This is a genomic window from Streptomyces sp. NBC_00096, from assembly GCF_045041305.1.
GTDB lineage: Bacteria > Actinomycetota > Actinomycetes > Streptomycetales > Streptomycetaceae > Streptomyces.
In genome coordinates this window covers 5088693-5145336 of the sequence record NZ_CP108221.1, presented here as the reverse complement: position 1 = coordinate 5145336, position 56644 = coordinate 5088693, and the positions used below count along the sequence as shown (strand labels likewise).

At 71.3% G+C, this 56644-nt stretch carries 50 protein-coding genes and 1 riboswitch (2 of these 51 only partly in view); of the genes, 13 read left to right on the top strand and 37 right to left on the bottom strand.

What is annotated here, in order from left to right; translation table 11 throughout:
* Positions 1–8 carry the 5' portion of an SRPBCC family protein gene (locus tag OG904_RS22680; protein WP_405493757.1) on the bottom strand. The gene continues 439 nt to the left of window position 1, outside the view, so only the first 8 of its 447 coding nucleotides appear in the window; its start codon is at positions 6–8; its stop codon lies beyond the left edge, outside the window.
* Positions 9–91: 83 nt separating this feature from the next.
* Positions 92–874 carry a metallophosphoesterase gene (locus OG904_RS22675; RefSeq protein WP_405493755.1) on the bottom strand — a complete coding sequence of 261 codons (783 nt, stop codon included), beginning with the start codon at positions 872–874 and terminating at the stop codon, positions 92–94.
* A 228-nt stretch (positions 875–1102) separates the two neighbouring features.
* Between OG904_RS22675 and OG904_RS22670 the strand changes: the two genes are divergently transcribed.
* Entirely contained in the window at positions 1103–2899 is a 1797-nt protein-coding gene (locus tag OG904_RS22670; RefSeq protein ID WP_405493753.1) for an AMP-dependent synthetase/ligase, read from the top strand.
* A gap of 4 nt (positions 2900–2903) precedes the next feature.
* Here the strand turns inward: OG904_RS22670 and OG904_RS22665 are convergent, their stop codons facing one another.
* The 7 genes from OG904_RS22665 to OG904_RS22635 form a co-directional block, all read right to left on the bottom strand.
* Positions 2904–4520, bottom strand: a complete 1617-nt coding sequence (locus tag OG904_RS22665; protein ID WP_405493751.1) for a GMC oxidoreductase — start codon at positions 4518–4520, stop codon at positions 2904–2906.
* A gap of 121 nt (positions 4521–4641) precedes the next feature.
* On the bottom strand, positions 4642–5784 hold the full coding sequence (locus OG904_RS22660) for a glycosyltransferase family 4 protein (RefSeq protein WP_405493749.1): 1143 nt from the start codon (positions 5782–5784) through the stop codon (positions 4642–4644).
* Positions 5785–6097: 313 nt separating this feature from the next.
* Positions 6098–7327, bottom strand: a complete 1230-nt coding sequence (locus OG904_RS22655; RefSeq protein ID WP_405493747.1) for a hypothetical protein — start codon at positions 7325–7327, stop codon at positions 6098–6100.
* Positions 7328–7352: 25 nt separating this feature from the next.
* Positions 7353–8408 carry an NlpC/P60 family protein gene (locus tag OG904_RS22650; RefSeq protein ID WP_405493745.1) on the bottom strand — a complete coding sequence of 352 codons (1056 nt, stop codon included), beginning with the start codon at positions 8406–8408 and terminating at the stop codon, positions 7353–7355.
* Positions 8409–8642: 234 nt separating this feature from the next.
* Positions 8643–9671, bottom strand: coding sequence for an NlpC/P60 family protein (locus OG904_RS22645; protein ID WP_405498199.1), 1029 nt, complete (start codon positions 9669–9671; stop codon positions 8643–8645).
* 254 nt (positions 9672–9925) lie between these two features.
* Positions 9926–11290, bottom strand: a complete 1365-nt coding sequence (locus OG904_RS22640) for an NYN domain-containing protein (RefSeq protein ID WP_405498197.1) — start codon at positions 11288–11290, stop codon at positions 9926–9928.
* A 40-nt stretch (positions 11291–11330) separates the two neighbouring features.
* Positions 11331–11570, bottom strand: coding sequence for a hypothetical protein (locus OG904_RS22635; protein ID WP_008738811.1), 240 nt, complete (start codon positions 11568–11570; stop codon positions 11331–11333).
* Positions 11571–11706: 136 nt separating this feature from the next.
* Between OG904_RS22635 and OG904_RS22630 the strand changes: the two genes are divergently transcribed.
* Entirely contained in the window at positions 11707–12429 is a 723-nt protein-coding gene (locus OG904_RS22630) for a rhomboid family intramembrane serine protease (protein ID WP_405493743.1), read from the top strand.
* Positions 12426–12707 carry an Lrp/AsnC family transcriptional regulator gene (locus tag OG904_RS22625; protein WP_267760277.1) on the top strand — a complete coding sequence of 94 codons (282 nt, stop codon included), beginning with the start codon at positions 12426–12428 and terminating at the stop codon, positions 12705–12707. Before OG904_RS22630 ends, OG904_RS22625 begins: the two co-directional genes overlap by 4 nt.
* Before the next feature lie 357 nt (positions 12708–13064).
* Here the strand turns inward: OG904_RS22625 and OG904_RS22620 are convergent, their stop codons facing one another.
* The 6 genes from OG904_RS22620 to OG904_RS22595 form a co-directional block, all read right to left on the bottom strand.
* Positions 13065–14456, bottom strand: a complete 1392-nt coding sequence (locus OG904_RS22620; protein WP_405493741.1) for an aminotransferase class V-fold PLP-dependent enzyme — start codon at positions 14454–14456, stop codon at positions 13065–13067.
* Between the two features lie 233 nt (positions 14457–14689).
* A riboswitch (SAM riboswitch) is annotated at positions 14690–14806 on the bottom strand.
* Between the two features lie 82 nt (positions 14807–14888).
* Positions 14889–15953 carry an anthranilate phosphoribosyltransferase gene (gene trpD, locus OG904_RS22615; protein ID WP_405493739.1) on the bottom strand — a complete coding sequence of 355 codons (1065 nt, stop codon included), beginning with the start codon at positions 15951–15953 and terminating at the stop codon, positions 14889–14891.
* Positions 15954–16148: 195 nt separating this feature from the next.
* The gene (locus tag OG904_RS22610; RefSeq protein WP_405493737.1) at positions 16149–17777 is read right to left on the bottom strand and encodes a cytochrome bc complex cytochrome b subunit; all 1629 of its coding nucleotides are present in this window, start codon (positions 17775–17777) and stop codon (positions 16149–16151) included.
* On the bottom strand, positions 17774–18832 hold the full coding sequence (locus OG904_RS22605; RefSeq protein WP_405493735.1) for a Rieske 2Fe-2S domain-containing protein: 1059 nt from the start codon (positions 18830–18832) through the stop codon (positions 17774–17776). The genes OG904_RS22610 and OG904_RS22605 overlap by 4 nt, the downstream gene beginning before the upstream one ends.
* Complete coding sequence (locus OG904_RS22600) at positions 18829–19638, bottom strand: c-type cytochrome (RefSeq protein WP_405493733.1); 810 nt, start codon at positions 19636–19638, stop codon at positions 18829–18831. The genes OG904_RS22605 and OG904_RS22600 overlap by 4 nt, the downstream gene beginning before the upstream one ends.
* A gap of 76 nt (positions 19639–19714) precedes the next feature.
* Positions 19715–20335, bottom strand: coding sequence for a heme-copper oxidase subunit III (locus OG904_RS22595; RefSeq protein WP_405493731.1), 621 nt, complete (start codon positions 20333–20335; stop codon positions 19715–19717).
* Between the two features lie 212 nt (positions 20336–20547).
* Here OG904_RS22595 and OG904_RS22590 point away from each other — a divergent pair, with 212 nt between their 5' ends.
* Positions 20548–20949, top strand: coding sequence for a hypothetical protein (locus OG904_RS22590; protein ID WP_405493729.1), 402 nt, complete (start codon positions 20548–20550; stop codon positions 20947–20949).
* Positions 20950–21066: 117 nt separating this feature from the next.
* Here OG904_RS22590 and OG904_RS22585 read toward each other — a convergent pair whose 3' ends face one another.
* The 4 genes from OG904_RS22585 to coxB form a co-directional block, all read right to left on the bottom strand.
* Complete coding sequence (locus OG904_RS22585; RefSeq protein WP_405493727.1) at positions 21067–22314, bottom strand: Ig-like domain-containing protein; 1248 nt, start codon at positions 22312–22314, stop codon at positions 21067–21069.
* A gap of 138 nt (positions 22315–22452) precedes the next feature.
* On the bottom strand, positions 22453–22851 hold the full coding sequence (locus tag OG904_RS22580) for a cytochrome c oxidase subunit 4 (RefSeq protein ID WP_405493725.1): 399 nt from the start codon (positions 22849–22851) through the stop codon (positions 22453–22455).
* Positions 22848–24578 carry a cytochrome c oxidase subunit I gene (gene ctaD, locus OG904_RS22575; RefSeq protein ID WP_405493723.1) on the bottom strand — a complete coding sequence of 577 codons (1731 nt, stop codon included), beginning with the start codon at positions 24576–24578 and terminating at the stop codon, positions 22848–22850. The genes OG904_RS22580 and ctaD overlap by 4 nt, the downstream gene beginning before the upstream one ends.
* A complete protein-coding gene (gene coxB, locus OG904_RS22570) occupies positions 24575–25549 on the bottom strand; it encodes a cytochrome c oxidase subunit II (RefSeq protein WP_405493721.1) in 975 nt (324 codons plus the stop codon). Before coxB ends, ctaD begins: the two co-directional genes overlap by 4 nt.
* Before the next feature lie 294 nt (positions 25550–25843).
* On the opposite strand from coxB, the gene OG904_RS22565 reads away from it, so the two are divergent.
* A complete protein-coding gene (locus tag OG904_RS22565) occupies positions 25844–27226 on the top strand; it encodes a cysteine desulfurase/sulfurtransferase TusA family protein (RefSeq protein WP_405493719.1) in 1383 nt (460 codons plus the stop codon).
* A gap of 315 nt (positions 27227–27541) precedes the next feature.
* Here the strand turns inward: OG904_RS22565 and OG904_RS22560 are convergent, their stop codons facing one another.
* Positions 27542–28519: a carbohydrate kinase family protein gene (locus OG904_RS22560; RefSeq protein ID WP_405493717.1), complete on the bottom strand. Its 978-nt coding sequence runs from the start codon at positions 28517–28519 to the stop codon at positions 27542–27544.
* A gap of 132 nt (positions 28520–28651) precedes the next feature.
* Between OG904_RS22560 and OG904_RS22555 the strand changes: the two genes are divergently transcribed.
* Both OG904_RS22555 and OG904_RS22550 read left to right on the top strand, forming a co-directional pair.
* Complete coding sequence (locus OG904_RS22555; RefSeq protein WP_405493715.1) at positions 28652–28897, top strand: hypothetical protein; 246 nt, start codon at positions 28652–28654, stop codon at positions 28895–28897.
* Positions 28898–28974: 77 nt separating this feature from the next.
* On the top strand, positions 28975–30441 hold the full coding sequence (locus tag OG904_RS22550; protein WP_405493713.1) for a hypothetical protein: 1467 nt from the start codon (positions 28975–28977) through the stop codon (positions 30439–30441).
* Between the two features lie 103 nt (positions 30442–30544).
* Here the strand turns inward: OG904_RS22550 and erpA are convergent, their stop codons facing one another.
* Positions 30545–30901, bottom strand: coding sequence for an iron-sulfur cluster insertion protein ErpA (erpA, locus tag OG904_RS22545; protein ID WP_214949940.1), 357 nt, complete (start codon positions 30899–30901; stop codon positions 30545–30547).
* A 296-nt stretch (positions 30902–31197) separates the two neighbouring features.
* Between erpA and nadA the strand changes: the two genes are divergently transcribed.
* Positions 31198–32400 carry a quinolinate synthase NadA gene (gene nadA, locus OG904_RS22540; protein WP_405493710.1) on the top strand — a complete coding sequence of 401 codons (1203 nt, stop codon included), beginning with the start codon at positions 31198–31200 and terminating at the stop codon, positions 32398–32400.
* 93 nt (positions 32401–32493) lie between these two features.
* Here nadA and OG904_RS22535 read toward each other — a convergent pair whose 3' ends face one another.
* The 8 genes from OG904_RS22535 to OG904_RS22500 form a co-directional block, all read right to left on the bottom strand.
* Entirely contained in the window at positions 32494–33654 is a 1161-nt protein-coding gene (locus OG904_RS22535; RefSeq protein WP_405493708.1) for a hypothetical protein, read from the bottom strand.
* A 310-nt stretch (positions 33655–33964) separates the two neighbouring features.
* Entirely contained in the window at positions 33965–37096 is a 3132-nt protein-coding gene (locus OG904_RS22530) for an efflux RND transporter permease subunit (protein ID WP_405493706.1), read from the bottom strand.
* Between the two features lie 159 nt (positions 37097–37255).
* Positions 37256–37975: a response regulator gene (locus tag OG904_RS22525; protein ID WP_405493704.1), complete on the bottom strand. Its 720-nt coding sequence runs from the start codon at positions 37973–37975 to the stop codon at positions 37256–37258.
* A 118-nt stretch (positions 37976–38093) separates the two neighbouring features.
* Entirely contained in the window at positions 38094–39272 is a 1179-nt protein-coding gene (locus OG904_RS22520) for a sensor histidine kinase (RefSeq protein WP_405498195.1), read from the bottom strand.
* Positions 39273–39343: 71 nt separating this feature from the next.
* Positions 39344–40135, bottom strand: a complete 792-nt coding sequence (locus OG904_RS22515; RefSeq protein ID WP_405493702.1) for a hypothetical protein — start codon at positions 40133–40135, stop codon at positions 39344–39346.
* Positions 40132–41868, bottom strand: coding sequence for a phosphatidylglycerol lysyltransferase domain-containing protein (locus tag OG904_RS22510; RefSeq protein ID WP_405498193.1), 1737 nt, complete (start codon positions 41866–41868; stop codon positions 40132–40134). The genes OG904_RS22515 and OG904_RS22510 overlap by 4 nt, the downstream gene beginning before the upstream one ends.
* 291 nt (positions 41869–42159) lie before the next feature.
* On the bottom strand, positions 42160–43221 hold the full coding sequence (gene cobT, locus OG904_RS22505; RefSeq protein WP_405493700.1) for a nicotinate-nucleotide--dimethylbenzimidazole phosphoribosyltransferase: 1062 nt from the start codon (positions 43219–43221) through the stop codon (positions 42160–42162).
* 75 nt (positions 43222–43296) lie between these two features.
* Positions 43297–44502 (bottom strand): bifunctional adenosylcobinamide kinase/adenosylcobinamide-phosphate guanylyltransferase, encoded by a 1206-nt coding sequence (locus tag OG904_RS22500; protein WP_405493698.1) that lies wholly within the window; start codon positions 44500–44502, stop codon positions 43297–43299.
* A 104-nt stretch (positions 44503–44606) separates the two neighbouring features.
* On the opposite strand from OG904_RS22500, the gene OG904_RS22495 reads away from it, so the two are divergent.
* Positions 44607–44819: a hypothetical protein gene (locus OG904_RS22495; RefSeq protein ID WP_405493696.1), complete on the top strand. Its 213-nt coding sequence runs from the start codon at positions 44607–44609 to the stop codon at positions 44817–44819.
* Positions 44820–44968: 149 nt separating this feature from the next.
* Here the strand turns inward: OG904_RS22495 and OG904_RS22490 are convergent, their stop codons facing one another.
* Positions 44969–45691, bottom strand: a complete 723-nt coding sequence (locus tag OG904_RS22490; RefSeq protein ID WP_405493694.1) for a class I SAM-dependent methyltransferase — start codon at positions 45689–45691, stop codon at positions 44969–44971.
* Between the two features lie 89 nt (positions 45692–45780).
* Entirely contained in the window at positions 45781–46389 is a 609-nt protein-coding gene (locus tag OG904_RS22485; RefSeq protein WP_405493692.1) for a DUF3043 domain-containing protein, read from the bottom strand.
* A 268-nt stretch (positions 46390–46657) separates the two neighbouring features.
* Here OG904_RS22485 and OG904_RS22480 point away from each other — a divergent pair, with 268 nt between their 5' ends.
* Both OG904_RS22480 and OG904_RS22475 read left to right on the top strand, forming a co-directional pair.
* Complete coding sequence (locus OG904_RS22480; RefSeq protein ID WP_405493690.1) at positions 46658–47449, top strand: PspA/IM30 family protein; 792 nt, start codon at positions 46658–46660, stop codon at positions 47447–47449.
* Positions 47450–47462: 13 nt separating this feature from the next.
* The gene (locus OG904_RS22475; RefSeq protein ID WP_405493688.1) at positions 47463–47741 is read left to right on the top strand and encodes a hypothetical protein; all 279 of its coding nucleotides are present in this window, start codon (positions 47463–47465) and stop codon (positions 47739–47741) included.
* 103 nt (positions 47742–47844) lie between these two features.
* Here OG904_RS22475 and OG904_RS22470 read toward each other — a convergent pair whose 3' ends face one another.
* Positions 47845–48609 carry a hypothetical protein gene (locus OG904_RS22470; protein WP_405493686.1) on the bottom strand — a complete coding sequence of 255 codons (765 nt, stop codon included), beginning with the start codon at positions 48607–48609 and terminating at the stop codon, positions 47845–47847.
* 70 nt (positions 48610–48679) lie between these two features.
* Here OG904_RS22470 and OG904_RS22465 point away from each other — a divergent pair, with 70 nt between their 5' ends.
* On the top strand, positions 48680–49501 hold the full coding sequence (locus tag OG904_RS22465) for an adenosylcobinamide-GDP ribazoletransferase (RefSeq protein ID WP_405493684.1): 822 nt from the start codon (positions 48680–48682) through the stop codon (positions 49499–49501).
* Here the strand turns inward: OG904_RS22465 and OG904_RS22460 are convergent.
* From OG904_RS22460 to OG904_RS22440, 5 genes are all read right to left on the bottom strand, one after another.
* Positions 49498–50334 carry an endo alpha-1,4 polygalactosaminidase gene (locus tag OG904_RS22460; RefSeq protein WP_405493682.1) on the bottom strand — a complete coding sequence of 279 codons (837 nt, stop codon included), beginning with the start codon at positions 50332–50334 and terminating at the stop codon, positions 49498–49500. The two genes, OG904_RS22465 and OG904_RS22460, sit on opposite strands and share 4 nt — an antisense overlap.
* The gene (locus OG904_RS22455) at positions 50331–51008 is read right to left on the bottom strand and encodes a spherulation-specific family 4 protein (RefSeq protein ID WP_405493680.1); all 678 of its coding nucleotides are present in this window, start codon (positions 51006–51008) and stop codon (positions 50331–50333) included. Before OG904_RS22455 ends, OG904_RS22460 begins: the two co-directional genes overlap by 4 nt.
* Before the next feature lie 10 nt (positions 51009–51018).
* Positions 51019–52548 carry a hypothetical protein gene (locus OG904_RS22450; protein ID WP_405493678.1) on the bottom strand — a complete coding sequence of 510 codons (1530 nt, stop codon included), beginning with the start codon at positions 52546–52548 and terminating at the stop codon, positions 51019–51021.
* The gene (gene pelF, locus OG904_RS22445; RefSeq protein WP_405493676.1) at positions 52545–54059 is read right to left on the bottom strand and encodes a GT4 family glycosyltransferase PelF; all 1515 of its coding nucleotides are present in this window, start codon (positions 54057–54059) and stop codon (positions 52545–52547) included. The genes OG904_RS22450 and pelF overlap by 4 nt, the downstream gene beginning before the upstream one ends.
* 102 nt (positions 54060–54161) lie before the next feature.
* Positions 54162–56186, bottom strand: a complete 2025-nt coding sequence (locus OG904_RS22440) for a hypothetical protein (protein ID WP_405493674.1) — start codon at positions 56184–56186, stop codon at positions 54162–54164.
* A 346-nt stretch (positions 56187–56532) separates the two neighbouring features.
* Here OG904_RS22440 and OG904_RS22435 point away from each other — a divergent pair, with 346 nt between their 5' ends.
* Positions 56533–56644: the 5' end (the start) of a leucyl aminopeptidase gene (locus OG904_RS22435; protein ID WP_405493672.1), read on the top strand. Its footprint extends 1418 nt past the window's final position; 112 of the gene's 1530 nt are visible here — the first part of the coding sequence; it begins with the start codon at positions 56533–56535; its stop codon lies off the right edge, out of view.

Sequence of the window (56644 nt, the reverse complement as noted above, 5' to 3'; positions counted from 1 at the left end):
TCCGCCATCGCGGTCGCTCCTCCGGGGGGAGTTCGAGGAAGTGTGCGGACGGCCGTGGGCCGCCGTGTGAAGGCTATCGCGCGCCCGGGCCTCACCACTCCAGGGCCCATGGCCTTCCGGTCGCCGCGAAGTGCCCGACGTTCACGCATTCCGTGGCGCCGATCCGCATCCGCCGGGCGAGCGGCTGGTGGACGTGGCCGAAGAGCGCGTACCGGGGCCGCACCCGGCGGATCGCGGCGAGCAGGGCCCCGCTCCCCCGCTCGAAGCGCCGCGCCACCGTGTCGTAGCAGAGCTCGGGCACCTCCGGAGGGATGTGCGAGCACAGCACGTCGACCTCGCCCAGCGCCTCCACCTTGGCGGCGTACTCCTCTTCGGGGACCTCGTAGGGCGTGCGCATCGGGGAGGGCAGCCCGCCGCCGACGAAGCCGAAGACCCGGCCGCCGATCTCGGCCCGCTGACCGTCGAGCACGGTCAGGCCGGGGCCGGCGTACTCGGGCCAGAGCCCGGGGATGTCGACGTTCCCGTACGTGGCGTACGTGGGCCGGGGGAAGGCGGCGAACATCTCCGCGTACTGCCGCCGGACCGCGCCCTCGACCAGCCGTTCCCGGTCCAGCCCCTCCCACAGCCCGCGGGCGAAGTCCCTGGCCTCCTCGAACCGGCGGGCGGTGCGCAGTTCGACGATGTGGTCGGCGTTCTCGACGCCGAAGAGGTCGGGGAAGATGCCGCGCGAATGGTCGGCGTAGTCGAGGAAGAGGACCAGGTCACCGAGGCAGATCAGCGCGTCGGCGCCCTCCCCGGCCCGGGCGAGGGCCTCGGTGTTGCCGTGGACGTCGCTGACGACATGGACCCGTGTCCGACTCTTCTTGCCACCCATGCCGCCACCCTAGGGGCGCTTGGCCACCGCGACCAGGGAATCGGGCCGGGCGGCCGGACCTGCGGTTAGTACGGAGTCTCAAACGGGGTCGACTACTGTCGACAGGACACGGTCGCCGCGTGTGACCCAGGGAACATCTGGCCGGTTCCCTCTATCCGGAACCCACTACCGGTGGGTAACGTCCGGTCGGTCCACATGGTGGCGATGGCGCCCAGAGGAGCAGCAGTCTTGCGCGAGTTCAGCCTTCCGGCCCTGTACGAGGTCCCGTCGGACGGGAACCTGACGGATCTCATCCGCCGCAACGCCGCTCAGCATCCCGACACCGCCGTCATGGCGCGCAAGGTCGACGGCCAGTGGCAGGACGTCAACGCGACCCAGTTCCTCGCCGAGGTCCGGGCCGCCGCGAAGGGCCTGATCGCCTCCGGCATCAAGCCCGGCGACCGGGTCGCCCTGATCTCCCGCACCCGCTACGAGTGGGTGCTGATCGACTTCGCGATCTGGAGCGCGGGCGCCGTCACGGTCCCCGTGTACGAGACCAGCTCCCCCGAGCAGATCCAGTGGATCCTCGGCGACTCCGGCGCCGTGGCCGTCGTCGTGGAGTCCCCCGGCCACAGCGCGGCCGTGGCCGCCCTGCGCGACCGGCTGCCCGAGCTCCGCGAGGTCTGGGAGATCGAGCAGGGCGCGCTGGAGACGCTGAAGGCGGCCGGCGCGGAAATCACCGAGGCGGAGGTGGACGCGCGCAGCTCGCTGGCGAACGCAGACGACCCGGCCACCATCGTCTACACCTCCGGCACCACCGGCCGCCCCAAGGGCTGCGTGCTGACCCACCGCAGCTTCTTCGCCGAGTGCGGCAACATCGTGGCCCGGCTGCGTCCGCTCTTCCGGACCGGCGAGTGCTCCGTCCTGCTCTTCCTCCCGGCCGCGCACGTCTTCGGGCGCCTGGTGGAGGTGGCGGCCGTGCTGGCGCCGATCCGGCTGGGCTGCGTACCGGACATCAAGAACCTCACCGACGAGCTGCAGTCCTTCCGGCCCACGCTGATCCTGGGCGTGCCGCGCGTCTTCGAGAAGGTCTACAACTCGGCACGGGCCAAGGCCCAGGCCGACGGCAAGGGCAGGATCTTCGACGCGGCGGCCGAGACGGCGATCGGGTACAGCCGCGCGCTGGACCTCCCGGGCGGCCCGTCCCTCGGCCTGAAGCTCAAGCACAAGGTCTTCACGAAGCTGGTCTACAGCAAGCTGCACACGGTCCTCGGCGGGCGCGGTGAGTACGCGATCTCCGGTGGGGCGCCGCTGGGCGAGCGGCTCGGCCACTTCTTCCGCGGCATCGGCTTCACGGTGCTGGAGGGCTACGGGCTGACCGAGTCCTGTGCGGCCACGGCCTTCAACCCGTGGGACAAGACCAAGATCGGTACGGTCGGCCAGCCGCTCCCGGGCTCCGTGGTGCGCATCGCCGACGACGGCGAGGTGCTGCTGCACGGCGAGCACATCTTCAAGGAGTACTGGAACAACCCGACGGCCACCGCCGACGCGCTGACCGACGGCTGGTTCCACACCGGCGACGTCGGCACGCTCGACGAGGACGGCTACCTCGCGATCACCGGGCGCAAGAAGGAGCTCATCGTCACGGCCGGCGGCAAGAACGTGGCGCCCGCGGTGATCGAGGACCGGATCCGGGCGCACGCACTGGTCGCGGAGTGCATGGTGGTCGGCGACGCCAGGCCGTTCGTGGCCGCCCTGGTCACCATCGACGAGGAGTTCCTGGGCCGGTGGGCCGCCGAGCACGGCAAGCCGGCCGGTGTGACGGCCGCGGAGCTGCGCGAGGACGTGGACCTCATCGCCGCCGTCCAGAAGGCCGTGGACGACGGCAACGCGGCGGTTTCCAAGGCGGAATCGGTGCGGAAATTCCGCATTCTGCCCTCCCAGTTCACGGAGGAGTCGGGTCACATCACGCCTTCGCTGAAGCTGAAGCGGAATGTGGTGGCGAAGGACTTCGCGGACGAGATCGAAGCCCTCTACCGGGGCTAGGGCGCTAGCGCGGGTCTTCTGCGAGGACCCGCGCCAGGTTCCGCTCCGCGAGGGCGGTGATGGTCACGAAGGGGTTCACCCCGAGCGATCCGGGGATCAGCGAGCTGTCGGTGACGTAGAGGCCCTGGTAGCCCTTGACGCGGCCGTAGTCGTCGGTCGCGTCCCCGAGGACGCAGCCGCCCAGCGGGTGGTAGGTGAAGTTGTCGGCGAAGTTCTTGTTGTCGCCGAACAGGTCGTAACGGTAGATGGTGAAGTTGGCCCGGTTGACCCGGTCGAACAGCTTCTTGGCGGCCTGCACCGACGGGGTGTTCTGGTCCCGGGTCCACTGGAGCTTCGCCGAGTCGCTCGCCGCGTCGTAGGTGAAGCGCCCGCGCTCCGGGTTCCTGGTGATGGCCAGGTACATCGAGATCCAGTGCTCGAACCCCATCGGGAGCGGGGCGATCTCGGCGAAGACCGGGTTCGATGCGTTGTCCCAGTCGTCGATGCCCAGGGCGGGCATGGTGGCCTGGTTGGCGCCGACGGTGTCCCACAGGTGGTTGGCACGGGCGGTCATGACGTTGCCGTTGTGGCCCCAGCCGAGGCCGACCTTGTCGTTGAGGGCGGGCAGGGTGCCGGTCTCGCGGGCGCGCAGCAGGATCTCGGTGGTGCCGAGGCTGCCGGCGCCGAGGAAGAGCTGCTTGCAGCCCAGTTCGCGGACCTGGGTGACCTGGCCGGTGAGGTCGCTGGTGCGGACGGTCAGGATGTACCCGCCCGCCGGGTCCGGCCGTACGCCGACCACGCGCTGCATGGTCTCGATGGTGACGTTGCCGGTGCCGAGGGCGGCGGCGAGGTAGGTCTTGTCGACGCTCTTCTTGCCGTGGTTGTTGCCGTAGATGACCTCGCCGGCCAGCGCGGACTTGGTGGCGGTGCCCGCGGCCTCGCGCTTCATGTACTCGAAGTCGTAGACGTTGGGGACGAAGGTGGTCTTCAGACCGGCGTTCTGGGCGTGCTTGCGGGAGATCCGGGCGAAGCGGTACCACTCGGTGGACTCGAACCAGGACGGGTCGATGTCGTTGACGCCGAGCATGGCGCGGGCGCGCGGGTAGTAGGTCCCGTACATCTCGTCGGCGTCCACCCGCGGCAGGACCTCGGTGAAGTACGAGCGCTTCGGCGTGGGCGCCATGCCGCCGTTGACGAGGGAACCGCCGCCGACGCCCCGGCCCACGTACACGGACATGTCGCCGTAGTTCACCCGGTCCAGGACGCCCGGGTAGGGGCTGATGTCGCGGTTGACCACGTCCAGCCAGAGGAACTGCGCGAGCGGGGCCTCGGTGCGGTTGCGGAACCACATGGAGCGCTGGTCGGGCGCGGAGGTGGACGGGAAGACCTTCCCGTCGGACCCGGGGGTGTCCCAGAGGCGTCCCATCTCCAGGACGACGGTCCGCACTCCGGCCTGGCCGAGGCGGAGCGCGGCGACGGCGGACCCGTATCCGGAGCCGACGACGATGGCGGGGGCGTACGTGGCGGCCGCGGGCTCGGTGGCGGCCGCGGACTGCAGGCCGATGCGGGTGAAGCCGAGGGCCGCCGCGGTCGAGAGGGCGCCGAGTCCGAGCACGTGACGACGCGTCAGGTTTGGTGTCATGGCGGCATGATGGGGTGGATCCGCACATACCCCCAGAGTCGGTGCTCACACACATCTGAGTGACAGTCAGCCATGGCCGGTCCGGCCCCCTTGTGGTACCGGACGGCCCGCGCCCGGCCTCTCAGAGGAGCTCGCGCAGGCGCTCCGCGAGGAGGTCCCAGCGCCACTTCTCCTCCACCCACGCGCGGCCGCGCTCCCCCATGCGCGCGCGCAGCTCCGGGTCCTGGAGCAGGGCGAGGATCCGGTCCGCGGCCTGCGCCGGGTCGCCGCCGGGGACCACCCAGCCCGTCTCCCCGTCCAGTACCGCGTCCGGTGCTCCGCCGGAGTCGCCCGCGACCACCGGCAGCCCGGTGGCGGAGGCTTCCAGGTAGACGATGCCCAGGCCCTCCACGTCCAGCCCGCCGCGCCGGGTCCGGCAGGGCATCGCGAAGACGTCCCCGGCCCCGTAGTGGGCGGGCAGTTCGGACCACGGGACCGCGCCCGTGAAGACCACGGAGTCCGCGACCCCGGTCGAGGCGGCCAGCGCCCGCAGGTCCGCCTCGTACGGTCCGCCGCCCACGACGAGCAGCGCCGCGTCCGGCAGCGCCGCCAGGATCCGGGGCATCGCCTCGATCAGCGTGTCCTGGCCCTTGCGGGGGACCAGGCGCGATACGCACACCACCACCGGGCGGTCCGAGAGGCCCAGCCGGGCACGGACCTCGGCGCCCCCCGATCCGGGGTGGAAGGTCTTCTCGTCGACCCCGGGCGGGAGCTGCGCCATCCGCGCAGCGGCCCCGTCCGTGAGGGCCGAGGCGATCCGCGAACGCGTGTACTCCCCCAGGTAGGTCAGGGTGTCGGTGCCCTCGCCGATGCGCCGCAGCAGCTGCCGCGCGCCCGGCAGCTGCGCCCAGCCCGCCTCGTGCCCGTGCGTGGTCGCCACGATCCGCCGGGCACCGGCCCGGCGCAGCGCCGGGCCCATCAGGCCGAGCGGGGCCGCCGCCCCGAACCACACCGACTCGCAGCCGTGTTCGCGCAGCAGGCCCACCGCCCGCCGGGTCACCCGCGGGGTCGGCAGCAGCATCGTCGTCCGGTCGCGGACCACCTGGAAGGGCTGCTCCGCGTCGAAGGCGGCGGTGGCCGCGCGGGCCTCTGCCGAGTGCTTCCAGGTGGAGGCGTAGACGACGACCCGGTCGGGGTCCAGGCGCAGCGCCATGTTGTGCAGGAAGGCCTGGATGCCTCCCGGTCGCGGCGGGAAGTCATTGGTCACGATCAGCGTCTTGTGCATCGCTTCGCGACCCTACCGGAGCGGCACCCTGCGGACCCTTGGCAGGGCCCGGGCCCTGCGGGGCGGGGACGGCGGGAGCCGGGCCCTGCACGGCGGGAACGGCCAGAGCCGGGGGCTGCACCCGAGGCCCCTGGGGCTCCGCCCCGGACCCCGCTCCTCAAACGCCGGAGGGGCTGGAATTGCCCGCCGCGGCGACCGCGTCCGGGCTGGGAGAATCCAGCCGCTCCGGCGTTTGAGGAGCGGGGGTCCGGGGGCTGGCCCCGGCAGCGGCGCCGCGCCGATAGGGGGCGTCGCGCCGCGAACCGGCTCCGGGTCAGCGGAAGTCCCGGCTGAGTTCCTGCTGCCAGGCCCTCGTCAGGCCGGCCGGGTCCGTGTTCAGGGTCGCCGCGACCGCCGCCGGCAGGGACTCCCGGCCGGCCCGCTCGTAGAGGGAGACCAGCGCCGCCTCGCCCCAGCGGCTCGCGATGAGCCTGCAGGCCAGCCAGGAGCCTTCGTAGGCCCGCGTCAGCGCCTCCGCGTCCCCGCCGAAGGCGAAGGCCCCGTCGGCGGGGAGCGCGCCCGGCAGGTCGCCCCCGCGCACCGCCCGCGCGAGCGCCGGCGCGGCCTCGGCCGGGGTGCGGCCGCTGCCGCGGTACGCCGCCCAGTCCGCGAAGCCCTCGGAGAGCCACAGGGGGGTCTTGGCGGTGGTCGCCGCCCGGGTGGCGACGTGGGTGGTCTCGTGGGTCAGGATCACCTGGCGGCCCTCCGCGGAGAGCTGCCCGTACCCCTCCGGGTTGACGACGACCCGGTCCGCGGGGGCGGGGCCCCCGCCGGTCCGCCCGGTGGTGACGGCGCCCAGGCCGCGGTACTCGCCGGCGGGCCGCCCCAGCAGCGCCGCCATCGCGTCCAGCGAGCCGGGGACCAGCACCACGACCTTGCCCGCCCACGGGCCCGGCCAGGCGGCGCTCGCGGCGGGTACCGCCCGGTCGGCCTCGGCGGCGATGGCGGACAGCGCCCCGGTGCTCTGGCCCTCGCCCCCGAGCACCAGGCTGTGGGCCCCGCGTTCCACCGTCACCGGACCCTGGTCCCACAGCTGCGGCGGGGCCCCGGGGGCGGGCCGGTCGGCCACCACCCCCCAGGTCCCGCCGCCGGTCCCGCCGTCGCGGGCGAGCTCCACCTCACGGGCGGATCCGGCCGGGGCCGCGTCGTAGCCGGTGAGCCGGTAGCGCAGCTCGGCGCGCGCGAAGGCCCGTACGCCCTCCGCGCGGACCGAGGAGACCTGGTAGGACCAGGCCTCCAGCGGGATCGCGGCGAGGGCCCCGGGCGGGGCCGCCGACCAGGCCGCGACGGCCTGCCGGACCTCCCGCTCGGTGGCGCTCACCGGGCGGGACCCGGAGCCGGTGGCGGAGCCGGAGTCGCACGCGGCGAGCGGCCCGCACAGCAGCACCAGCGGCAGTACGCGCAGGAGGAGCCGGCGCGGACCGCGCGGACCGCTGAAACGACGGGGACGGCGGAGACGGCGGAGACGGCGGAGACGGTCGATACGGCCCAGACCCGGGAACATCACCCGATCGTACGCAGAGCAGCCCTCAGGGCCGGGTCACCGAGGACACCGGCATCATCCCGACCGGGTCGTACCGCACCCGCGCACCCGGGTACGGGGCGTGCACCACCTGGCCGTTGCCGACGTACATGCCGACGTGGCTGGCGTCCGAGCGGTAGGTCACCAGGTCGCCCGGGCGCGCCTGCGACAGCGGCACCCGCTGCCCGGCGTACCGCTGGGCCTGCGAGGTCCGCGGCAGGGCGACGCCGGCCTGGCGGTACGACCACACCATCAGCCCGGAGCAGTCGAAGCCGGAGGGGCCGGTGGAACCCCACACGTAGGGCCGTCCGACGGCGGAGCGGGCCGCCATGACGGCGGTCGCGGCGCGGCCCGAGGAGGCTCCCTGCGAGGCGGGGACCTCGGAGAGGTCGGGCAGGGCGTCGGGGCGGTCGCCGGAGCGCGAGGCCCGTTCGAAGTCGGCGCGCTCCTGGGTGGGCATCGCGTTCAGCAGCCGGCGGGCCTCGGCGAGCTTGGCGGTGACGGCGCGCTTCTCCCGGGCCACGTCGGAGCGCAGGGAGTCGAGTTCGGAGAGCTTGCGGGAGGCTTCCTGGCGCTCCTGGCCGAGCCTGCGCTGCTCGGAGCGCAGTTCGTCGAGCCGGCGGGTCTGGCGGCCGGTCAGCCGGTCGAGGGCGGCGGCCTTGGCGAGGTAGTCGTCCGGGTCGTCGGAGAGCATCAGCTCGACGGCGGGGTCGACGCCGCCGGACCGGTACTGGGCTCCGGCGTAGGCGCCGAGCACCCCGCGCATGGTGTTGATGCGGTCCTGGCCGCGGGCCACCGCGTCCTGGATCCGGCTGACTTCGGCGCGGAGCCGGCCGGCCTTCTCGCCCGCCTGGTTGAAGCGCTCGGTGGCCTGCTCGGCCTCCTCGAAGAGCTGGTCGACCTGGGCGCGGGAACCCCCGGAGGGCTCCTGCGGGAGGCCGGGGGCGGCACTCGCGGGTGCGCCCGTCATGGCGACCGCGGCTCCCGCCGCGGCGGCGGTGAGGACGGTGACCTTCGTGTTCCGGTCGAGGGCGCTGGACCCGGACCGGCGATGGGACGCCACGTGAAACCGCTCCCTTCCGCTGCGCGGGACCGGGTCCGCCCACCGTGGACGGCCGTGTGCCGGGGCTCCGCGCTGGCAGACAGTAGCCGCGCCGGAGGGCACCGGCCAACGACCTCCGGCGGGCACGCACAGTGACGCCCCACCGGAGACGCAGGTCACCGGCGGGGCGTGTGGTCACAGCGGGGGCTCGGAATTCGCCCGGATGGGCGGTGTGCGGCGCGTCCCCAGGGGGCGTCAGCCGACGCGCACTCCGAACTGGAACGGCATGTTGTTGATGGATTCGTACTTGACGCCGCCGCGCGGGTTCGAGGCGTGCAGCACCGTGTTGTTGCCCGCGTACAGGCCGACGTGGTGGAGGTCGCCGTAGAAGAACACCAGGTCGCCCGGCTGGAGCTGGCTCTTGCCGATCCGGGTGCCGTCGTTGATCTGCGTGAACGTGGTGCGCGATATGTTCACGCCGGCCTGCTTGTACGCCCACTGGGTCAGGCCCGAGCAGTCGAAGGCGTTGGGGCCCGTGGCGCTGGAGATGTACGCGCTGCCCAGCTTGGTCTGGGCGGCGGCGAGCGCCGCTCCGGCCCGGCCCGAGGGCTTCACGTTGCCGAGGTCGACGCGCTCGCCCTCGCTGCGGCTGGCGCGGGTGTCCTCGTCCTTGAGCTGCGCCCGCTCCTGGGCCGTCAGGGTGTTGAGGAGGGCCTGGGCCTCGGCGAGCTTGTCCGCGGAGGCCTTCTTCTTGTCGCCGAGCTCCTTGCGGGTGGCGTCGAGGTCGGCGAGCTTGCCGGCGGCCTCCTGGCGCTGCTGGGCGAGACCGCGCTGCTTGGCCTGGATCTTCTGGACCGCTTCGACCTGCTTGCCGCTGAGCTGCTCCAGCGTGGAGGCCTTGTCGAGGTAGTTGTCCGGGTCGGCCGAGAGGAAGAGCGCCAGGGACTGGTCGATGCCGCCCGTGCGGTACTGCGCGCTCGCCATCGAACCCAGGGTGCCGCGCAGGGTGTTGAGCTCCTCCTGGCCGCGGGCGACCTGGTCCTGGAGCTGCCCGATTTCCTTCTCGAGCTGGTCCTGGTGCTCCTTGGCCTTGCTGAACTTCTCGGTGGCCTGCTCCGCCTCTTCGTAGAGCGCGTCGACCTTGCTCTTGACCTCGTCCTTGCTCGGCTTGGCCGGCGCGGCGTTGGCGGCCTGGCCGGAGAGGGCCACGGCGGCGGCCGCGGTGACGGTGAGCACGGTCACGCGAGTGCGGGTCGGCTGCTTGGGTCGACGGTGGGACGCCACGAAGGCGAGCTCCTTCTTCCTGGAGCCGCCGAAGGAACGCAAGCTCGGCGACACCTCCGCCGCCACCCCGAATGAGTGAACTACCGCACGAAGGTTTGACTCGAGAGTAGTGACCTCGCTGTGATCAGTTCAAATCCTCCCGGGAAAAAATTCGCTCTCCGACCAGCTTCTTTACCTACAGCGCACGCTCTGTGCAGGGGACTTGACGGTACGTTCCCATGAACCCCTGCCAATTCCGGCATTGGGCCTACTAGTTACGAAACGCGCGAAAGCCGCTTCAGCAACAAAGCGGACGTAACCGGCCGCGCCCCGGCCTTGGCCACCCCGTCGGCGACCTCGCGGTCCGTGGAGACCACGACCACCGGCCGGCCCGGGGGCTCCGCGCGCACCAGCTGGCGGATCAGCTCGTCCGCCGTCACCCCGGCCTTCGAGAACAGCACCCGCACCCCGCGCGGCGGCGCGAGCAGCACCGGGGCCGCCAGCTCCGCCCCGTCGAAGACACAGGTCATCTCGGCGCCCGTCTGCGCGGCGAGCATCGACAGCCCGCCCAGCAGCCTCAGCCGCTGCTTCTCCAGCGGCATCGTCGGATAGCCGGTCTTGGTGACGTTGTAGCCGTCGACCACCAGATGGGCCTGCGGCAGCGCCAGCAGCTGGTCGAGCAGCGCCGGGTCGGTCTCCGACAGCGCGCGCGCCGCGATGTCCTTCGGGGTCATCCGGCCCGGCTCCACCGCCTCCACCGTGTCGGCGGGCCGCGTGGAGACCGGCGGCAGCGCGAGCTCCCGGCGCAGTCCCGCGGCGGCGTCCAGCACGGTGTCCAGCAGCAGCCGCAGCCGCATGTCCTCGATGCTGCGTCCCTCGCGGGTGGCCCGGCGCGAGGTCTCCAGCGCCGACTCCACCTCCGCGAGGCGGGACTTGAGCCGCCTGGACTCGCTCTCCGAGGCGGTCACCCGGGTGGCCGCCTCGGCGCGGATGCCGTCGATCTCGGCGTTGACCTTGCGCAGGGCCGCATCGCCCCGCTTGACGTCGCTGAGGGCGCTGCGCAGCTTGCGCTGAAGCGATTCCGCTTCCTTGCGCGCCGTCTCCAGCTCGGCCCGTACCTGGTCGACGCCCGCGCGCTGCAGTTCCCGTACGTGGGCCAGCTCCTCGCGGAGCCGGTCCAGCTCCCGGCGGGCCTCCTCGTCGACCCGCTCGGCGTCGGCGCGCTGCGCCTCCTCACCGGCGGCGGCGACCAGCTTGACCCAGCCGGCCGGCCGCAGGACGTACGCGGCGGCCGCCACGTCCAGCGGATCGGCGGCGGCGGGCGGGGCGCCCGACTCCAGCGCGGCGGCCAGTTCGGCCTGCGCCTCGCGGAGCTTCTCGGCGACCCGGCCCCGGAAGACGGGGTCGCTCTCCACGGCCGTCGCCATGGCGTTGCCCGCGAACTTGGCGCGCCGGGTCGGGGTGAACCGGGCGTACTGGCGCAGCTGCGCCGGAAGGTCCGCGACCGTCAGTCCGCCGAAGGCGTCCGAGACGAGCGCGACGACCCGGCGCCGCACGCCCTCCGGGAGCGGGCGGTCGAGCACCTCGGCGGCGTCGCCGGCCGCGTCGGCCGGCTCAGCGCCGCTTGCTGGCTCCACAATCCGTCACCCCTACCGTCATTCACCTGCGGGCAGGGCTCCCTCAGGAGTCCGCGCCCGGCCTGTCCACGAGCTCGATCTGGTCCACCGCGTTGCACCAGCGGCAGCGCACCGACTCGATGGTCTCATTGACCACCTCTCGCTCTTCGACCTTGGGCTCCCCGGCGAGGTCCAGGTGGACGTACTCCACGACCTTCGACGAACGGGTGACGTCGAAGCGCGTGAGGTTGCCGCACAGGGTGCAGCGCCACCGGGTGGTGTCGGTCGGCAGGGGAACCGTCATCAGGCCGCTCTCTCCTTCTATGTCGTACGGGGACAGACGCACGCGGTCGTACACAGTTGTACAAGGACATGCGTAGCTCGTAACCCTACGGCCTGCCGCACCCGCGGGTGGGCCCGACTGGGTCATGCTCGGTCGCATGATCGTAAGGTGGCAGGCCGTACGCGAGGCCGTCCGGGGCCCGGTGGTCACCCATGCGCTGATCGCCGGCTGCTGCGTGGTGTTCCTGCTGAGCCCGGCGTCGGGGCTGAACCCGGTCTACGGGACGGGTGACCGGCTCCTGCTGAACGGGACGGCGTACTTCCGGCGCTGGGGCGTGGTCCCCGACGAGCTGTTCACCGGCTCCGGCCGGGCGGCGCTCACCCCTCTGACGGCCCTGTTCGTGCACGGCAGCTGGCTGCACCTGCTGGGCAACATGCTGTTCCTCTACGTCTTCGGGGCGATGACGGAGCGTCGCATGGGCCGGGCCGGGTTCCTCTTCTTCTACGTCTGTACGGGTTACCTGGCGCTGGCGGCGTACGCGGCGGCCAACGCCTCCTCGGACCAGACCCTGGTCGGCGCCTCCGGGGCCATTTCCGCGGTCCTGGGGGCCTTCCTGTGCCTGTTCCCCAGGGCGCGGGTGACGAGCCTGTTCCCGTTCCTGTTCTTCCTGCCCCTGCGGTTCCCGGCGTGGATCGTTCTGATGTTCTGGTTCGCCCTCCAGTGGCTGGCGGCCCACCGGGCGGCGAGCGGGCCGGGAGTCGCCTATCTGGCCCACGTGGTGGGCTTCTCGGTGGGCTTCCTCTACGCGTGGGTGCGCTACCGGCGTGGGACTAGAGTGAGGAGACCAGTGACTGCCGGCGAGGGAGACAGCCAACCGTGATCACCGCGATCGTGCTCATCAAGACCAGCGTGGACCGGATCCCCGAGATCGCCGAGGCCATCGCGGCACTCGAAAGCGTCAGCGAGGTCTACTCCGTCACGGGTACGTACGACCTCATCGCGCTGGTCCGGGTGTCCCGCCACGAGGACCTTGCGGACATCATCCCCGGCCGCATCAGCAAGATCCCGGGCGTCGAGGCCACGGACACGCACGTGGCGTTCCGCACCTACTCCCAGCACGACCTGGAAGCGGCGTTCGCCATCGGCCTCGACGCGTAGCGGTTCAGAGGGCGGGCAACGCCCCGCCCGGCCGGGCGGGGCGGCCCTCCTGGAGTCGGAACGGGTACCCGCGCAGGTAGTCCCCGAGGTCGCCGGTGGACGAACTCGTCGAAGCCCTCGTCGTTGTAGAGCGCATGGGCCGACGCGACCTCCCGCCCCACCCAACAGGTGTCGGTCCCGGCGCCGTGGAACGGCCCCGGCGCGTTGCGCCAGTCGCGGTCGGCCCACGCATCCGGCCAGGCACCCCACGGTGGGCTGTACGCCGGTACCCACTGCGCGTTGCCCGGTAGCGGCTCGCCGACGGCGCAGGCCCGAATGGTGGGCATCGGGTCCCAGTGGGTCATGCCCCGCAGCCTGTCAGACGGCCGGGACGCAGCGGCCCTCTTCGGTGCGGTACTGCCACTTCGCGCCGTCCGAGACGAGCTCCTTGACGGCGCGGACGAAGCGCTCGACGTGCTCGTCGGGGGTGCCCGCGCCGAAGCTGACGCGGATGGCGTTGAGGGACCGCTCGCCCGGGGCCGCCTCCGGGGCTCCGCATTCGCCCTGGGCCTGCGGCTCGCTGCCCAGGAGGGTGCGGACCAGCGGGTGGGCGCAGAACAGGCCGTCGCGGACGCCGATGCCGTACTCGGCGGAGAGCGCGGCGGCGAAGTGGGAGCTGTTCCAGCCGTCCACCACGAAGGAGATGACGCCGACGCGCGGGGCGTCGTCACCGAAGAGGGAGAGGATCCGCACGGCCGGGACGTCGGCCAGACCGTCCCGGACCTTGGCGATGAGCTGCCGCTCGCGGGCGACGAGGCTTTCGAACCCGGCCTCGTTCAGCGCCTTGCAGGCGGAGGCGATGGAGTAGACGCCGATGACGTTCGGGGAGCCGGCCTCGTGGCGGGCGGCCGTGGTGTGCCACTCGACGTCCACGCCGCCGTCCTCGCGCCTGGCCACCTTGCGGGAGGCGCCGCCGCCGGCGAGGTACGGCTCGGCCTCCTGGAGCCAGTCCGAGCGGCCGGCGAGGACGCCCGAGCCGAAGGGCGCGTAGAGCTTGTGGCCGGAGAAGGCGACCCAGTCCACGTCCAGCTCCTGCACGGAGACGGGGTGGTGCGGGGCCAGCTGGGCGGCGTCCAGCACGATCCGTGCGCCGTGGGCGTGCGCGGCGGCGGCGAGCTCCTTGACGGGCCACAGTTCACCGGTGACGTTCGAGGCGCCGGTGACGCAGACCAGCGCCGGACCGTAGGGGTCGCGGCCGGCGAGCGCCCGCTCCAGGGTCTCGACGGCCTGGGCCGGGGTGCGGGGCGCGTTGAGGTAGGTGACCTGCGCGTCCTTCCACGGCAGCAGCGAGGCGTGGTGCTCGGTCTCGAAGACGAACACCTGGCAGTCGGCCGGCACCACGGCGGCGAGCAGGTTGAGGGAGTCGGTGGTGGACCGGGTGAAGATCACCTGGTCGGAGGGGCGGCAGTCGAGGAACTCGGCGACGGTGACGCGGCTCTGCTCGAAGAGGTCGGTGGAGAGCTGCGAGAGGTAGCCGGCGCCGCGGTGCACGCTGCCGTAGTACGGGGCGTACGCGGCCACGTCGTCCCAGACGCGCTGCAGGGCGGGGGCGCTGGCCGCGTAGTCGAGGGCGGCGTAGGTGACTTCGCCGCCGGTGACGAGCGGGACGGTGACGTCACGGCCGAGGACCGGCAGCGGCTCGGCACAGGCGGGGTCGACGGTGACGTCGGCGGAAGCGGTGGAGGCGGCGGCGTTCAGGGTTGCGGACATGGCGGTATCTCCCGGCAGGCGGTCTGAATGGCTTCGACGAGCCCGTACGCGGACACGGCGCTGCGGCCGTTCGGGGTACGGGAATTGCCCCGGAGGAAGGGATGGCGTCCGCAGATGTGCGGGTACGCGGAAATGACCCTGTTCCGAGGGGTGAAGAAGGGGCGAGTCGCCCTATCGCATTCGCTTGCTCACGGAAAACGCTCCTCGAGAGACCAGGACCCCTGGTGTCGAGGGATCCGCGCTTGCCGTAGGCCTCACTGCCTACGACCTGGTCATCACCCGGGGCACCCCGCCACGGAAGGAGGGTTGCCGGACAGCAAGCCGGGGCCAAAACGCTGTCACTCGTGACCTGAGGAGCATCCTGCCACAAGATCCTCCGGGCGCAAGACCCCGGTCCACATTCCGGACCGGGATCTTGGCCTGATCCGACCGTCAGGCGTTGCTGGCCGCCACCCACCGCGCCAGCGCCGCCCGGGCGGCGCCCGAGTCGATCGACTCCGCAGCCCGCACGACCCCCGCCGCCAGCTGCTCCTCCAGCGACCCCGTACCCGGATCCAGCGCCACCAGGGCCGCCGCGGAGTTCAGCAGTACGGCGTCACGGACCGGGCCGGTCTCGCCGGCCAGCAGGCGGCGCGCCACGTCCGCGTTGTACGAGGCGTCCGCGCCGCCGAGCTCGGAGACGTCCACCAGGGGGATGCCGATGTCGCGCGGGTCGAAGGTCTGCTCGGCGACCTTGCCGTCCCGGACCCACCAGACCTTGGAGGTCGCCGTGGTGGTGAGCTCGTCCAGGCCGTCGTCACCGCGGAAGACCAGCGCCGAGGAACCGCGCTCCGCCAGCACGCCCGCGACGATCGGGGCCATCCGGGCGTCGGCCACGCCGGTGGCCTGGGCCCGTACCTTCGCCGGGTTGGTGAGCGGGCCGAGGAAGTTGAAGGTGGTCCGGATGCCCAGTTCCTTGCGGGCCGCCGCCACGTGCCGCAGCGCCGGGTGGAACCTGACCGCGAAGCAGAAGGTGATCCCGGCTTCCTCGGCGACCTGCGCGACCCGTGCGGGGGTGAGGTCCAGGTTGACGCCGAGCTTCTCCAGGACGTCCGAGGAGCCGCTGGCGGAGGACGCGGCCCGGTTTCCGTGCTTGACCACCTTGGCGCCCGTACCGGCCACCACGACCGCCGACATGGTCGAGATGTTGACGGTCTTGGCGCCGTCGCCCCCGGTGCCGACGATGTCCACCGTCCGGCCCGGCACCTCGATCAGGTTGGCGTGTTCGTACATGGCCCGCACCAGACCGTTGATCTCCGCGACCGTCTCGCCCTTGGCCCGCAGCGCGACCGCGAAGCCGGCGATCTGGGCGTCGGTGGCCTCGCCCCGCATGATCCGGTCCATCGCCCAGGCCGTGTCGTCGGCGCTGAGGTCCCGGCCGGTCAGCAGGGCGTCCAGCACGCCCGGCCAGCCACGGGCCGCCACGCTGTCGCCGCCTGCCGGGGTCACAACGTTCATGGTCCGCTCCTGCTGCTGGTCGGCCGTCCGATGCCGGGGCCCACGTCGAATGGGAAGGGCTTCAGCCTATCCAGCCCCGGAGACGGCAAAGAGCCCCGTCCAGACACTGGACGGGGCTCTCGCCGTGGCAACACCAGGACTGACCGAAATCAGTCCCTCAAGCGTGTGAAACGTGTGAAGCCGTGACGCGGGAGATCAGTGGTGGCCGTGGCCGCTCTGGATCTCCTTGTACTCCTCGACCGAGGGCTTCGGGATCTGGTTGTTCTCCCCGTAGTAGCCCTTGCTGAGCTTCACGCGGAGCTTCTCCAGCGCCTTCACCTTGCGCTCGACACCGTTCTCGTCGACCGTCGCGCCGATCTCGGCGGGCTGGTACTGCTCGTACGAGGTGAGCGTGTGCAGCTTGCCCTGCGAGAGCGGCTCGTGGACCTCGACGAACTCACCGTGCGGCAGGCGCTTGATGATGCCGGTCTCGCGACCGTGCAGCACCTTGTCCCGGTCCCTGCGCTGGAGGCCGAGGCAGATGCGCTTGGTGATGATGAAGGCGACGACCGGACCGACGAAGAACGCGACGCGGGCGAACCAGGTGATCGAGTTGATCGACAGGTGGAAGTACTGCGCGAACATGTCGTTTCCACCGGCGATCAGCAGGATGACGTACCACGCCAGCCAGGCCACGCCGAAGGCCGTACGGGTCGGGACGTTGCGCGGGCGGTCCAGGATGTGGTGCTCGCGCTTGTCCCCGGTGACCCAGGACTCGACGAACGGGTAGACCGCGATCGCGACCAGGATCAGCGGGAAGATCATCAGCGGGATGAACACGCCCAGGACGAGGGTGTGGCCCCACAGGTTGATCTCCCAGCCGGGCATGGCACGGATCAGACCCTCGGAGAAGCCCATGTACCAGTCGGGCTGCGCACCGGTGGACACGTGGTCCGGGCGGTACGGGCCGAGCGCCCAGATCGGGTTGATCGAGGCGATCGCCGCGACGGCCGCGATGACACCGAAGACCAGGAAGAAGAAGCCTCCGGCCTTGGCCATGTAGACCGGGAGCAGCGGCATGCCGACGACGTTCTTCTCGGTCTTGCCGGGGCCCGCGAACTGGGTGTGCTTGTGGAAGAACACCAGGATCAGGTGGGCCACCAGCAGGCCCATCATGATGCCCGGCAGCAGCAGGATGTGGATCGAGTAGAACCGGGACACGAAGTCGCCGCCGGGGAACTCGCCGCCGAAGAGGAAGAACGACATGTACGTGCCGACGACCGGCATGGACAGGACGGCGCCCTCCATGAAGCGGACACCGGTGCCCGAGAGCAGGTCGTCCGGCAGGGAGTAACCGGTGAAACCGGTGAACATGCCGAGGACCAGCAGCAGGAAGCCGAAGATCCAGTTGACCTCGCGCGGCTTGCGGAACGCGCCCGTGAAGAAGACGCGCATCATGTGCACGAGCATCGCCGCGACGAAGATCAGCGCCGACCAGTGGTGGATCTGCCGGATGAGCAGACCGCCGCGGACGTCGAAGCTGATGTCGAGGGTCGACTTGAACGCCTCGGACATCTGGACACCCTGCATGGGCACGTACGAGCCGTGGTACACGACCTCGTTCATGCTCGGGTGGAAGAACAGCGTCAGGTACACACCCGTGAGGATGAGGATGATGAAGCTGTAGAGGCAGATCTCACCGAGCATGAAGGACCAGTGGTCCGGGAAGATCTTGCGCATGTTCGACTTGGCCAGGCTGTAGATGCCCAGCCGGCCGTCGGCCCAGTCGGCTACACGCTCGCCGGCCGGGGCCTTGCGCTCTTTAGTGGCAGTGGACGTGCTCATCCGCGCTCCCAGAATGCAGGACCGACGGGCTCTTCGAAGTCGCCGAGCGCCTCGAGGAAACCTTCGTCATTCACGCCGATCCGCAGCTGCGGGAGCGCGTGACCAGCCGGGCCGAAGATGACTCGGGCGCCGTCGGAGAGGTCGAAGGTGGACTGGTGGCACGGGCAGAGCACGTGGTGCGACTGCTGCTCGTACAGGCTGATCGGGCAGCCGACGTGGGTGCAGATCTTGGAGTAGGCCACGATGCCCTCGTGGGACCACTCCAGCTCCCGCTTGTCCTTGATGTCCTCCGGCTGAATGCGGACGATCATCAGGGCGGCCTTGGCGATCTGGGTCTGGAAGTCGTGCGCGTCCTCCTCCAGGCCTTCCGGCGAGGCGAAGGTCAGCGAACCGACGACGACGTCCTCGGGACGCAGCGGCTCGTTGGTGTTCGTGTTGATGAGCAGCTTGCCCTTGGCCCAGACCGTCTTGCGCAGCTTGTCCTCGGGCAGCGGGCCCAGGTCGCGCAGGATCACGACGGCGGAGAGCGGCAGCAGCGCCAGCGCACCGAACATCGTGTTGCGGATGAGCGGGCGGCGGCCGATGGCCGACTCGCGCGCACCGTCCGCGAAGTCCGACATGACCTGCGCCTTGACCTCGGCCGGGGCCGCGATCTCGTGACGCTCGGCGGCGACCTCGACGTCGGACATCAGGGTGCGGGCCCAGTGGACCGCGCCCGCGCCGATGCAGAAGAGGGCCGCGCCGAGGGTCATGCCCAGGGCGAAGTTCAGAGCGCTCACCTTCCCGATGGGGAAGATGAAAACGATCTTGTCGACGGGCAGGGTCACGAACGAGGTGATGAACCCGATCGTGGCCAGCATCGACAGGGTGAACAGCATGGCCACCGTGCGCTCGGACCGCTTCGCGGCCCGCTCGTCGATGTCCTGGATGCGCGGCTTGTGAACCGGGAGGCCCGGGTCCGCGAACGGGTCGTCCGCAACCGCTACGCCACCGTGGTGCGCGTCGCCCTGCTCGCTCGGCAGGTGCTTCTCTTCGGGAATGTCTTGGCTACTCATGACTTCTTGGCCTTAGCGGTGTGGGCCGCGACCCAGACGGCGACAGCGATCAGCGCACCCAGTCCGAAGATCCAGCCGAACAGGCCCTCGGAGACGGGGCCGAGGCCACCGAGCTTGAGGCCACCGGGGCTGGTCGACTTCTCGCCGTTCACGTTCTGGAGGTACGCGATGATGTCCTTCTTCTGCTTCTCCGGCATGGTGCTGTCCGGGAAGGAGGGCATGTTCTGCGGGCCGGTGAGCATGGCCTCGTAGATGTGCTTCGGCTCGACGCCCTCGAGGTTCGGAGCGTACTTGCCGTTCGTCAGCGCGCCGCCCTCGCCGGTGAAGTTGTGGCACTGCGCGCAGTTGTTGCGGAACAGCTCACCACCCTTGGCGATGTCGGCGCCCGCCGGGTCGTAGTTCTTCTCGGTCGGCGTGATCGGACCGGCACCGAGGGACGCGATGTACGCGGCCAGCTGGTCGGTCTGCGCCTGCTTGTAGATGACGGGCTTCTTCGGCACCTGGGCGCCGGGCTGCTGGGCGGGCATGCGGCCCGTGCTCACCTGGAAGTCGACGGCAGCGGAGCCGACGCCTACCAGGCTGGGGCCGTCAGAGGAACCCTGACCGCCGGTTCCGTGGCAGCTTGCGCAGCCGACGGCGTAGAGCTTCTTGCCCTCCTCGATGGCGAGGGACTGGGCGGTTACGTCGGCCTTCGCATCGCCCGCGGGCGCGAAGGCGGCGTACAGCCCCCCAGTGACCGCCAGCGCGAAGAGTAGAACGACGACCGCCGCCAGCGGATGGCGTCGTCGTGCGGAGAGCTTTTTCACGGATTACCCCGGTGTCAGGATCTTCTGCGTCGGTGAGTCTGGATGGAGTGCCGGGCCGGGCCCGGCGACGTGTTCGCTACTTGATCAGGTAGATCGTCGCGAAGAGGCCGATCCAGACAACATCGACGAAGTGCCAGTAGTAGGACACGACGATGGCCGACGTGGCCTGTTCGTGGGTGAACCTCTTGGCCGCGTACGTCCGGCCGAGGACCAGCAGGAAGGCGATGAGACCGCCCGTCACGTGCAGCCCGTGGAAACCGGTGGTCAGGTAGAACACCGATCCGTACGGTCCGGACGAGAGGGAGATGCCCTCGTGCTTGACCAGCTCGGTGTACTCGAACACCTGGCCGCCAATGAAGATCGCACCCATGACGAACGTGATGATGAACCACGTCCTGAGCTTCTTCACGTCACCGCGCTCGGCGGCGAATACGCCGAGCTGGCAGGTGAGCGAGGAAAGCACCAGGATCGTCGTGTTCGTCGCCGAGAAGGGCAGATTCAGGTTTGAAGCCTGTTCTGTCCAGTACTCGGTTCCTGTCACGGATCGCAGGGTGAAGTACATCGCGAAGAGGGCCGCGAAGAACATCAGCTCGGAACTCAACCAGATGATGGTTCCGACGCTGACGAGGTTCGGCCTGTTGACCGTCGGGTGCGCGTGCCCGGTATCTACTGTCGTTGCTGTCGCCACGACCGACATTATGTCGGTCCCTTATCCCGCCCTCACCCCGGGGGGTGCCGTTCGGAGTGTCAGGGGTGTGTGCAAGGCCCGAACGGCCCATCAGATCGACCCCCGGGCGTCCACGGGACGCCCCTTGGGCAAGCCTGTGCGAACCGATGTTGACACCGGGTCGGACGGAGTAGCATCCCGCGCAACATCAACGTGAGTCACGGGACACGTGGAGGAACGAAATGCGGGCGACTGCGCGGGTTCTGGTCTACAGCGACGACTCGGGCACCCGGGAGCAGGTGCGGCTGGCGGCCGGTCGCAGGCCGGCCGCGGACCTGCCGCCGGTGGAGTTCCTGGAGTGCGCGACGCTCCCCGCCGTCCTCAAGGAGCTGGACGCGGGCGGGATCGACGTGTGCGTGCTGGACGGCGAGGCGGTCCCGGCCGGGGGCATGGGCGTGTGCCGGCAGATCAAGGACGAGATCTTCCGGTGCCCGCCCGTACTGCTCCTGATGGGCCGTCCGCAGGACGCCTGGCTGGCCACCTGGAGCCGGGCGGACTCCGCCGTCACCCTTCCGGTGGATCCGGTGGACTTCGCGGAGGCCCTGGCGGGTCTCCTGCGCGTACGGCTCTCCCCGGCGGCGTAACGCCCTGTACGGCCCGCAGAGCCCTTACCGGCGCATACCGGGGCACGGGGACCCGTACGGACTGTACGGGTCCCCGTGCCCCGGCTGCGGGCCCTCCCGGCGCTCCTGTCCCGCCAGTTACACCTGCGGGCGCAGGCGCGCCTGGTCGACGGGGCTGCGGCCCTCCTGGGTGCCCTTGAGGAGGACGCTGCCCTCGCGCCACTCCTTCCAGTCCAGGTTCCAGTCGCCGTAGCCGTTGCCGAAGGTGTCCATGTCGTCGCCGATGCTGTTGATCACCTTGACGATGTCGCCCTCGGAGATGTTCTCGTAGAACCAGGCGGCGTTGCCCGTGCTCATGCCGGTGCAGCCGTGGCTGACGTTCTCGTAGCCCTGGGAGCCGACGGACCACGGCGCGGCGTGGACGTATTCACCACTCCAGGTGACGCGGGTCGCGTAGTAGACGGGCAGGTTGTAGTACTCGCTGCCGCCGATGCCCACGGTGTCGCCGCGCATCTGGACGTAGTACTGCTTGCCCAGCACCACCTTGACGCCGTTGCGGGTGGAGAAGCCCGGCTTTCCGGTGGTCACCGGAATGGTGTTGATCACTTCTCCGTTGCGCTTGAACGTGAGGTAGTGCGAGGAGGCGTCCGTGGTGACCTCGACCCGGTCGCCGATCTCCAGCTTCAGCGGCTTGGCCGCGGCCCCGTGCAGGTCGTCGGAGATCTTGACGCCCTCCAGGTTGCTCCGTACGGACACGGTGGTGTTGGCCGGCCAGTACTCCTTGGGGCGGTAGTGGATCGTCTTGTCGTCCACCCAGTACCAGGAGCCCACGACGCCGGACGGTGCGTCGACGACCAGGCCCCGCTCGATGACGGCGCGGGCGGCCTTGTCCTTCACGGGTTCGTCGAGCGTGGCCGTGAGGGGCTGTCCCACGCCGTACTTGCCCTCCTCCGGGCCGAACTCGATTTTGAGGACCTTCTTGGCCGGGGTGGTGTCGAAAGCGAGCTTGCGCTGCCCGGGGGCGCCCCGTTCGTCCTCGGTGCTCACGAGGACCGTGTAGCGGACGCCGGCGGCCATCGGGACGGTGCTGTGCCAGCGGTCCCCCGAGGCCGACAACTCGCCCGCCAGGCGGCGGCCGTGGGTGTCCACGGCGCTCACGTCGGTGATCCGGCCGTCGCCGCTCTTGGCGGTGACCTCCAGCGGACGGTCCGGATCGACCGGGCGGCTGCCGGCGGACTGGTTGAGGGCGACTTGGTCGCCCGCGTCGTAGGGGCGGGCGGACAGCGGGTTGTCGTCGCCCGACCCGCATGCGGTGGCGCCGGCCCCGAGGGACGCGACCAGCAGGGAGCAGCCGATTACCGTCCAAAGACGCGGTGACTGGTTCATGGAGGCAACGCTATGAAGATATGACAATTACGGCGCGCGGGGTGACTGCAAACGAGGGGCCCGGACTCCCCCATTGGAGGTGTCCGGGCCCCTGGTCTCACGCTGTGGCCGCCACGTGGTGCGGCGGCGCGGGTGCGGCTACTGGTTCGCGTTCTCGCCGCGGTAGTACTCGTACACCCAGCCCCACAGACCGACCACGATCAGCGGCGCCGAGAAGTACATCAGCCACCAGCCGAAGATGACGCCCATGAAGGCGAAGGCGCCACCGATGGCCAGCGAGAGCGGCTGCCAGCTGTGCGGGGAGAAGAACCCCAGCTCGCCCGCCTCGTCGGCGACGTCGGCCTCCAGGTTGTCCTGGGCCATCTCGTCCACGCGCTTGGCCGTGAAGGCCAGGTAGTAGCCGATCATGGCGCTCAGGCCGAAGGCCAGCGCGAGCGCGGTGGTGCCGACCGGCTCCTTGGACCACACGCCGTACACGACGGTCATGATCAGGATGAAGGCCGCGAGCCACAGGAACATCCTGCCCTGGATCTTCACTTGCCGGCCTCCTTGCCACCCGCGACGGCCTTGGCGGCCACGGCGTGGTCCTCAAGGTGGTCGAGGGCCGCGATCTCGGGGTGGTGCAGATCGAACGCCGGGGACTCGGAGCGGATCCGCGGCAGGGTGAGGAAGTTGTGCCGCGGCGGCGGGCAGGACGTCGCCCACTCGAGCGAGCGGCCGTAGCCCCACGGGTCGTCGACCTCGACCTTCTTGCCGTACTTCGCCGTCTTCCAGACGTTGTACATGAAGGGGAGCATCGACAGGCCCAGCAGGAACGAGCTGATCGTCGAGATCGTGTTCAGCAGCGTGAAGCCGTCGGCCGCGAGGTAGTCCGCGTAACGACGCGGCATGCCCTCGGCGCCCAGCCAGTGCTGCACCAGGAAGGTGCCGTGGAAGCCCACGAACAGCGTCCAGAAGGTGATCTTGCCGAGGCGCTCGTCCAGCATCTTGCCCGTGAACTTCGGCCACCAGAAGTGGAAGCCGGAGAACATCGCGAAGACCACGGTGCCGAAGATGACGTAGTGGAAGTGCGCGACGACGAAGTACGAGTCGGAGACGTGGAAGTCCATCGGGGGCGAAGCCAGGATGACGCCGGTCAGACCACCGAAGGTGAAGGTGACCAGGAAGCCGACGGCCCAGAGCATCGGGGTCTCGAAGGACAGCGAGCCCTTCCACATGGTGCCGATCCAGTTGAAGAACTTCACACCGGTCGGTACCGCGATCAGGAAGGTCATGAAGGAGAAGAACGGCAGCAGCACACCACCGGTGACGTACATGTGGTGGGCCCACACGGTCACCGAGAGACCGGCGATCGAGATCGTCGCGGCGATCAGACCGATGTAACCGAACATCGGCTTGCGCGAGAAGACCGGGATCACTTCGGAAATGATTCCGAAGAATGGCAGCGCGATGATGTACACCTCTGGATGGCCGAAGAACCAGAAGAGGTGTTGCCACAGTAGGGCGCCGCCATTTGCCGCGTCGAAGACGTGCGCACCGAACTTCCTGTCGGCCTCCAGCGCGAAGAGCGCGGCGGCCAGCACCGGGAAGGCGAGCAGGACCAGAACACCGGTCAGCAGCACGTTCCAGGTGAAGATCGGCATGCGGAACATCGTCATGCCGGGGGCGCGCATGCAGATGATCGTGGTGATGAAGTTGACCGAACCGAGGATCGTGCCGAAGCCGGAGAAGGCCAGACCCATGATCCACATGTCGGCGCCGATGCCCGGCGAGCGGACGGCGTCCGACAGCGGGGAGTAGGCGAACCAGCCGAAGTCGGCGGCACCCGAGGGGGTGACGAAGCCGGCCACCGCGATGGTCGAACCGAAGAGGTACAGCCAGTACGCGAACATGTTCAGCCGCGGGAACGCCACGTCGGGCGCGCCGATCTGCAGCGGCATGATCCAGTTCGCGAAGCCCGCGAACAGCGGGGTGGCGAACATCAGCAGCATGATCGTGCCATGCATGGTGAACGCCTGGTTGAACTGCTCGTTCGACATGATCTGCGTGCCCGGACGGGCCAGCTCGGCGCGCATGAAGAGCGCCATGATCCCGCCGATGATGAAGAACACGAACGACGTCAGCAGGTACATCGTGCCGATGGTCTTGTGGTCGGTGGTGGTGAGCCACTTGATGACGACATTACCCGGCTGCTTGCTCCGCACCGGCAACTCGTTCTCGTACGAGTCGGCGGCGGCACCCTGAGGCTGGTTGAGGATGCTCACAGTTTGTTCACCTCAGCATTGCGGGCCGGGTCGGTCTGCTTGATGCCGGCCGGAAGGAAGCCGGTCTGGCCCTTCTCCGCGAGCTCCTTCAGGTGCGCCTTGTACGCCTCCGGGGAGACGACCTTGACGTTGAAGAGCATTCGGGAGTGGTCGACACCGCAGAGCTCGGCGCACTTGCCCATGAAGGTGCCCTCTTGGGTCGGGGTGACCTCGAAGACATTGGTGTGGCCCGGGATGACGTCCTGCTTGAACAGGAAGGGCACCACCCAGAAGGAGTGGATGACGTCGTTCGACGACAGGATGAAGCGGACCTTCTCGCCCTTGGGCAGCCACAGCGTGGGGCCCGGGTTGTTGGTCTCCGGGTTCCGGTCACCCGGGACGCCCTTGGTGTAGACGCCCTCGGCGCCCAGCGGGAAGTCCTTGGTGTAGCGGTCCGGGATGGCGGCGAGTTCCTTGGGAACCTCGCCCGCCTTCGGGGTCGCCGGGTCGCCGTCGACGTTCTCGACGTAGTTGAAGCCCCAGCTCCACTGGAAGCCGACCACGCTGATCGTGTGCGCCGGCTTGGGGGAGAGGGCGAGCAGCTTCGACTCGTCACGCGCGGTGAAGTAGAACAGCACCGAGACGATGATGAGCGGGACCACGGTGTACAGCGCCTCGATCGGCATGTTGTACCGGGTCTGCGGGGGAACCTCGACCTTGGTCCGGCTGCGCCGGTGGAAGATGACGCTCCACATGATCAGGCCCCACACGAGGATGCCGGTGATCAGAGCGGCCGCCCACGACCCCTGCCACAGGGAGAGGATGCGGGGCGCCTCCTCGGTGACCGGAGTGGGCAATCCGAGGCGGGGGAAGCTTTTCCATGTTGGCGAGCAACCAGTTGCGGTCGCCAGGACCGCGCCTGCAGCCAGCACCTGCAGCGGCTTCCGCCGCATCGGGCGCCGCGGCGAGCGGTCGGAGCCGTAGGGACTCACGTAGCGCCTTCCCGAGAGTCTCGGCCCGCGCGGCCGGCCGCGGCCGCATTCGGGTCGGTCGCCGGCCCTGACGCAGGCAGGGGTTTGGATGTTTATGCGGACCAAACCCTACTGGACGCTATTTGGGGTCGCGCGGGGAGGGTGCCCAACGCGCCGTTACTGACCCCGAAGGGATGGATCCGCCGTACGGGGGACGGTCCAAACGGCCCCGAATGGCCCGGTCCGGACGACATCTGACGGCCCCTGACCTCGGCCGGGCGCGGCGCCGGCGCGGCGGCCGGTTAGCGTGACCGGATGCCGTACTTCGACACCGCGTCCGCCGCCCCGCTGCACCCCGTGGCCCGGCAGGCGCTCCAGGCCTCCCTCGACGAGGGCTGGGCCGACCCGGCCCGGCTGTACCGCGAGGGACGGCGGGCCCGGCTGCTGCTGGACGCGGCGCGGGAGGCGGCGGCGGAGTCGGTGGGCTGCCGCCCCGACGAGCTCGTGTTCACTCCTTCGGGGACGCACGCGGTTCACTCGGGCGTGGCCGGGGTGCTGGCGGGACGTCGGCGCGTCGGCGGGCATCTGGTCGTATCAGCGGTGGAACACAGCTCCGTACTCCATGCGGCGGAGCTCCACGCGGCGGGCGGCGGGACGGTCGAGGAGGTCCCGGTGGACCGGTTCGGCCGGGTCTGCGCCTCCTCCTACGGGGAGCTCGTGGGGCCGTCCACCGCGCTGGCCTGCCTCCAGTCGGCCAACCACGAGGTGGGCACCGTACAGCCGGTGGCGGAGGTGGCCGAGGTGTGCGCCGCCGCCGGGGTCCCGTTGCTGGTGGACGCGGCGCAGTCGCTGGGCTGGGGGCCGGTCCCCGGAGGCTGGTCCGTCCTGTGCGCGAGCGCCCACAAGTGGGGCGGTCCGGCCGGGGTCGGCCTGCTGGCGGTCCGCAAGGGGGTCCGGTACTCGCCCCAAGGGCCCGCCGACGAAAGGGAGTCGGGGCGCTCCCCCGGCTTCGTCAACCTCCCTGCGGCCGTCGCGGCGGCGGCCTCCCTGCGGGCGGTGCGGGCCGAGGCCCAGGCGGAGTCGGCGCGGCTGCGGACGCTGGTGGACCGGCTGCGGCGGCGGGTGGCCCGGCTGGTGCCGGACGTGGAGGTGGTCGGTCACCCGGACCTGCGGCTCCCGCACCTGGTCACCTTCTCCTGCCTGTACGTGGACGGCGAGACCCTGCTCCACGGGCTGGACCGGGCGGGCTACTCCGTGTCCTCGGGCTCCTCGTGCACCAGCTCGACGCTGACGCCGTCGCACGTGCTGCGGGCGATGGGGGTGCTGTCGGAGGGGAACGTACGGGTGTCCCTGCCGGCCGGCACCACGGCGGCGGAGGTCAACGGCTTCCTGGAGGTCCTGCCGGGGCTGGTGGCGGGGGTCCGCGAGCAACTCGGCGTGGCCGAACCGGTGATGGCCGCCGATCCGGAGGCGGAATCCCTCGAACTGGACACCCTCGGCCTGCGGTGTCCGCAGCCGGTGATCGAGCTGGCCCGGGCGATCGGCCGGGTTCCGGTGGGCGGCACGGTGACCGTCCTGTCGGACGACGAGGTGGCGCGGCTGGACATTCCGGCGTGGTGCGCGATGCGGGGGCAGACCTACGTGGGCGAGGCCCCGCGTCCCCTCGGTACTGCGTACACGGTCCGCCGGGCGGCCTGATCCGGCTGCGCGGGGCCGGCCTGCGGCGGCCGGGGCGGGGAGGCCCTGCGGCGGCCGGGGCGGGGAGGCCCTGCGGGGCGAAGTCCCCTACCCGCCCTTCCACCGTTCCCCGGGGCTCCGCCCCAGACCCCGCGCCTCAAACGCCGGTGAGGCTGGATGTATCCAGCCCGTCCGGCGTTTGAGGACCGGGTCCGGGCAGAGCCCGGGGAACGGGCGAAGGGCGGGTAGGGGACTTCGCCCCGCAGGGCCGAGCCACCCGCGCCCGCCCGCCGGGCCCCGACCGCGGACGGCGGCGGGACCGGACGCCGGGAGGGGCTACGCCGGGAGGTGGGACTGGACTTCCGCCGCGGCCTCGTCCCCGTACGCCTTCGTGAAGCGGTCCATGAAGTGCGCCCGGCCCAGGGTGTACTCCTGGGTGCCCAGGGTCTCGATGACCAGCGTCGCGAGCATGCAGCCGACCTGTGCCGCCCGCTCCAGGCCGACGCCCCAGCCCAGCCCCGTCAGGAACCCGGCGCGGAACGCGTCGCCGACGCCCGTCGGGTCGACCTTCGCCGTCTCCTCCGGGCAGCCGACCACGATCGGGTCGTGGCCGACCCGCTCGATGCGGACGCCGTTCGAGCCGAGGGTGGTGACGCGCGTGCCGACCTTCGCCAGGATCTCCGCGTCCGTCCAGCCGGACTTCGCCTCGATGAGGCCCTTCTCGTACTCGTTCGAGAAGAGGTAGGTCGCGCCCTCCATCAGGGTGCGGATGTTGTCGCCGTCCATCCGGGCGATCTGCTGCGAGAAGTCCGCGGCGAAGGGGATCCCGCGCGTGCGGCACTCCTCCGTGTGGCGCAGCATCGCCTCGGGGTCGTCCGCGCCGATCAGGACGAGGTCCAGGCCGCCGACCCGGTCCGCGACCGACTTCAGCTCGATCAGGCGGGCCTCGCTCATCGCGCCCGTGTAGAAGGAGCCGATCTGGTTGTGGTCGGCGTCCGTCGTGCAGACGAAGCGCGCGGTGTGCAGGACCTCGGAGATCCGCACGGACTGGGTGTCGACGCCGTGCCGGTCGAGCCAGGCGCGGTACTCGTCGAAGTCGGAGCCGGCCGCGCCGACGAGGACCGGGCGGGCGCCCAGCTGGCCCATGCCGAAGCAGATGTTCGGGCCGACACCGCCACGTCGTACGTCGAGGTTGTCGACGAGGAAGGAGAGGGAGACCGTGTGCAGCTGGTCCGCGACCAACTGGTCGGCGAATCGGCCGGGGAAGGTCATGAGGTGGTCGGTGGCGATGGAGCCGGTGACTGCGATGCGCACGGCGTGGATGCTCCTGCGAGGGACGGCAAGGGGGACATTCAAAGCTACCCGGTCGAGCGCGCGAGGCCGACCGGCAGAAACTACCCCGTAGTAGGTCTTTCTTCGCCCGCCGTACCGTGCTTACGGTGCCCCATGACCTACACCGATGGCTTCGGGTACGCCTGGCCCTCCGAGAACCCGGCGAGTGGCGACCAGCGGACGGCCGGCGCGCTTCCCGGCTTCGAGCGACTCCTGGGCGACTGTGCCCGGATGGCCCCGCACTGGCAGGTTCCCGCGGACCCCCGTCCGGACCGGGTGGCCCCTTCGCAGATCCACGGGATCCGCGTCCCGGCGGCCTCGGCCCGCCTGATCGCCTCCACCGCGGCCTACGGGTACTGAGCCCGGGGAACCGGATCCGCGTCTGTTCCGTCACACCCGCATCATCACCCCAGCGGGACGGGCAAAGGAGCGATGCGGTGACCAGCGAACAACCCGATGCATCAGGTGCCACACGACGACGGCGGCCGGTCTGGGCCGTCGGCTCGGTCGTGGCCGCCGTCCTGCTCGCCGGTGGCGGCACGGCGTGCTGGGCGGCGATCGCGCACGGCGAGGGGCGTACGGGTGACAGCGCGGCCTCCACGCCCCGCGTCGCGCCCTCGCCGTCCGGGCCGTCCGGGCCCGGCATCGCCCCCGGCGAGCCCGATCCCTCCGGCGGCGGGGTCACGTACACCGCCGATGTCCGCCTGCCCGACGGGCCGGCCACCGCGCCCGCCTTCGCGGTGGGCGGCGAGGTGACCTCTGCCGAGGTGGCGCGGCTGGCGGCGGCCCTGGGGATCTCCGGCGCGCCGCGGCTGGTCGGTGAGACCTGGCAGGCCGGGGAGGGTGCCGACGGCTCCGGTCCCCGGCTCACGGTGAACCTCAGGGCCCCCGGGACCTGGAACTTCTCCCGCTTCCAGCCCGGCGGCGGGGACGACTGCCGGCGCGGCAAGGACACCTGCGGCCCGGCCACCCTCCCCCAGGGCATGGCGAGCGACCAGGGGCAGGGCCAGGAGCAGGGCGGCGCCACCGCGGGCGGGCCCGTCCCGGAGCAGGCCGCCAAGTCCGCTGCCGCGCCGGTGCTGGAGGCCGTCGGCCAGGGCGCGGCCAAGCTCGACGCCCGGCTCGTGCAGGGCTCCGTACGCGTGGTGACCGCGGATCCGGTGATCGGCGGGCTGCCCACGCAGGGCTGGTCCACCAAGATCGGCGTCGGGGCGGACTCCCGGGTGCTGTCGGGCAGCGGCGAACTGCAGGCTCCGGCGAAGGCCGCCGAGCAGCAGGTGGTCAGCGCGGTGGAGGCGCTGGCCCGGCTCAACGAGAAGGCCCGGGGGCCGGCCGACGGTACGGGCCCCGGCCCGAGCGGCTGCGCCACGGCCGTCCCGCTGACCCCGGACACCGCGGTCGGCGCCACGGACACCCTGCCGTGCAATCCGGAGCCGCGGCCCATGAAGCCGCCGCGGACGGAGTCGGTGCGGGGCGCCGCGCTCGGGCTGGTCCCGGGCACGGTCGGCGGGGTCCGGGGTCTGGTCCCGGCCTGGCTGTTCGAGGTGGCGGGCCGGGACGGCGGGCCCGGTCACACGGTCGCCGAGCCGGCGGCGCCCGGGAACGTCTCCCTGCCCTCCTCGCCCGGGAAGGCGCTCACCTCGCCCGGGACCTCGTACACCACCGCCGACCGGACGCTGACCGTGAACTTCTGGGGCGGGGCGTGCAGCACGTACGCCCTGGAGGCCCGGGAGCAGGAGGAGTCGGATTCCGTGCTGGTGAAGATCACGGACACCCCGAACAAGCCGGGCGGGGCCTGCATCATGATCGCGCAGGACATGACGGTGACGGCGCAGCTGGAGCGGCCGCTCGGTGACCGGAAGGTGATCGACGCGACGACGGGCAAGGCGCTGTCCCGCCAGTAGCCGCACCTCCGGCGGCGCGGGGGGCCGCCGGACGTGCGAGAGGGGCCCGCTCACGGAAATCCGTGGGCGGGCCCCTCTCGTGGTCCTACGAGCTCAGCGGTGCTTAGCTGAAGGAGTCGCCGCAGGCGCAGGAGCCCGTGGCGTTGGGGTTGTCGATCGTGAAGCCCTGCTTCTCGATGGTGTCCACGAAGTCGATGGAGGCACCGTGCAGGTACGGGGAGCTCATCCGGTCCGTGACGACCTTCACACCGTCGAAGTCCTTCACGACGTCACCGTCGAGGGAGCGCTCGTCGAAGAAGAGCTGGTAGCGCAGGCCGGAGCAACCGCCGGGCTGGACGGCGACGCGCAGCGCCAGGTCCTCGCGGCCTTCCTGCTCCAGCAGGGTCCTGACCTTCTCGGCGGCGGCGTCGGACAGGAGGATGCCGTCGCTCACAGTGGTCTTTTCGTCCTGTACGGACATCTGCATTCACTCCCGAAGTGGGCGGCTCCCCACCCATGGCGGGGAAACGTCGGACTCTTGCCGTCGGTGGCAACGAGCGGGACCGCGGATTCATTCCGCGACCCGACGCGTGTTTCAGAAATTCCATGCTCGCACACCCCCGCGCGGTGGCGACCCCGCGCAGCGGGCGGGCGAATTCGTCACATCGACACTATCGGCATCGTCAAAGTGACGTGAACCAGTTATGATAGATAGCGTCAAATAGACGAGAAGTCGAAGCGATGGCTTCAGAAGTCCCTTGTCGCAGAACAGAAAGGGTGCGTGTCGTGACCACCGCCCAGCCTTTGGACAACCAGCCGTTGGACGTCCAGCCGACGCCCCTTGCCCTGCTGCTGCTCGGCCGCGAGGCCGACCCCAAGAGCGAGCGCGGGGTGGAGTGCCCCGGCGACCTGCCCTCGCCGTCGGACCCGAACCTCGTGGCGCGCGCCCGCGCCGCGAAGGAGAAGCTCGGGGACAAGGTCTTCATCCTCGGCCACCATTACCAGCGTGACGAGGTCATCGAGTTCGCCGACGTCACCGGCGACTCCTTCAAGCTCGCCAAGGACGCGGCCGCCAGGCCGGAGGCCGAGTACATCGTCTTCTGCGGCGTCCACTTCATGGCCGAGTCCGCGGACATCCTCACCTCGGACGACCAGAAGGTCGTCCTGCCGGACCTGGCCGCGGGCTGCTCGATGGCCGACATGGCCACCGCCGAGCAGGTCGCGGAGTGCTGGGACGTACTGACCGAGGCCGGCATCGCCGGCAGCACGGTCCCCGTCTCGTACATGAACTCCTCGGCCGACATCAAGGCCTTCACCGGCAAGCACGGCGGCACGATCTGTACGTCGTCCAACGCCAAGAAGGCCCTGGAGTGGGCGTTCGAGCAGGGCGAGAAGGTGCTCTTCCTCCCGGACCAGCACCTGGGCCGCAACACCGCCGTCCGCGACATGGGCATGTCCCTCGACGACTGCGTGCTCTACAACCCGCACAAGCCGAACGGCGGCCTGACCGTCGAGCAGCTGCGCGGCGCCAAGATGATCCTGTGGCGCGGCCACTGCTCCGTGCACGGCCGCTTCTCGGTCGACTCGGTCAACGACGTGCGCGCCCGCATCCCCGGCGTGAACGTGCTGGTCCACCCCGAGTGCAAGCACGAAGTCGTGGCGGCCGCGGACCACGTCGGCTCGACGGAGTACATCATCAAGGCCCTGGAGGCGGCCCCGGCCGGTTCCAAGTGGGCCATCGGCACCGAGCTGAACCTCGTACGCCGCCTGGCGAACCGTTTCGCCGCCGAGGACAAGGAAGTCGTCTTCCTCGACAAGACGGTCTGCTTCTGCTCCACGATGAACCGCATCGACCTCCCCCACCTGGTGTGGACCCTGGAGTCCCTGGCCGAGGGCAACCTCGTCAACCAGATCCAGGTCGACAAGGAGACCGAGAGCTTCGCCAAGCTCGCCCTGGAGCGGATGCTCGCCCTTCCGTAACCTCCCCGGCGACGCCGTGCCACCGTGACGCCCGAAGGGCCGCCCCCCACAGGAGGGGCGGCCCTTCGGTGTGTCTACGGGTACGGAGCGCGGTTACGGCGTCCCGAGCTGGAAGGTGACGAAGCCGCCGTACCAGCCCGCCGCGACACCGACGATCAGCAGGATCGGCGCCAGCGAGCTCCACTTGAGCCGGCTCAGGGCGATCGCCACGGCGATCCACAGCGGGAAGGCCGGGAGCAGGTAGCGCGGCACGTTGGAGACGATCTGCTGGCTCGTGACGGTGGAGACGATGGTCAGCAGGGTGAAGACGATCAGGACCGCCGGCGGGCGCAGCCGGAAGAACAGGATCAGCAGCACGGGCAGCATGACGAGCATGATGAGGCTGAAGATGTCCGCGATGCCCCAGGCCCACAGGTAGTGGTAGCGCCCGATCATGATCTCCGGGATGGCCTTCAGCATGAACCGGCCGCCGTCGAAGTAGTGCTCCCAGGCGCGCTGGATCTTGAAGTAGCCGCCGAGGTCGCCCATCTTGTGGCCCACCCAGAGGATGTAGCCGAAGAACGCCCAGGGGGCGATGAGCATCGCGGTCAGCGGACGCGCGATCCCGTCCCGGCGCCTGAACAGCGCGATCAGCGCCGCCAGCCCGACGGCTCCGATGATCGCCGCCGCCGTCGGCCGGCTGAAACCGCTGACGAACGCGAGCACACCCGCCGAGATCCACTGCCTGGTCATGACGCAGTAGCAGGCCCAGGCCGCCAGGGCCACGAACAACGAGTCCGTGTACACCGCCCATTCGACTCCGGAGCCGGGAAGCAGGGCCCAGAGTCCGGCCGCGATCACGCCCGCCTTGGGCGTGCTCATCAGCGAGACCACCGCGTAGATGCCGGCCGCGGCGAACAGGGACGCCACCACCGAGACGAGGATGCCCGCGCCGAAGACACCGAGACCGGTGACCTCCGAAACCCCTCGCATCAGCCCGGGGTAGAGCGGGAAGAACGCGGCGGAGTTCGGGACGACCTCCACGTTGGGCCCCAGCACCTGCGGGTGGTACCCGTTGGCGGCGATGTCCAGGTAGTACGCCCCGTCCCACGTGCCCAGGACGTTCCACGGCCGGGCGCCGCCACCGGTGCCGAGGGGCCGCTTGCGGTACTCCGCCGAGAAGTGCAGCAGGTACATGAAGAAGGCGAACCCGCTCAGTTTCACCGTCGCGTAGACGGCGATGGCCGGGCCGAACCGGTTGGCGTGATGCCGCATCCGCGACGCCACGCCTCCCGGTTCGTTCACAGGGCGGCCCGGCTGACCCGACGGCCTCGCGGTGTCCGTGGTCGGGGCGGATATCGCGCTCAACATAGTCCTTAACGGAGGTCGTGGATGGGCCGGGCAGTCGACCGGGCCCCGAAATCCTACGTCATCGGACACCGCGGCGACCTCGGCGCAAGACCTCCGGGGGCCCCGACGGCACCGGCTCCCAAGACGAGGATCAGGTCTTGGGAGCCGGTGCCGGGCCCGTGCGCCGGATCGACCGGCGGCGTCCCCGCGGGGCCATCGGGGCGCGTGCGTACGGTCAGACCTTGGCCGGGGTCTCGTCCTGCGTGGAGGCGGACGGGGCGGGGACCACGGTCAGGCGGGCCGTCTTCTTCGCGCGGCGGCGCTCCTTGCGGAGCTCCAGCATCGTGTAGAGGGTCGGCACCAGGAGCAGCGTCAGCAGGGTGGAGCTGATCAGGCCGCCGATGACGACCACCGCGAGCGGCTGCGAGATGAAGCCGCCCTCGCCCGTGACGCCCAGCGCCATCGGGAGCAGCGCGAAGATCGTCGCCAGTGCCGTCATCAGGATCGGGCGCAGGCGGTGGCGGCCGCCCTCGACGACCGCCTCGACGACTCCGTAGCCCTGCGCCCGGTACTGGTTGACCAGGTCGATCAGGACGATCGCGTTGGTCACCACGATGCCGATGAGCATCAGCATGCCGATGAGCGCCGGGACGCCCAGCGGGGTGCCGGTGATCAGGAGCAGACCGAGCGCGCCGGTGGCCGCGAACGGGATGGAGACCAGCAGGATCAGCGGCTGGACCAGCGAGCGGAACGTCGCGACCAGCAGCATGAACACGATCGCGATGGCGGCGAGCATCGCCAGGCCCAGCTGCCCGAAGGCCTCGCTCTGGTCCTGCCCCACGCCGCCGATGGTGGCCGTGGCGCCCGCGGGCAGGTCCAGGGCCTTGATCTTCGACTGCAGGGTGGCGCTGACGGCGCCCGTGTTGTCGCCGACCGGCTTGGCGGTGATGGTCGCGGCGCGGGCGCCGTCGATCCGGGTCATCGCGACCGGGCCGGGGACCTCCTTGACCTCGGCGATGTCACCGAGCTTGACCGGGCCCACCGGCAGCGCCTGCAGCTGGGCCAGGGTGGTGGCCGGCTGCGCGGAGCGGATGACGATGTCCCGCTCGGTGTTGTCCAGTACGGCCTTGCCCGCCGGGTTGCCCCGTACGGCCTGGCCGACGACGGCGGCGAGCGCCGTCTGGTTCAGGCCGAACTCCGCGGCCCTGGGGGTCGCGGTGACCGAGATCCGGGGCACGGACTGGGACAGGTCGCTCTGCACGTCGGTGACGTCGGAGATCTTGGCGACCTCGGCGCGGACCTGCTCGGAGGCCCGGGCGAGGACCCCCGCGTCACCGGCCTTGACGACGACGCTGAGGTTCTGGCTGCCGAAGCCGTCGCCCGCCGCGATGGTGGTGTCGCCGATGCCGTCGAGCCCCTTGAGGGCGGTCTCGATGTGCTTCTTGGCGGCGTCGGTGTCGTCGGAGCTCTTCAGCGTGACGGCGTACGAGGCCTGGTTGGAGCCGGTGCCGCCGCCGAAGGCGGCCATGAAGCCGGAGGAGCCGACGGTGACCTGGTAGGTCTCGACGCCCTCGGTCTCGGACAGGACCTTCTCGACCTTGCGGCTCGCCTCGTCGGCGGCGGCCAGCGAGGTGCCCGGGGGCAGGACCTGCTTGACGTTCAGGGTCTCCTGCTCGCCCTGGTCGAAGAAGTTCGTCTTGAGCAGCGGGGTCATGCCCAGCGTCGCGACGAGCACCACGACCGCGACGACCAGGGTGGTCACCCGGCGGCGGGTGACCAGGCCCAGGGCCCGTACGTAGAACTGCTGGAGCTTGCTGCGGGACTCCTTCTCCTCGGCCTCGCGGCGCGCCTTGTCGATGCTCGCGGCGTCGCCCTCGACGACGCCCTTGGGCGCGCGCAGGAACCAGTACGAGAGCACCGGCACGACCGTCAGGGACACGATCAGCGAGGCCAGCAGGGCCGCGGTGACGGTGATCGAGAACGGGCCGAAGAACTGGCCGACCATGCCGCCGACGAAGGCGATCGGCAGGAAGACGGCGACGGTGGTGAGCGTGGAGGAGGTGACCGCGCCGGCCACCTCCCTGACCGCGGTGATGATCGCGCTCTGGCGCTCCTCGCCGTAGCCGAGGTGGCGCTTGATGTTCTCCAGGACCACGATCGAGTCGTCGACGACCCGGCCGATGGCGATGGTGAGCGCGCCGAGGGTCAGCATGTTGAGGGACAGGTCGCGGGTCCACAGCACGATCAGCGCGAGGACGACGGACAGCGGGATGGAGACCGCGGTGACCAGCGTCGAGCGCAGCGAGCCGAGGAAGACCAGGATCACGATGACCGCGAAGAGCAGGCCGAGCAGGCCCTCGGTGGTCAGGCCCGAGATGGACTTGGCCACGGCCGGACCCTGGTCGCTGACCACGGCCAGGTCGGCGCCGGAGCCGAGGGTGGAGCGGAGCTCGGGCAGCTTGTCCTTGACGGCGTCCGAGATGGCCACGGCGCTGCCGTCCTTGTCCATGGTCAGGACGAGGGCGAGGCTGGGCTTGCCGTTGGTGCGGGTGATGGAGTCGGCCTTGGCCGGCTCCTGCTTCACGCTCGCCACGTCACCGAGGCGGACGGCGGGCTTGCCCGGTCCGGCGGTCAGGCGCAGGTCCTCCAGCTGGGCGAGCGAGGTGTAGCCCGAACCGACGCGCACGGTGCGGTTCTTGCCCGCCTCGTCGAAGGAGCCGGCCGGGACGGTGGCGCCGCCCGCCTGGAGGCCCTGGGCCAGCGCGGCGCCGTCGAGTCCGGCCGCGGCGAGCTTGGCGTTGTCCGGGGTGACGGTGACCTGGAGGTCCTGGACGCCGTTGACGCTGACCTGGCCGACGCCCGCGATGTCCTCCAGTACGGGGACCACGGACTTGTTCAGCTGGTCGGCCAGCGCCTGCTGGTCCTTGTCTGAGGTGACGGCGAGGATCACGGTCGGCATGTCGTCGGTCGAGCCGGCGATCACCTGCGGGTCCACCTCGGCGGGCAGCCGGACGCGGGCCCGGTTGACGGCCTGCTGGACGTCGGCGACGAGCTGCTTGGTGCCCTCGTCGCCGTAGTCGAAGGTCGCCATGATGACGGCGTTGCCCTCGCTGGCGGTGGAGGTGATGCCGGTGATGCCGTCGACGCCCTTGAGCAGGGCTTCGATCGGCTCGACGACCTGCTTCTCCACGACGTCGGGCGAAGCGCCCTGGTACGGCGCGAGCACCGAGACCATCGGCAGGTCGATGGAGGGCAGCAGCTGCTGCTTGAGCTGCGGGATGGCTATGGCGCCGAAGAGGAGCGCGACGAGCGACACGAGGCCGATCAACGCCCTTTGGGCCAGGCTGAAGCGGGACAGCCGGAACATGGGTATGGGGATCTCTCTGCAGGAACGTGAGTGGCGTCTACGAGGTCGTGTCGTCGGGCACACCCGATGGCACCCCAGCCTCTCCCGCACGCGGGCGACCCGGCGTCGGCCCCAGGTCCCGTCCTTACCCCGGGCATACCGCGTCCGCAGTAGGCGGGCCTACTCCGCCCTGGGCCGGACTAGTCCCGATTCGTACGCGATGACCACCAATTGGGCACGGTCGCGGGCGCCCAGTTTGGACATGGCCCGGTTCACGTGGGTCTTGACCGTGAGCGGGCTGACTTCCAGCCGGCGGGCGATCTCGTCGTTGGACAGGCCCGCCGCCACGAGTACGAGGACCTCGCGCTCGCGTCCGGTCAGCGCGGCGAGGCGCTGCGCGTGGGCGGCGCCCGAGGCGGGGGTGGCCCCGGCGCCGCCGCCCTGCGCGAGGAAGGTGGCGATGAGCCCCTTGGTGGCGGCCGGGGAGAGCAGCGCGTCGCCGGCCGCCGCGACGCGGATGGCGTTGAGCAGCTCCTCGGGCTCGGCGCCCTTGCCGAGGAACCCGGAGGCGCCCGCCCGCAGGGCCGCGGCCACGTACTCGTCGACCTCGAAGGTGGTCAGCATCACCACGCGCACGTCGGCCAGTTCCGGGTCGGCGCTGATCAGCCGGGTGGCGGCCAGGCCGTCGGTGCCCGGCATCCGGATGTCCATGAGCACGACGTCGGGCCGCAGCCCGCGGGCCAGCTCGAAGGCTTGCGCCCCGTCGGAGGCCTCCCCCACGACGCACATGTCGGGCTCGGAGTCGACGAGCACCTTGAACGCGCTGCGCAGCAGCGCCTGGTCGTCGGCGAGGAGGACGCGTACACGTCGTGCGGGGACGGCTTCGGCAGGCTGGGTCATACGGTCAGAGTAGGCACGGGGGCCCGGCGGGGCCGCCACGGGCCCGGCGCGATCCGGGGCGACCGCCTGGGTCGTCTCTTCCGGAGCTCGTCGCCTGCCAGCATCCGGAAGAGACCGCCTAGGCGAGCGGGAGGATCGCGTGGACCCGGTAGCCGCCGCCGTAGCGGGGGCCTGCGAAGCAGGAGCCGCCCAGGGCGACGGCCCGCTCGCGCATGCCGAGCAGTCCGTGGCCGCCGCCCGGCTCCCGGGGTTCCGGCGAGGGGTCCGCCGCGGAGCCGCCGTCGTCCAGCACGGTCACCTCCACGGAGCCGCCCACCCGGACCACGCTGACCTCGGCGCCGGCCTCCGGGCCCGCGTGCTTGCGGACGTTGGTCAGCGCCTCCTGGATCACCCGGTACGCCGCCAGGTCCACGGCGGCGGGCAGCGGGCCCTGCTCCTGGCCCAGTTGCAGCATGACCTTCACCGGGAGGCCGGCGTTGCGGAAGGTGCCGACGAGGTCGTCCAGGACCGCCAGACCCGGCGCGGGCTCGGTCGGTGCCTCCGGGTCGCCGGACTGGCGCAGCAGCCCGACGGTCGCCCGCAGCTCGTTGAGCGCCGAGCGGCTGGCGTCCCGTACGTGGGCCAGGGCCTCCTTGGCCTGGTCCGGGCGCTTGTCCATGACGTGCGCGGCCACTCCCGCCTGCACGTTGACCAGGGCGATGTGGTGGGCCACCACGTCGTGGAGGTCCCGGGCGATGCGCAGGCGCTCCTCGGCGACCCGGCGCCGGGCCTCCTCCTCGCGGGTGCGCTCGGCCCGTTCGGCCCGTTCCCGGATGGCGTCGATGAACGCCCGGCGGCTGCGCACCGCGTCGCCCGCGGCCGCGGCCATGCCGGTCCAGGCGAAGATGCCGATGTTCTCCTGTGCGTACCAGGGCAGCGGGCCGGCCAGCATGGCCACGCCCGTCAGCCCGGCCATGGTGACGAGGCCGACCTTCCAGGTGGTGGGCCGGTCGGTGCGGGAGGCCAGCGTGTACAGGGCGATGACCGTGCACATGGCCACGGGGGCCCGCGGTTCCCCGGTGGTCAGTTCCAGCAGCGAGAGCCCGATCGTCACGGCCAGCACGGCGCGCGGGCGCCGGCGCCGCAGCACCAGGGCGGCGGCGCCGAGCACCATGAGCACCAGGGAGAACGGGTCGGGGGTGCGGGTGCCGAAGGTCGGCCCGTGCGCCCCGTGCGGGTTGGCGAAGGACCCGACGACCATGGAGACGAGTGCCCCGAGCGCCAGTGCGGCGTCGGTGGCCAGCGGATGGTCCCGCATCCACTGCCGCGTGGGGGCGAACGGCCCGAGGTGTGTCGTCACCCCGATACGGTACGGCCCCGCGCCCGCTCTCAACCCCGGGGCGGCGGTGCGGGAGGGGTCGAGGGCGGGGTTGCGGGAGGGGCCGAGGGCGGGGTTGCGGCCGGGGGCGCGGGCGGCGCGGCGGGCGGCGCCGCGGGCGGGCGCTGCCCCAGCGGGGTGCGGGAGCGCTCCGGGCCCCACTTGGCGCGGACGAAGCAGACCGCCATCACCGAGGCGATGGCCGCCAGGTGTTCCTTGCCCGCCAGGTTGTCCTTGAAGAGCAGCTCGCCGATCATCACCACGATGACCACGGACCCGGTCACGTACGCCCGGTAGCGCCAGCAGACGTAGATGGCGAGCCCGACCACCGCCGCCGAGGGCCCGGTGTCGTTGACGATCTTGTCCGAGACGGGCAGGCCGAAGGGGTGGTCGGCGCCGAGCGAGAGCCCGATCCGCGCGTACGTGGTCCCGGCCAGGGTGGCCACGTAGCCGATGGCCAGCGTGCGCCACCAGCCGATGCAGATCTCCGAGATGCCGAAGACGAGCAGGATCTGGGCGAGCGCACCCCACACCGGCAGGTCCAGCGCCGGTACGAACAGCGACAGGGGGGTCCGCAGCAGGGCCAGCCAGAGCGGGTCGACGGCTTTGACCGACCCGAGGTTCTGGACCGGCTGGAAGCCCCATGACGTCTGCTGCACGATCTGGAAGACCGAGGTCAGGCAGACCGCGCCGATGGTCATCGGGATCGCTCGCCACTTGTCGTGGACGAGCGCGTCCCGGACCGTCCAGTACAGGGGCCCCCACTCGCGGCGGGCGAACCGCCGCAGTGAGGCAGTCGTCAACGCTTGCTCTCCAGATGTCTGCGGTGCATCCACTTCGGCAGCCCGGGTGCTTCCAGGAAGCCCTCGGCCCGGCCCGCCGCGATGCCGATCCGCAGCAGGTCCGAGCTCTTCTCGAAGAGCATGAACCTCGGTTCCCAGATCGGCCGGTATTTGGCGTTGGCCCGGTAGAGGGACTCGATCTGCCACCAGCGCGAGAAGAAGCTCAGCAGCGAGCGCCACATCCGCAGCACGGGACCGGCGCCGAGCTTCGACCCACGCTCGAAGACGGATCGGAACATGGCGAAGTTGAGCGAGACTTGTGTGACTCCGATCTCCTTTGAGCGTTCCAGGAGTTCGATGACCATGAACTCCATCAGACCGTTCTCGGAATCCCGGTCGCGGCGCATCAGGTCCAGCGACAGTCCCTTGGGGCCCCACGGCACGAAGGACAGCACGGCCCGCAGCCGGCCCTCCCCGTCGAAGCACTCCAGCATCACGCACTGGCCGTCACCGGGATCGCCCAGCCGGCCCAACGCCATCGAGAAGCCGCGCTCCGTCGCGCCGTCGCGCCAGTCGTCGGCGCGCAGCAGGAGCACGTCCATCTCGTCGAACGGGATGTCGGCGTGACGGCGGATGCGGACCGTGTACCCGGCCCGCTTGACGCGGTTGTAGGCCTGGCGGACGGTGCGCATGGCGCGGCCCTCCAGGGTGAACTCGTCGGTCTCGACGATGGCCTCGTCGCCCAGTTCCAGCGCGTCCAGTCCGTGCCGGGCGTAGATCTGCCCGGCTTCCTCGCTCGCGCCCATCACTGCGGGCACCCAGCCGTGCTCGCGGGCCTCGGCCAGCCACGGCTCGATGGCGCCGGGCCAGGCCTCGGGGTCGCCGATCGGGTCGCCGGAGGCCAGTGAGACCCCGCCGACCACACGGTAGGTGACCGCGGCCTTGCCGGTCGGGGACCAGATGACGGACTTCTCGCGGCGCAGCGCGAAGTAGCCGAGGGAGTCGCGGTCGCCGTGCCGGGCGAGCAGGACGCGCAGCTTCTCCTCGTCCTCCTCGCCGAGCGGGTCCACGGCGCGGCGCGAGCGGAAGGCCGCGAACAGCACGGCGAGCAGCAGCAGCGTCGACATCACGTTGATGGTGACGTCCACCCAGCCCGGGGTGGTGATGGAGTTGTACGCCTTGTCGTCGGGGGCCAGGGTGACCAGCCGCATCACGCCGTACCGCCAGCGGGCCAGGAAGGTGGCGTCGGCGGCGTCCGGGTCGGTGTTGGTCGCGCCGACGATCAGCGCGGCGGCGAGCGAGGTCACCAGCAGGCCGACGGAGGCGACCAGACTGGCCAGCAGCGGGTTGGAGCGGTCACCCTTGGCGTAGAACTCCCGGCGGCCCAGCAGCAGGGCGCCGACGAAGAGGGCGGTCAGCCCGAAGGCCACCCAGTTCTGGGCGTGGCCGCGGAACTCCGGGTAGCAGAACTCGTACGTGCCGCCCGAACACGGGGTGAAGGAGGCGACGGCCGCCATGAGGAAGGCCACCAGCAGCAGTCCGCTGAGGACGAGGTTCAGGATCCAGGCCGCCCGCTTGCGGCGGCCCATGGTGACGGTGAGCAGCAGCGAGAACGCCGCGGAGGCGAAGCCCGCCGTGAGCAGGTACGGGGTGTAGAAATCGGCGGTGCTGTGCCGGCGCAGGTCCTGCCCGAGCGAGAACCACACCGCACTGAGCAGGTTGACGAAGGTGACGGCGCGCAGGTACCAGACCACGAAGGTGGCGCTGCGCCTCGATCGGAGGCTTCCCCGCCCACCCTCCCGGGTGTTCCCCTGGCCGGGCCCCTGGCCGTTCCCCTGGCCGGGCCCCTGGACCTTGTCCTGGCGGCCGCCCCCTGGTTTGCCGTTGCCGCTCGGATCCCCACCGGTTCCTCGGTCGGTCTTCCGCTCGGTCTCTGCGCTGGTCAAACGGACCTCTCCCATAAAAAGCGATGATATGGGGCATCGCGGTCCGAGCTCGGCTGCCCCGGGGGCCACGGCCCGGTCAGGACTGCGGGCCCCGGTGACTCATTCGGCCGGCTCGGCTGCCCTCTCCGGGAGCTCCGCCGCGAGTGCGGCGGCCGCCTGGACGAGGGGCAGTGCCAGCAACGCCCCGGTTCCTTCTCCCACAGTGACGCCGTGGTCGAGCACCGGGTTGAGCGCCATCCGGTCCAGGGCCTTGGCCTGGCCGGGCTCCCCGCTGGCCTGCCCGGCCAGCCACCAGTCCGGGGCCCGGAAGGCGGCCCGCTGGGCCACCAGTCCGCAGGCCGCCGAGACGACCCCGTCGAGGATGACGGGGGTGCGGCGCACCGCGCTCTGGAGCAGGAAACCGGTGATCGCGGCGACGTCCGCACCGCCGACGGCCGCCAGCAGCGCGACCTGATCCCCGAGGACGGGCCGGGCGCGTCGCAGCGCGTCGCGGATCGCCGCGCACTTGCGCATCCAGGTCAGGTCGTCGATCGGTACGCCGCCGCGGCCGGTGACCACGGAGGCGTCGGTGCCGCACAGGGCGGCGACGAGGGTCGCGGCGACGGTGGTCCCGCCAACGCTCAGGTCCCCGAGGACGACCAGGTCGGTCCCGGAGTCGGCTTCCTCGTCCGCGATGCGGATCCCGAGCCGCAGCGCGTCCGCGGCCTCCTCGGCCGTGAGCGCGTCCTCCACGTCGATCCGCCCGCTGCCGCTGCGCACCCGGTGCTTGGTGATCTCCGCCGGCAGCAGCGCCGGGTCGCACGCCAGGCCCGCGTCGACGATCCGCACGGAGGCGCCGAACCGCGCGGCCAGGATCGCCACCGGGCTCTTCCCGTCCAGGACGGAGCGCACCAGCTCGTGGGCGCTGCCGGCGGGCCGGACGGACACCCCCTCGGCGGCGATCCCGTGGTCGGCGGCGAACAGCACGACGCGCGGACGCACGATCGGCTGGACCGGCACCCGTCCCTGCGCGGCGGCGAGCCACTCGGCGAGTTCGTCGAGCCTCCCCAGCGCTCCGGCCGGCACGGCCTGCCGTTCACGGCGTTCCTCGGCGTCACGCCGCACGCCCCCGTCGGGGCGCTCGATCAGATCGGAGAAGTCGTCGAGATTCAGCGTGGTCATCTGCCAGAGCGTACAGCGGCCCCCCAACGGGCCCGAACGGCCTCGGCGGTCGGGCTCCGGCCCCGCATCACGGGGCTACTCCTTCAGCACCAGCGCCAGGCCCGCGACCACCAGCAGCACGTGCTCGCACTCGCCGGCGACCCCCGAGTTCAGCCTCCCCAGCTCGTCGCGGAAGCGCCGCCCCGACGCGGTCGCGGGGACCACGCCCGAACCGACCTCGTTGCTGACCAGCACCACCGGGCGGCGGGTCGCACGGACGGCTGCCACGAGCTCCTCGGTCCGTTCCCGGAGCTCCTTGGCGCCCCGCTCCGCCCAGACCGCGTCGTCCCACGCCCCCACCCGGTCCATCGCGTCCGTCAGCCACAGCGCCAGGCAGTCGATCAGCAGTGCGGGCCCCTCCTGCGCCAGCAGCGGCACCAGGTCGCAGGTCTCCAGCGTCCGCCAGGACGAGGGCCGGCGCTCCCGGTGGATACCGATCCGCGAGGCCCACTCGGGGTCGCCCTCGCGCGTACCGCCCGTGGCGACGTAGACGACCTCCGGGTAGCCGGCCAGCCGGCGCTCCGCCTCATGGGATTTGCCCGACCGGGCGCCGCCCAGCACCAGGGTCCGGCGCGGGACTTCGGGCAGCGCCCGGTACTCCCCGGCCACCACCGTCGTCCCGTCCGGCAGCGCCCGCGCGCCCGCGGCCGCGCACCGGCGCTGCAGTTCCGCGCCCGGCGGGGTGTCGTGGTCCAGGTGGACGGCGATCACGTCCGTGGCCGGGCCCACCGCCCCGCCGGCCCGCAGCCGCGCCAGCGCTTCGGGCCGGCCGAGCACATCCGCGAGGACCACGTCGTACGGGCGCCGGCCGCTGCTCCCGTTCACCCCGGCGGGGGCCCCGCCGGGCGGCAGGTACAGCATCCGCGCGCCGTCCGGCCCGGTCACCTCGTACCCGGTGCCCGGGGCGTCCATCGCCACCGCCCGCACCCGGTGCCCGGAGATCACCGCGAGCTCCCGCCCGTCCGGCACCCGCCCGGCCGCCGGCAGCCCCGGCGGCAGCTCGACCGGCGGGCCGTCGTGCGGGTGCGTCAGCAGGACCTGGCGCACGCCGGCCAGCGAATGCCCCGCGCGGGCCCCCGCGAGCACCGCTCCGGGGGTCAGGTCGAGCAGCAGCGCCCCGTCCACGAGCACGGAGGTGGCGGCGCGCGACCGGGGCCCGACGCAGACCGCGCAGACGGCGCAGGGACAGCCGGGGCGGGGCAGTCCTTCGGGTGTGCCGGTGCCGAGCAGAGTGAGTTCCACAGGATGATCCTCCCGCGTCGCCGGGACTGCTGCGCGCCCGGTTAGTCTGCGGGCACACTCAAGGCGAGAAGCGTGTGAGACGCGGACGAGCAACGGAGGCGGACATGGCGTGGACGTGGCGGTTCGAGACGGCCGACGGCAGTGAGACGAGCCCGTCGGTGGTGCCGGAGGAGTTCACCACGCAGGGGGACGCCGAGTCGTGGATCGGCGAGTACTGGAAGGAACTGCTGGAGGGCGGCACCGAGCAGGTGAAGCTGTCCGACGACGGCGGGGTCCAGCTGTACACGATGAGCCTGCGCGCGGCCGCCGAGCTCTGACCCGGGCATACGGGAGCCCGGACCCCTTCGGGGGCCCGGGCTCTGCCGTATGTACGGGGTACGGCGTGTACGGGATCCGGCGTGTACGGGATCCGGCTCGTACGGGATCCGGCTCGTACGGGATCCGGCTCGTACGGGATCCCGCGCGCTCAGCCCCGTACGCCGCACAGGTGCAGCAGCGCGGCGGCCCCGCGGTACGGGTCGGTCCGCCCGGCGCGGTCCTCGGCGGCTAGCAGCCGCTCCAGCTCCGCGTCGCCCGGGAGGTCCGTCCCGGCCTCGGTGCCGTCGGTGAAGACGCGTACGCCGTACCAGGTCTGCAGCGGGGCGCCGATCCCCGACAGGGTCGAGGTCAGCGTGGCCAGCCGGTCGGCGCGCACGTCCAGGCCGAGCCGGTTCGTGTACCCGACGGTGTCGAAGGCGGCCAGTGCGGCCGTCCAGTCGCCCTGCAGGCCGGGCCGCATGGCGAGCGCGTCGCCGTTGCGCACCAGCAGGGACAGCAGACCGCCGGGGGCCAGCATGCGGGCCAGCCCGGCGAGCATGGCGTCCGGTTCGGGCACGTACATGAGCACGCCGTGGCAGAACACGACGTCGAAGCTGCCGGGCAGGAAGTGCGCGCCGGTCTCGCGGCCGTCGCCCTCCATGAGGCGGACGCGGTCCTGGATCCCGGGGGGCTCGGCGGCCAGTACCTCACGGGCCACCGCCAGCATGGCCGGGTCCTGCTCCAGGCCCGTCACCATGTGGCCGGCCCGGGCCAGGCGCAGCGCCTGCGTCCCCTGGCCCATGCCGACGTCGAGGACGCGCAGCCGCTGCCCGACGGGGAAGCGGTGCGCGATCTGCTCGTCGACCTGGCGGCCGACGAGCTCCTGTCGCACCGCGTTGCGGAGCCCGCCCAGGCCTTCCAGCCAGAGCCGGGCCCCGTCCGCGAATCCGCCCCCGCCGAACGCTCCGGGCGTCCCTGGGCTCAGGGCCGTTCCCCACGCTTGACCTGCGGCTTGGGCAGACGCAGCCGGCGCATCTGGAGCGTGCGCATGAGGCCGTACGCGACGGCGCCGCGCTTGGGCTCGTCCGGGAAGCGCTTGTTCAGGGCGTTGCGCAGACGGATGAACATGCCGACGGAGTCGACGAGGATCAGCGCGATCACACCGAGCCACATCAGCAGCGCGATGTTCTGGAGGCTCTGCACCCGGACCATGCTGAGCACCAGGATGATCACGGCCAGCGGCAGGAACATCTCGGCGACGGAGAAGCGGGAGTCGACGAAGTCGCGCACGAAACGGCGCACGGGACCCTTGTCGCGGTTGGGCAGATAACGCTCGTCACCATTGGCGAGGGCCTCGCGCTGCCGGGCCATCTCCACCCTGCGGCGCTCACGGGATCGCTTTGCATCCTCCTTGCGGTTGCCGGTCGAGGCCACCACGGCCTTGCGCTGCGACTGGGCCACAGCACGCTTCGGCGTCGGGCGGCCCTTCGGGGCCTGCGGGTCACGGGACTGCGAGAGGTCGGCGCTCACCTTGTCGGTGGCGGCGGCCTTCTCTTCCTTGGAGGAGCGGCTACCAAACACAAAACCCAAGCCTACGTGGTTGCGGGCAGGGACCCCACCCCGGTGGGGAACGATCCGGCAACGGCGGGCGTCTTCCCTGGGGGGAGCACCTACTCCTTACGCCTGACCCCGCGACGGAGCAGTCGTCCTGGAGGAGGAGCGCATCCCCCCTCGAACAGTGCGGTAATGGAGGCAGGGCCCGTACTGTGGGTTCTGTGGCGGTCGTCTCGGGTGATCGAGGATCGCGACTGTTGGTGACCTGGAGCGAAGTCCGTCTAGAAGGGGGCGCGCGAAGCCCATGAGCGGTGTCATGAAGCGTATGGGGATGATCTTCCGCGCGAAGGCGAACAAGGCCCTGGACCGGGCCGAGGACCCGCGCGAGACCCTCGACTACTCGTACCAGAAGCAGCTGGAGCTGCTTCAGAAGGTGCGCCGGGGCGTCGCCGACGTGGCGACCTCCCGCAAGCGGCTGGAGCTGCAGCTCAACCAGCTCCAGGGCCAGTCCAGCAAGCTGGAGGACCAGGGTCGCAAGGCGCTGGCGCTGGGCCGCGAGGACCTGGCCCGTGAGGCCCTGTCCCGCCGCGCGTCGCTGCAGCAGCAGGTCAGCGACCTGGAGGTGCAGCACCAGACCCTGCAGGGCGAAGAGGAGAAGCTGACCCTCGCCGCGCAGCGGCTGCAGGCCAAGGTGGACGCCTTCCGCACCAAGAAGGAGACCATCAAGGCCACGTACACGGCCGCCCAGGCGCAGACCCGGATCGCCGAGTCCTTCTCCGGCATCTCCGAGGAGATGAGCGACGTCGGCCTCGCCATCCAGCGGGCCGAGGACAAGACGGCGCAGCTGCAGGCCCGCGCCGGCGCGATCGACGAGCTGCTCGCCTCCGGCGCGCTCAGCGACTCGAGCGGGCTCGCCAAGGACGACCTCCAGGCCGAGCTGGACCGCATCTCGGGCGGTTCGGACGTGGAGCTGGAGCTCCAGCGGATGAAGGCCGAGCTGGCGGGCGGTCCCTCCGCCCAGCAGCAGGCCATCGAGGGCGGCGCCCCGGGCACCGGCCAGCAGTCGCAGACCCAGCACCGGTTCGACAAGCAGTAGGACGGGGTCCGTCATGATTGTCCGCATCATGGGGGAAGGTCAGGTGAAGCTGGCCGACAGCCACTTCACCGAGCTCAACAGGCTGGACGACGAGCTGCTCGCGGAGATGGAGAGCGGTGACGAGGAGGGCTTCCGGCGCACGCTGGGCGAGCTGCTCGGCGCCGTGCGGCGGCTCGGCGAGCCGCTGCCCGACGAGGCGCTGGAGCCGTCCGAGCTGATCCTGCCCGCGCCCGATGCCTCGCTGGACGAGGTCAGGGAGATGCTCAGCGACGACGGCCTGATCCCGGGCTGAGGCGCGCCCGCAGGCCACAGGACGTACGAGAAGGGCCCGCCCCACTCGGGGGCGGGCCCTTCTCGTACGTCGGCGCAGCTCCTGTGTCGGCGCAGCTCCTGTGTCAGCGCAGCTCGTTGTCGGAGGTCCGCTCGGGGTCCGGGGTCCCGCCGATGAAGTTCTCGAACTTGCGGCGCGGCGCCGCCCACCGGCGGTCGTGGTGGAAGGCGCGGAGTCCGGCCTTGGCGCGGGCCTTCGGCCGTTTCGCGTAGAACTTCTTCGCGTACGGGGAGCCGGGCCGGGCCAGCCGGATCGCGCCGATCAGCGCGACGAAGGGGATGACCGTGCCGAAGAACGCGGTGCGCGCCTTGCCCTTCCACAGGGCGATCAGGGCCAGGAAGAAGTTGGTGGCCGTGTTCATGACCACGAGCCCGCGGCTGTGCCGCTCGTCCGCGGAGAGGTCGTTGACCCCGAACGGCAGGAACCCGCCCAGCACCAGCGCGACGATCGCCGCCGTCAGGACCACGATCTCCACGCTCTTGCGGCCCTGTTCGCTCCAGTAGACGTCGTCCAGGTGCAGGATCAGCGCGAACTCGTCCAGCACCAGTCCCGCGCCCAGCCCGAAGATCACGGCCGACAGCCCCGCCCCGAAACTGTGCCGGCTGCTGCCGATCGCACCGAAACCGCCGATGATCACGAGGATCACGCCCGGTACGACGTGGTGGATGTGCAGCCCGCCCGGGGTGACGTTCTTGAAGGGCCCGCGCCCCGCCCGGATCATCCGGGTGATCACGCGGGTGACCAGGAAGGACAGGACGAAAGAGACCAGGGCCAGGAGCAGCGGGAGCTTCCCCGGCTCCACAATGTTGCGATACCACCAGTGACCCATGCCACCACCTCCCGATTTGGGCCGTAATGGGTAACTTACCGGTCATGTTGAGCGGGTAGCGTTCGCGCCGATGACAGATTCGTACGACGGCCCGCCCCTGACGCCGCCCCCGGACCGGGCCTCGCTGCTCGACGGGGTCCGCTTCGCCTTCGGCACGCTCACCGTGCTGCCCGCGCGCATCACCCGCTGGGACCGCCCCGCCGCCCGCACCGGGATGGCCTGCGCCCCGCTCGCCGGGCTCGTCGTGGGACTCCTGGCGGCCGTACCCGGCGTACTGCTGCTGCTGGGCGGCGGCGGTCCGCTGCTCGCCGCGGCCGTCACCGTGGCGGTGCCGGCGGCGCTCACCCGCGCCCTGCACCTGGACGGCCTCGCCGACACGGTGGACGGACTGGGCAGCGCCAAGCCCGCCGACGCCGCGCTGCGCATCATGAAGCAGTCCGACATCGGCCCCTTCGGGGTGGTGGCGCTGGTGTTCGTGCTGCTGGTCCAGGTCGCGGCGCTGGCGAACGTGTACGCCGACAGCTGGATCCGGGGCGCCCTGGCCGCCGTGCTGGCCTCCGTCACCGCCCGGCTCGCCATGACCCTGGCCTCCCGCGACGGGGTTCCACCGGCCCGCCCCGAGGGGCTGGGCGCTGCGGTCGCCGGAGTCGTGCCGCGCGGCGCCGCCGTCGCGATCGCGGGGCTGACCGTGGTCCTGGCCGCCGCGGCCGCGCTACCGCTGGGCCTGCCGTCCGCCGCGCAGCACGCGGCGGCGGTGCCGGCCGCCCTGCTGGCCGCGGAACTCCTGCTCCGCCGCTGCGTGCGCCGCTTCGACGGGGTCACCGGTGACGTGTTCGGAGCCCTGGCCGAGGTCTCGGCGACCACGGCCCTGGTGGTACTGGCCCTGGGCTAGTGGGCCTGGCCGCAGGTCCTGCGCCAGGCGTCCAGCTCGGACTTCTTCTCGAGGGAGCTGAGTTCGAGGGCGCTGGTGGTCGCGCAGAAGCGGCTCGCGGGGAGTTCGTACTCCACGTGGAAGACGGCTTTGCCCGCTTTGATGAACGGGGTGAGCCGCGTGCACTCCGCGTACTGGGCGCACTGCTCGTTGACCGCGAAGTCGAAGTCTCCCACCAGGTCCGGGATCTGGTCGAGGTCGTTCTTCAGGCCGACTGACAGGCCCCGGTCGTGGGCGAGCTTGGCGATCAGCCGGTTGTACGTCAGCTGGTCCCCGGCCGTGAGCGGGAAGCCGGACTTGTTGCGGTAGGCGTCCATGTTGTCGGGCTCCACCGCGTCGAAGCCTTTGTCCCGGCACATGTCGAACCGCTTGGCGATCAGGGGCTCCAGCTCCGCGGACCGCCGGATGTCGAGCCAGCGCTCGCCCTCCCAGCCGTTGCCCTGCCCCCTCAGTGCCTGCGGGAAGGAGTCCGCGTCGGGCCGGAAGTCCTCCCAGGCTCCCGTCGACAGGTAGCAGATGGTCCGCCGGCCGGCCTGCTTCAGCGCGGCGACCTGCTCCTTGGTGGTGGTGAACCCGTCGACGTCGTAGACCGCCGCCTTCACCGAGGTGTCGAGCTTCCCGGTCAGCTGCCACTGCCAGCTGACCCCCGGGCGCGGCTGCCAGCGCTGCCCGGGCGCCGGGGCGGGCGAGAGGTCGTCGGGCTGGTCCCCGTCCTCGTCCGGGGCGGCGGTGCAGGCCGCGAGCAGCAGGAGCGGTACGAGGACCAGCAGACGGCCGGTGGTCCGGCGTCTCATCCGGCGGCCTCCAGGACGTACGGCAGGGTCCCCCACGGGTGCGCACCGGTCCCGGGGACCGCGCAGTGCACCCCCGCCCCGCGCTGGGCCGCCAGCCGTCCGGCGAGTTCGGCGGCCGGGGCGCCCGGCGGGACGGCGTACACGAGGTGGCAGAACCGGTGGGCGGGGTGGTCGGCGGTCCACTGGGGCACGGCGGCCGCGTCCCGGTAGGCGTCCCAGGGCCCCTCGAAGGTGACGAGCAGGTCGGCGAGTTCGGCGTAGCCGGGATGCGGGTGCATTCCGTGGTTGAGGACGACGGTACGGGCTCCGGCGGCCCGCGCGGCGACGACGAGCCGCTTGTAGTGCGGCAGGAACTCCGGCCCGGCGGCCGCCTGGTCGAGGAAGGTCCCGTCGGCCTCGTACCAGTCGCGGTGGCGCAGCATGTCCTGGACGACGGCGGCGTGCGGGCGGCGCCCGTAGTCGGTGTCGGCGTACCCGAGGACGGGCACCCCGGCCGCGCGCAGCCGCTCGGCGACGGCGGCGAACCGCTCGTCGGGGGCGGCGCCCGGCCCGTTGGCCGGGTTGAGCACGACCGAGTGAAGCCGGCCGGCGGAGCGGATGAGCAGCTCCCATTCCTCGGGCCGGTCGGCGGGGTGCTCGTAGAGGGGCACCAGCAGCATGGGGTCCTTCTTCATCTGTGGGCCTTCACCTGTGGGCCGTGGCGCGGCCGAGGAGCAGGCAGACCAGGGTGGCCAGGACGGCGGCGGCTGTGCCCGCCACCAGGAGCTGGACCGCGCGGGGCTGCCCGATGCCGGTCAGCAGGGCGAGGCTCTGTGCGACGGCTGCTGAGGCGCAGACCACCGCGGCGGGTCGGACCGCCCCGAAGGACTGCAGGAGCAGCCCGGTCCACATCACGGTGCCGAGCAGCAGGAGGGTGGCGACGCGGGCGCCTGTCAGGCCTGGGGCGCCGGGCCAGAGCAGGGTTCCGGTGGCGCCGAGGGCCAGCAGCACCGCCAGGTAGGCGGCGAGGCACTGGGTCAGGGTGGCGAGCATCCGCAGCCAGAACTGCCGGGGCGAGCGGGCGGCCCGCAGCCCTGCGAGGCTGCCGCTTCGGAATCGGTGGAGCAGCCATTCGGCGGGGCCCATGCTGAGGGTGAGGGCCACCGCCGAGGGGGCCGCGACCGCCTCGGCGGGACCGCCGGCGAGCACCTCCCCCAGGGCGGCGTACAGCACGAGCAGGCCGGTGCCCAGGCCGAACACCCCGTACGGCACGGAGTCCCCGAGCCGGGGGCCGCGCGGCCCGTACTCCTCCTCGGCGCCGCGCAGCATCCGCCAACGAACCGGGCCCCGCTCGCCCGGCCGGCGCTCCGTCCAGCCGCGGACGCGGAGCGCGAGGGCCCGTACGCCGTCGGCCAGCGGCAGTTCCCGTACCGCCACTGCGCAGGCGGCCAGGAGGGAGAGCGCCAGCAGGAACACCCGTACGGGGACGGGCAGTTCCAGGAAGAGGGAGAGCACCGCCCCGGCGGCCATCGGCGCGAGCGCGGCCAGCAGCAGCCGCTCCCGCCCGAGCACCAGCAGGACGGTGGCGGCCCCGACGTACAGGGCCTGACCTGCGGCGAAGGCGTAGGAGAACGGGGGCCCGCCGGGTACCGACAGTGCGGCGGCAGTGCCCAGCAGGGCCCCCGCGGGGGCGCCGAGCAGCAGGGTCCGCCCGGCGGCGGCCCGGTCGCCGAGGCCGAGCCAGGAGTAGGCCCGGTGGGACAGGGTCTGGTCCCAGACCCAGCCGATGAGGGCCCCGGCGAGCAGGGTCAGCGTCCCGGCGGGCAGCCCCAGCCGGTCCTTGGGCCCTTCCAGCAGGGGCGCGCCCAGCAGGTAGGCGAGACCGGGCAGGGCGAAGATGACCCCGCGCAGGAGGCAGGCGGTGAGCGAGACCTTCCAGGGGTCGGGGACGCGTTCGGGCTCCGGGAAGGAGCGCGGGACGCGGGCGTAGAGCTCCTCGGCGAGGCCGAAGGAGTCCTGGCGCCCGTAGGCGAGGCGGATGTGCTCGTCGGTCATCCCGTCGGATTCGAGGATGGCGGCGATCTCGTCGGGGTGGACGGCGGCGGCGATGAACACGTCGAGACGTTCGGCGAGTTCGTCCATCGGGTCGGCGGCCGGGGAGGCGCTCCGCCGGGGGCGCGGGATGGCGGGAAGGGTGTCGCCGCCGGGAACTTTCAGCCAAAGTGATCCGCTCACCACAGGCTCCCGTCGGCCGCGAGTTCCTTGTACCAGGGGTCGGCGAGGCGCTGGGTCCACTCGTCGCCGACGTGGACGGGTAGGACGGGCTGGCCGGCGAGCTCGCGGTAGATGTGGCGGAAGCCGTCCACGGACTGGTGGAGGGTGAACTTCTCCACCACCCTCTTGCGGGACATCCGGCCCAGCTCGGCGCGGCGTTCGTCGTCGCGGAGCAGGGCGAGGGTGGCGCGGGCCATGGTCTCGGGCTCGCGCGGCGGGACGACGAGGCCGGTGTCGCCGACGGCCTCGCGGACCCCGCCCACGTCGGTGGAGACGGTGGTGCGGCCGCAGGACATGGCCTCGATGATGGAGAAGGGGAAGCCCTCGCTGATGGAGGAGAGCATCACGACGGAGCCGGCCGCGTAGGCCCTGGCCACCTCGCTGATGCGGCCCTCGTAGGAGATCCCGTCGGTGACCCCCAGTTCGGCGGCGAGCTTCTCCAGCTTGAGTTTGTAGTCCTCGCAGCCGGCCGGGACCGGGCCGAAGAGGCGCAGCCGCAGGGCGGGCAGTTCCCCGCGCATGAACGCGTAGGCCCGGATGAGGGTTTCGAGGTCCTTGATCGGGTCGATGCGGCCGCACCAGCTGAGGGTGGGCACCTCCGGCTCGGGACCGGCCTCGGGGAAGGCGTGCGGGTCGACGCCGTTGTAGACGGTGCGGATCCGCTCGGAGTCGGCGCCCCCGCGCTCCTCCCAGCGGCGGTTGTACTGGTTGCAGGGGGTGATCAGGTCGGCCTGCCGGTAGCCCTCGGTGTTGAGCTCGCGGTAGAAGCCGAGCATGAGCGCCTTGACGGGCCAGCGCTGTTCGGCGCTGCGGTAGCCCAGATAGCGCTCGCGCAGGTAGATGCCGTGTTCCGTGAGGAGGAACGGCACCCTGTCGAGGTACTTGGCGGCGAGGGCCGGCAGGGTGGCCAGTCCGCTGCTGACGGCGTGCGCGACGCTGTCCGGCGCGATGCGCACGCCGAGCGGGCGCAGAGCGTGTTCCAGCAGGTCGGTGGCGGTGAGAGCGTCATGGATGGTGGGCTCGGCGGCGGCGGTCACCAGCCCCGGGCGGGTCCAGACGTCCATCAGCAGGCGCAGGACGGACTCGGAGCGCAGGGCCGGGGCGAGCCGGCCGGAGCGGGCCAGCAGCGCCAGTTCGCGCAGGGATTCGGAGAAGCCCCCGCGAGCGGGGTCGAGCAGGGAGAGCAGGAAGGTCTCATAGGTCTCGGTGAAGCGGCGCCGGCCCTTGCCCCGCAGACCGGAGCGGAGCCTGCGGGCCGGCGGAGCGCCCCAGAGCGGAACGGCGGTGTGGCGGTAGACGTTGCGCGGCAGTTCCCAGGTGACCGGCTCGCGTCCGGAGCCGGTCAGGGCTATGACGTTGAAGTCGACCTCCGGCATGCCGCGGACCAGTTGGTCGCACCAGGTGCTGACGCCCCCGTGGACGTGCGGGTAGGTGCCTTCGGTGAGCATGGTGACGTGACGCCCATGACTCATGTGGTGTGTCCCCCCAAGGACGGAAAAGGGGCCGGCGCCCATGGATCACGGAACGCCGGCGCTAGGTGGTACGTGTGGCTGGCTTCTGCGTGCCCGGGGCGGTCAGGGCATGTGGAGGGTGACGGCGCTCTGGAGCAGCTCCGGGGCCGTCCAGGTGGAGCGGGAGCCGGCGTAGGCGGTGCCGAAGTCCGCGGTGCCGAGCAGGAGCTGCTTCTTGGTGCCGGCGGGTGCGGTCAGCGGGGCCACGACCCCGGAGGGCGCCTTGACGGTGACGTCCTTGCCGATGCGGTAGGCGGTGACCTGGTTGGCGGCGACCGCGGCGTCCCAGGCCGCGCGGCGCTGGAGCTCGACGCCGGAGTCCTTCATGCTCTGGTTGACGATCGGCGCGCTGGGCGCGTACAGCATCCGGTAGGTGTCGAGGACCTGGTTGAGCACCGGGTACAGGGTGCGGTCCTCGGCCAGGTTGGACTGGTGCACGTAGTGCGGGCGCGGGTCGTTGTTCAGGACGTGCCGCAGGGCGGTCCTGGCCTCGGCCGGGACGATGTAGTTCAGGTATCCGGTGCTCGCGTCGAGCGGGGCCGGCAGGCAGGTGGAGGTCCCGGGGTTGTCCTCGCAGACGCCGCTGCCGCCGTCGGCGCGGCTGGTGTAGATCCAGTTGTACTCGTCGGCCATCTCAGAGTTGGTGCCCGTGTTGTAGTACACGTTCATCGGGTACCGGGGGACGGTCAGCGCAGCGCCGACCGCCCGCTGCGCGGGCTCGCGGGAGTTGTCGCTGCCCGCCCATTTCACGCCGTTGTCGGCGAGCGCGCCGGCCAGGTTGGGGTTGTCCTGGGCCTGCTGAGGAAGGGTCTTGAGGCCGGAGTGCTCACCGGTGACCAGTTCGGTGCGGTCGGTGGTGATCCCCTTGGAGGAGGCCCAGTTGTTGTTGTCCCGGATCTGCGCGGAGATCTCGGCGCGGCTCATCCAGTTGATGGCGCCCGCGGTGTTCTTCGTGCAGGTCCACGGGGTGGTGGTGGTGTCCTGGACGCAGCCGAGGAACAGGTGGGTGTAGGTGTGGTTCATCCACCGGTACTTCGCCCGGTCGGCGATCAGCTGCGCGGTCAGCGCGTCGGTGTTGCCGTTCTCCGCCTTCCACTCCTCCCCCGCGCCCGCGTTGAAGAGCAGGTCCAGCTTGAAGTTCTTGGAGGTCTGCCACTGCGCCAGGTACTGGGCGTCGGCGGCCGTCATCCGGATCGTGGATTCCTTGCCCTCGCCGCCGGCGCAGGCGTAGTCCCCGGGGGTGCAGTTGAGGTCCTTGCTCCAGCGGGCGTCCGGGGCGAAGACGTCGTCCACGTGGACCGCGAAGTAATTGCGCTCCTGGCCGAGGTGGACGCCCTGGGTGACCCACTCGACGATGCCGCGGGCCAGCAGCCGGAACTGCTGCTGGTACTGGTTGTACCCGAAGGTGACGACCAGCTCACTGCGCCCGTCGTGGGTGTACTCGCCGACGAGCGAGGCCCGTCCGGAGCCGACCGGGGCGTCGAGGTAGCTGGTGTAGCCGGTCCTCGGCTTGGCGATGAACCCGTAGCTCTCGGGGATCAGCGCCGAGTTGTCCTCGAAGGCGACCTGGCCGCCGAGGTAGCCGAAGGGGCCCGTCTTGCCGGCCGCGGTGACGGCGGCCTGGGTGCCGTCGAGCGTGCCGCTGTAGCCGCCGTTGTCGGTGTACTCCAGACCCACCTCCGGGTGGGCCCAGGTGTACGCGTCCACCTGGCGGATCCCGTAGGTGGTCTCGTACGCGGTGAGCGCGGCCATTTCGGCCGAGCCCGCGCCGAACGGGTTCTCGTTCGGCAGCACCACGCCCTGGAACTTGGCGCGCGGCCGCCCGTCGACCGTGTCGGCGAGGAACGCCGCGTTCACGACCGGGCGGCCGGAGCTGCCCAGGTCCACGCGGGTGTACGGAACTCCGGTGTCCCGGAGTTCCGCGGTGATCGCCTCGACCGAGCTGCCGCCGTCGTCGACGACCAGCACCCTCAGGTCGATGCGCGGAGTGACGGCCGCCTGTGCGGCCGCTCCGGGTACCGCGACGGACGCTATGGCAGCCGCGAAGCATACGGCGGCGAGCCTGTTCATCCGGTTCTTCTTGACCATTTCGGCCTTTCCCCCCGCAGGCATCCTCGACTTCGGCCCGTGACGTTGGGCCGAATCGGGGATGCTCTGTGGAAATCATGCAAAGAGACCCCGCGTCCCCTTGCGAGAGTGGGCCGAGTCTTTCGGACCTCGTCAGGTCTAAGGGGCAAACCTGGAACAGAGGCCACAGATGGGTGAACCTGGGAGCCCCTTGATCGAACAAGTTGCCAAACCTTCGAGTGGCGTACGGACGAGTACGTACGCGTAGGCTCATTTCCGGCGGCCATCGGGCCCGAATACGATCGCTACGGACGGCCGTCCACCCACTCGGCCCACACCACCAAAACGGAAGCGAGACTTCACCACCGTGACTGCTCTGACTCTCAGCACTGCCGGACCGGCGACGCTGCGCGCCGACGCCCTCGTCGTCGGCGTAGCGAAGGGCCCCAAGGGTCCCGTCGTTGCCGCGGGCGCCGAGG

What these genes read in the sequence shown, in the direction of transcription:
- OG904_RS22565 (WP_405493719.1), top strand. Translation starts at nt 25,844, where the DNA reads ATGCCGTACTTCGACACCGCGTCCGCCGCCCCGCTGCACCCCGTGGCC.
- OG904_RS22520 (WP_405498195.1), bottom strand. Translation starts at nt 39,272, where the DNA reads ATGCGGGACCATCCGCTGGCCACCGACGCCGCACTGGCGCTCGGGGCA.
- OG904_RS22675 (WP_405493755.1), bottom strand. Translation starts at nt 874, where the DNA reads ATGGGTGGCAAGAAGAGTCGGACACGGGTCCATGTCGTCAGCGACGTC.
- OG904_RS22455 (WP_405493680.1), bottom strand. Translation starts at nt 51,008, where the DNA reads ATGAAGAAGGACCCCATGCTGCTGGTGCCCCTCTACGAGCACCCCGCC.
- OG904_RS22605 (WP_405493735.1), bottom strand. Translation starts at nt 18,832, where the DNA reads ATGAGTAGCCAAGACATTCCCGAAGAGAAGCACCTGCCGAGCGAGCAG.
- OG904_RS22630 (WP_405493743.1), top strand. Translation starts at nt 11,707, where the DNA reads ATGATCGTAAGGTGGCAGGCCGTACGCGAGGCCGTCCGGGGCCCGGTG.
- OG904_RS22655 (WP_405493747.1), bottom strand. Translation starts at nt 7,327, where the DNA reads ATGTTCCCGGGTCTGGGCCGTATCGACCGTCTCCGCCGTCTCCGCCGT.
- OG904_RS22635 (WP_008738811.1), bottom strand. Translation starts at nt 11,570, where the DNA reads ATGACGGTTCCCCTGCCGACCGACACCACCCGGTGGCGCTGCACCCTG.
- OG904_RS22475 (WP_405493688.1), top strand. Translation starts at nt 47,463, where the DNA reads ATGATTGTCCGCATCATGGGGGAAGGTCAGGTGAAGCTGGCCGACAGC.
- cobT (WP_405493700.1), bottom strand. Translation starts at nt 43,221, where the DNA reads ATGACCACGCTGAATCTCGACGACTTCTCCGATCTGATCGAGCGCCCC.
- OG904_RS22470 (WP_405493686.1), bottom strand. Translation starts at nt 48,609, where the DNA reads ATGGGTCACTGGTGGTATCGCAACATTGTGGAGCCGGGGAAGCTCCCG.
- OG904_RS22495 (WP_405493696.1), top strand. Translation starts at nt 44,607, where the DNA reads ATGGCGTGGACGTGGCGGTTCGAGACGGCCGACGGCAGTGAGACGAGC.
- OG904_RS22595 (WP_405493731.1), bottom strand. Translation starts at nt 20,335, where the DNA reads ATGTCGGTCGTGGCGACAGCAACGACAGTAGATACCGGGCACGCGCAC.
- OG904_RS22555 (WP_405493715.1), top strand. Translation starts at nt 28,652, where the DNA reads ATGACCTACACCGATGGCTTCGGGTACGCCTGGCCCTCCGAGAACCCG.
- pelF (WP_405493676.1), bottom strand. Translation starts at nt 54,059, where the DNA reads ATGAGTCATGGGCGTCACGTCACCATGCTCACCGAAGGCACCTACCCG.
- OG904_RS22440 (WP_405493674.1), bottom strand. Translation starts at nt 56,186, where the DNA reads ATGGTCAAGAAGAACCGGATGAACAGGCTCGCCGCCGTATGCTTCGCG.
- OG904_RS22585 (WP_405493727.1), bottom strand. Translation starts at nt 22,314, where the DNA reads ATGAACCAGTCACCGCGTCTTTGGACGGTAATCGGCTGCTCCCTGCTG.
- OG904_RS22465 (WP_405493684.1), top strand. Translation starts at nt 48,680, where the DNA reads ATGACAGATTCGTACGACGGCCCGCCCCTGACGCCGCCCCCGGACCGG.
- OG904_RS22525 (WP_405493704.1), bottom strand. Translation starts at nt 37,975, where the DNA reads ATGACCCAGCCTGCCGAAGCCGTCCCCGCACGACGTGTACGCGTCCTC.
- OG904_RS22590 (WP_405493729.1), top strand. Translation starts at nt 20,548, where the DNA reads ATGCGGGCGACTGCGCGGGTTCTGGTCTACAGCGACGACTCGGGCACC.
- OG904_RS22460 (WP_405493682.1), bottom strand. Translation starts at nt 50,334, where the DNA reads ATGAGACGCCGGACCACCGGCCGTCTGCTGGTCCTCGTACCGCTCCTG.
- OG904_RS22480 (WP_405493690.1), top strand. Translation starts at nt 46,658, where the DNA reads ATGAGCGGTGTCATGAAGCGTATGGGGATGATCTTCCGCGCGAAGGCG.
- OG904_RS22535 (WP_405493708.1), bottom strand. Translation starts at nt 33,654, where the DNA reads ATGCGGCATCACGCCAACCGGTTCGGCCCGGCCATCGCCGTCTACGCG.
- OG904_RS22665 (WP_405493751.1), bottom strand. Translation starts at nt 4,520, where the DNA reads ATGACACCAAACCTGACGCGTCGTCACGTGCTCGGACTCGGCGCCCTC.
- OG904_RS22610 (WP_405493737.1), bottom strand. Translation starts at nt 17,777, where the DNA reads ATGAGCACGTCCACTGCCACTAAAGAGCGCAAGGCCCCGGCCGGCGAG.
- erpA (WP_214949940.1), bottom strand. Translation starts at nt 30,901, where the DNA reads ATGTCCGTACAGGACGAAAAGACCACTGTGAGCGACGGCATCCTCCTG.
- trpD (WP_405493739.1), bottom strand. Translation starts at nt 15,953, where the DNA reads ATGAACGTTGTGACCCCGGCAGGCGGCGACAGCGTGGCGGCCCGTGGC.
- OG904_RS22530 (WP_405493706.1), bottom strand. Translation starts at nt 37,096, where the DNA reads ATGTTCCGGCTGTCCCGCTTCAGCCTGGCCCAAAGGGCGTTGATCGGC.
- OG904_RS22620 (WP_405493741.1), bottom strand. Translation starts at nt 14,456, where the DNA reads ATGTCCGCAACCCTGAACGCCGCCGCCTCCACCGCTTCCGCCGACGTC.
- OG904_RS22660 (WP_405493749.1), bottom strand. Translation starts at nt 5,784, where the DNA reads ATGCACAAGACGCTGATCGTGACCAATGACTTCCCGCCGCGACCGGGA.